This window comes from Anaerobium acetethylicum (genome assembly GCF_900096945.1).
Lineage (GTDB): Bacteria > Bacillota > Clostridia > Lachnospirales > Lachnospiraceae > Anaerobium > Anaerobium acetethylicum.
Genome location: NZ_FMKA01000020.1, coordinates 1 through 57,671 on the forward strand (window position 1 = coordinate 1; position 57,671 = coordinate 57,671).

51 protein-coding genes and 1 pseudogene (1 of these 52 running past the window's edge) are annotated in these 57,671 nt (G+C 39.3%); 45 read left to right on the forward strand and 7 right to left on the reverse strand.

Going from position 1 to position 57,671, the window contains the following annotated elements:
* Nucleotides 1-87 precede the first annotated feature (87 nt).
* The 11 genes from BJR36_RS13695 (at nucleotide 88) to BJR36_RS13745 (ending at nucleotide 15,254) form a co-directional block, all read left to right on the forward strand.
* On the forward strand, nucleotides 88-408 hold the full coding sequence (locus BJR36_RS13695) for a hypothetical protein (RefSeq protein WP_091235353.1): 321 nt from the start codon (nucleotides 88-90) through the stop codon (nucleotides 406-408).
* A 65-nt stretch (nucleotides 409-473) separates the two neighbouring features.
* Nucleotides 474-3,068 carry a DEAD/DEAH box helicase gene (locus BJR36_RS13700; protein ID WP_091235355.1) on the forward strand — a complete coding sequence of 865 codons (2,595 nt, stop codon included), beginning with the start codon at nucleotides 474-476 and terminating at the stop codon, nucleotides 3,066-3,068.
* A gap of 88 nt (nucleotides 3,069-3,156) precedes the next feature.
* Nucleotides 3,157-4,248 carry a tetratricopeptide repeat protein gene (locus tag BJR36_RS13705; protein ID WP_091235357.1) on the forward strand — a complete coding sequence of 364 codons (1,092 nt, stop codon included), beginning with the start codon at nucleotides 3,157-3,159 and terminating at the stop codon, nucleotides 4,246-4,248.
* A 61-nt stretch (nucleotides 4,249-4,309) separates the two neighbouring features.
* Nucleotides 4,310-4,882 carry a hypothetical protein gene (locus BJR36_RS13710; RefSeq protein WP_091235359.1) on the forward strand — a complete coding sequence of 191 codons (573 nt, stop codon included), beginning with the start codon at nucleotides 4,310-4,312 and terminating at the stop codon, nucleotides 4,880-4,882.
* A gap of 182 nt (nucleotides 4,883-5,064) precedes the next feature.
* On the forward strand, nucleotides 5,065-6,870 hold the full coding sequence (locus BJR36_RS13715; protein ID WP_169823703.1) for a cache domain-containing sensor histidine kinase: 1,806 nt from the start codon (nucleotides 5,065-5,067) through the stop codon (nucleotides 6,868-6,870).
* Nucleotides 6,871-6,937: 67 nt separating this feature from the next.
* The gene (locus BJR36_RS13720; RefSeq protein WP_091235362.1) at nucleotides 6,938-7,672 is read left to right on the forward strand and encodes a response regulator transcription factor; all 735 of its coding nucleotides are present in this window, start codon (nucleotides 6,938-6,940) and stop codon (nucleotides 7,670-7,672) included.
* 156 nt (nucleotides 7,673-7,828) lie between these two features.
* Complete coding sequence (locus tag BJR36_RS13725; protein ID WP_091235364.1) at nucleotides 7,829-9,109, forward strand: ABC transporter substrate-binding protein; 1,281 nt, start codon at nucleotides 7,829-7,831, stop codon at nucleotides 9,107-9,109.
* A gap of 68 nt (nucleotides 9,110-9,177) precedes the next feature.
* Entirely contained in the window at nucleotides 9,178-10,080 is a 903-nt protein-coding gene (locus tag BJR36_RS13730) for a carbohydrate ABC transporter permease (RefSeq protein WP_091235366.1), read from the forward strand.
* A gap of 1 nt (nucleotide 10,081) precedes the next feature.
* Nucleotides 10,082-10,939, forward strand: a complete 858-nt coding sequence (locus BJR36_RS13735) for a carbohydrate ABC transporter permease (protein WP_091235368.1) — start codon at nucleotides 10,082-10,084, stop codon at nucleotides 10,937-10,939.
* Nucleotides 10,940-10,955: 16 nt separating this feature from the next.
* A complete protein-coding gene (gene yicI, locus BJR36_RS13740; protein WP_091235369.1) occupies nucleotides 10,956-13,232 on the forward strand; it encodes an alpha-xylosidase in 2,277 nt (758 codons plus the stop codon).
* A gap of 18 nt (nucleotides 13,233-13,250) precedes the next feature.
* Entirely contained in the window at nucleotides 13,251-15,254 is a 2,004-nt protein-coding gene (locus BJR36_RS13745; protein WP_091235371.1) for a glycoside hydrolase family 31 protein, read from the forward strand.
* A gap of 556 nt (nucleotides 15,255-15,810) precedes the next feature.
* Here BJR36_RS13745 and BJR36_RS13750 read toward each other — a convergent pair.
* Nucleotides 15,811-16,518, reverse strand: a complete 708-nt coding sequence (locus tag BJR36_RS13750; RefSeq protein ID WP_091235372.1) for a beta/alpha barrel domain-containing protein — start codon at nucleotides 16,516-16,518, stop codon at nucleotides 15,811-15,813.
* 282 nt (nucleotides 16,519-16,800) lie between these two features.
* A complete protein-coding gene (locus BJR36_RS13755; protein WP_091235373.1) occupies nucleotides 16,801-17,574 on the reverse strand; it encodes an SDR family NAD(P)-dependent oxidoreductase in 774 nt (257 codons plus the stop codon).
* An 810-nt stretch (nucleotides 17,575-18,384) separates the two neighbouring features.
* Here BJR36_RS13755 and BJR36_RS13760 point away from each other — a divergent pair.
* From BJR36_RS13760 to yiaY, 3 genes are all read left to right on the forward strand, one after another.
* Complete coding sequence (locus BJR36_RS13760) at nucleotides 18,385-20,304, forward strand: NAD(P)/FAD-dependent oxidoreductase (protein WP_091235375.1); 1,920 nt, start codon at nucleotides 18,385-18,387, stop codon at nucleotides 20,302-20,304.
* A 137-nt stretch (nucleotides 20,305-20,441) separates the two neighbouring features.
* A complete protein-coding gene (locus tag BJR36_RS13765) occupies nucleotides 20,442-21,155 on the forward strand; it encodes an HAD family hydrolase (RefSeq protein WP_242875582.1) in 714 nt (237 codons plus the stop codon).
* 198 nt (nucleotides 21,156-21,353) lie between these two features.
* On the forward strand, nucleotides 21,354-22,508 hold the full coding sequence (gene yiaY, locus BJR36_RS13770) for an L-threonine dehydrogenase (protein ID WP_091235378.1): 1,155 nt from the start codon (nucleotides 21,354-21,356) through the stop codon (nucleotides 22,506-22,508).
* A 234-nt stretch (nucleotides 22,509-22,742) separates the two neighbouring features.
* On the opposite strand, the gene BJR36_RS13775 is transcribed toward yiaY, so the two are convergent.
* Together BJR36_RS13775 and BJR36_RS13780 are read right to left on the reverse strand one after the other, a co-directional pair.
* Nucleotides 22,743-23,561: a Cof-type HAD-IIB family hydrolase gene (locus BJR36_RS13775; protein ID WP_091235380.1), complete on the reverse strand. Its 819-nt coding sequence runs from the start codon at nucleotides 23,559-23,561 to the stop codon at nucleotides 22,743-22,745.
* 64 nt (nucleotides 23,562-23,625) lie between these two features.
* Entirely contained in the window at nucleotides 23,626-24,381 is a 756-nt protein-coding gene (locus BJR36_RS13780) for a GntR family transcriptional regulator (RefSeq protein WP_091235382.1), read from the reverse strand.
* A gap of 715 nt (nucleotides 24,382-25,096) precedes the next feature.
* Between BJR36_RS13780 and BJR36_RS13785 the strand changes: the two genes are divergently transcribed.
* From BJR36_RS13785 to BJR36_RS20080, 22 genes are all read left to right on the forward strand, one after another.
* Complete coding sequence (locus BJR36_RS13785) at nucleotides 25,097-26,191, forward strand: DUF7973 family transport facilitator (RefSeq protein WP_091235384.1); 1,095 nt, start codon at nucleotides 25,097-25,099, stop codon at nucleotides 26,189-26,191.
* A 27-nt stretch (nucleotides 26,192-26,218) separates the two neighbouring features.
* Nucleotides 26,219-27,793 carry an FGGY-family carbohydrate kinase gene (locus BJR36_RS13790; protein ID WP_091235386.1) on the forward strand — a complete coding sequence of 525 codons (1,575 nt, stop codon included), beginning with the start codon at nucleotides 26,219-26,221 and terminating at the stop codon, nucleotides 27,791-27,793.
* Between the two features lie 282 nt (nucleotides 27,794-28,075).
* On the forward strand, nucleotides 28,076-28,924 hold the full coding sequence (locus BJR36_RS13795) for a transketolase (RefSeq protein WP_091235387.1): 849 nt from the start codon (nucleotides 28,076-28,078) through the stop codon (nucleotides 28,922-28,924).
* Nucleotides 28,921-29,856 carry a transketolase family protein gene (locus BJR36_RS13800; RefSeq protein ID WP_091235389.1) on the forward strand — a complete coding sequence of 312 codons (936 nt, stop codon included), beginning with the start codon at nucleotides 28,921-28,923 and terminating at the stop codon, nucleotides 29,854-29,856. Before BJR36_RS13795 ends, BJR36_RS13800 begins: the two co-directional genes overlap by 4 nt.
* Before the next feature lie 33 nt (nucleotides 29,857-29,889).
* Complete coding sequence (locus tag BJR36_RS13805; RefSeq protein ID WP_091235391.1) at nucleotides 29,890-31,197, forward strand: transaldolase family protein; 1,308 nt, start codon at nucleotides 29,890-29,892, stop codon at nucleotides 31,195-31,197.
* A gap of 155 nt (nucleotides 31,198-31,352) precedes the next feature.
* A complete protein-coding gene (locus BJR36_RS13810; protein ID WP_091235392.1) occupies nucleotides 31,353-32,198 on the forward strand; it encodes a class II fructose-bisphosphate aldolase in 846 nt (281 codons plus the stop codon).
* Between the two features lie 4 nt (nucleotides 32,199-32,202).
* Nucleotides 32,203-33,165, forward strand: a complete 963-nt coding sequence (locus tag BJR36_RS13815) for a PHP domain-containing protein (protein ID WP_091235394.1) — start codon at nucleotides 32,203-32,205, stop codon at nucleotides 33,163-33,165.
* A gap of 61 nt (nucleotides 33,166-33,226) precedes the next feature.
* Nucleotides 33,227-34,069 carry a transketolase gene (locus BJR36_RS13820; RefSeq protein WP_091235395.1) on the forward strand — a complete coding sequence of 281 codons (843 nt, stop codon included), beginning with the start codon at nucleotides 33,227-33,229 and terminating at the stop codon, nucleotides 34,067-34,069.
* 4 nt (nucleotides 34,070-34,073) lie between these two features.
* Entirely contained in the window at nucleotides 34,074-35,021 is a 948-nt protein-coding gene (locus tag BJR36_RS13825) for a transketolase family protein (protein ID WP_091235397.1), read from the forward strand.
* A 14-nt stretch (nucleotides 35,022-35,035) separates the two neighbouring features.
* Nucleotides 35,036-35,395, forward strand: coding sequence for a cupin domain-containing protein (locus BJR36_RS13830; protein WP_091235400.1), 360 nt, complete (start codon nucleotides 35,036-35,038; stop codon nucleotides 35,393-35,395).
* A gap of 58 nt (nucleotides 35,396-35,453) precedes the next feature.
* Nucleotides 35,454-36,248, forward strand: coding sequence for a Cof-type HAD-IIB family hydrolase (locus tag BJR36_RS13835; protein ID WP_169823704.1), 795 nt, complete (start codon nucleotides 35,454-35,456; stop codon nucleotides 36,246-36,248).
* Between the two features lie 34 nt (nucleotides 36,249-36,282).
* Entirely contained in the window at nucleotides 36,283-36,558 is a 276-nt protein-coding gene (locus BJR36_RS13840) for a co-chaperone GroES (protein ID WP_091235403.1), read from the forward strand.
* A 158-nt stretch (nucleotides 36,559-36,716) separates the two neighbouring features.
* Nucleotides 36,717-37,334 carry an NUDIX hydrolase N-terminal domain-containing protein gene (locus BJR36_RS13845; protein ID WP_091235405.1) on the forward strand — a complete coding sequence of 206 codons (618 nt, stop codon included), beginning with the start codon at nucleotides 36,717-36,719 and terminating at the stop codon, nucleotides 37,332-37,334.
* A gap of 100 nt (nucleotides 37,335-37,434) precedes the next feature.
* Complete coding sequence (gene groL / locus BJR36_RS13850; protein ID WP_091235408.1) at nucleotides 37,435-39,057, forward strand: chaperonin GroEL; 1,623 nt, start codon at nucleotides 37,435-37,437, stop codon at nucleotides 39,055-39,057.
* A gap of 64 nt (nucleotides 39,058-39,121) precedes the next feature.
* On the forward strand, nucleotides 39,122-40,174 hold the full coding sequence (locus BJR36_RS13855; protein ID WP_091235409.1) for an oxidoreductase: 1,053 nt from the start codon (nucleotides 39,122-39,124) through the stop codon (nucleotides 40,172-40,174).
* A gap of 95 nt (nucleotides 40,175-40,269) precedes the next feature.
* The gene (locus BJR36_RS13860) at nucleotides 40,270-40,725 is read left to right on the forward strand and encodes an RpiB/LacA/LacB family sugar-phosphate isomerase (RefSeq protein ID WP_091235411.1); all 456 of its coding nucleotides are present in this window, start codon (nucleotides 40,270-40,272) and stop codon (nucleotides 40,723-40,725) included.
* Between the two features lie 155 nt (nucleotides 40,726-40,880).
* Nucleotides 40,881-41,228: a cupin domain-containing protein gene (locus BJR36_RS13865; protein WP_091235413.1), complete on the forward strand. Its 348-nt coding sequence runs from the start codon at nucleotides 40,881-40,883 to the stop codon at nucleotides 41,226-41,228.
* Between the two features lie 82 nt (nucleotides 41,229-41,310).
* Nucleotides 41,311-41,547: a polya polymerase gene (locus BJR36_RS13870; protein ID WP_091235416.1), complete on the forward strand. Its 237-nt coding sequence runs from the start codon at nucleotides 41,311-41,313 to the stop codon at nucleotides 41,545-41,547.
* Nucleotides 41,548-41,599: 52 nt separating this feature from the next.
* Nucleotides 41,600-41,833, forward strand: coding sequence for an HPr family phosphocarrier protein (locus tag BJR36_RS13875; RefSeq protein WP_091235418.1), 234 nt, complete (start codon nucleotides 41,600-41,602; stop codon nucleotides 41,831-41,833).
* A gap of 230 nt (nucleotides 41,834-42,063) precedes the next feature.
* A complete protein-coding gene (locus BJR36_RS13880) occupies nucleotides 42,064-43,185 on the forward strand; it encodes a phosphonoacetaldehyde reductase (protein ID WP_091235419.1) in 1,122 nt (373 codons plus the stop codon).
* Between the two features lie 57 nt (nucleotides 43,186-43,242).
* Nucleotides 43,243-44,469 carry a 6-phosphofructokinase gene (locus BJR36_RS13885; protein ID WP_091235421.1) on the forward strand — a complete coding sequence of 409 codons (1,227 nt, stop codon included), beginning with the start codon at nucleotides 43,243-43,245 and terminating at the stop codon, nucleotides 44,467-44,469.
* Nucleotides 44,470-44,958: 489 nt separating this feature from the next.
* Nucleotides 44,959-45,138 (forward strand): hypothetical protein, encoded by a 180-nt coding sequence (locus tag BJR36_RS20080; RefSeq protein ID WP_139133558.1) that lies wholly within the window; start codon nucleotides 44,959-44,961, stop codon nucleotides 45,136-45,138.
* A 171-nt stretch (nucleotides 45,139-45,309) separates the two neighbouring features.
* On the opposite strand, the gene BJR36_RS20355 is transcribed toward BJR36_RS20080, so the two are convergent.
* The gene (locus BJR36_RS20355) at nucleotides 45,310-45,552 is read right to left on the reverse strand and encodes a hypothetical protein (protein WP_169823705.1); all 243 of its coding nucleotides are present in this window, start codon (nucleotides 45,550-45,552) and stop codon (nucleotides 45,310-45,312) included.
* A 616-nt stretch (nucleotides 45,553-46,168) separates the two neighbouring features.
* Here BJR36_RS20355 and BJR36_RS13900 point away from each other — a divergent pair.
* A complete protein-coding gene (locus tag BJR36_RS13900) occupies nucleotides 46,169-46,456 on the forward strand; it encodes a hypothetical protein (protein ID WP_091235426.1) in 288 nt (95 codons plus the stop codon).
* Nucleotides 46,457-46,859: 403 nt separating this feature from the next.
* On the opposite strand, the gene BJR36_RS13905 is transcribed toward BJR36_RS13900, so the two are convergent.
* Nucleotides 46,860-48,197, reverse strand: coding sequence for an ATP-binding protein (locus BJR36_RS13905; RefSeq protein WP_091235429.1), 1,338 nt, complete (start codon nucleotides 48,195-48,197; stop codon nucleotides 46,860-46,862).
* Complete coding sequence (locus tag BJR36_RS13910; RefSeq protein ID WP_091235431.1) at nucleotides 48,185-48,904, reverse strand: LytR/AlgR family response regulator transcription factor; 720 nt, start codon at nucleotides 48,902-48,904, stop codon at nucleotides 48,185-48,187. The genes BJR36_RS13905 and BJR36_RS13910 overlap by 13 nt, the downstream gene beginning before the upstream one ends.
* 241 nt (nucleotides 48,905-49,145) lie before the next feature.
* On the opposite strand from BJR36_RS13910, the gene BJR36_RS13915 reads away from it, so the two are divergent.
* The 8 genes and pseudogenes from BJR36_RS13915 to xylB all read left to right on the forward strand — a co-directional run.
* Nucleotides 49,146-49,790, forward strand: coding sequence for a hypothetical protein (locus BJR36_RS13915; protein ID WP_091235433.1), 645 nt, complete (start codon nucleotides 49,146-49,148; stop codon nucleotides 49,788-49,790).
* Between the two features lie 28 nt (nucleotides 49,791-49,818).
* On the forward strand, nucleotides 49,819-52,785 hold the full coding sequence (locus BJR36_RS13920) for a glycoside hydrolase family 3 protein (protein WP_091235435.1): 2,967 nt from the start codon (nucleotides 49,819-49,821) through the stop codon (nucleotides 52,783-52,785).
* Nucleotides 52,766-53,176 carry a hypothetical protein gene (locus BJR36_RS13925; protein ID WP_091235436.1) on the forward strand — a complete coding sequence of 137 codons (411 nt, stop codon included), beginning with the start codon at nucleotides 52,766-52,768 and terminating at the stop codon, nucleotides 53,174-53,176. The genes BJR36_RS13920 and BJR36_RS13925 overlap by 20 nt, the downstream gene beginning before the upstream one ends.
* A gap of 38 nt (nucleotides 53,177-53,214) precedes the next feature.
* The gene (locus BJR36_RS13930; RefSeq protein WP_091235438.1) at nucleotides 53,215-55,629 is read left to right on the forward strand and encodes a glycoside hydrolase family 2 protein; all 2,415 of its coding nucleotides are present in this window, start codon (nucleotides 53,215-53,217) and stop codon (nucleotides 55,627-55,629) included.
* 1 nt (nucleotide 55,630) lies between these two features.
* Nucleotides 55,631-56,284 (forward strand): hypothetical protein, encoded by a 654-nt coding sequence (locus BJR36_RS13935; protein ID WP_242875581.1) that lies wholly within the window; start codon nucleotides 55,631-55,633, stop codon nucleotides 56,282-56,284.
* A gap of 102 nt (nucleotides 56,285-56,386) precedes the next feature.
* Nucleotides 56,387-56,614: an HPr family phosphocarrier protein gene (locus tag BJR36_RS13940; protein ID WP_091235440.1), complete on the forward strand. Its 228-nt coding sequence runs from the start codon at nucleotides 56,387-56,389 to the stop codon at nucleotides 56,612-56,614.
* A 281-nt stretch (nucleotides 56,615-56,895) separates the two neighbouring features.
* Nucleotides 56,896-56,964: pseudogene (locus BJR36_RS21175) on the forward strand (hypothetical protein); the annotation flags it as partial.
* A gap of 229 nt (nucleotides 56,965-57,193) precedes the next feature.
* Nucleotides 57,194-57,671: the 5' end (the start) of a xylulokinase gene (gene xylB, locus BJR36_RS13950; RefSeq protein ID WP_091235444.1), read on the forward strand. 1,004 nt of this gene lie beyond the right edge of the window; the window shows 478 of its 1,482 coding nt (coding positions 1-478); it begins with the start codon at nucleotides 57,194-57,196; its stop codon lies beyond the right edge, outside the window.

A 57,671-nucleotide genomic window follows, 5' to 3' on the forward strand; every position in this document is an offset into this window, starting at 1 on the left:
TAAACGAACAGCATTGCTTTTCCATCCGGTCAAGGGGGGCGTAACAAATCAATACATTACGTGGTGGCAATCCCACGAAAAAAATGATTGACCCAATATTTTTACGAAAAATTAGGTGAGAACTATTATAAACTTGAAACGGATTGTAATATCGATATCAACCATTTCCGAAAATTCATGAAGGGAACAAAGGGATTTAGCAGGATGACATTAGCAAAATTCGTTGTAGGCTGCAAACTGACAGTTGAAGAAGCTGATGAACTTTTTGTTTTGATTGGACATGCGCTTGATAAACGAAACCGCTTTGATTATATATTGGCCTGCGAACTAATTCACGGATGCGATATATTAGAATTTGACAAGGACCTGCGGACTTATAATGATAAAGGTATATTGAATGTGGACTGAGAGTCCATAAAAGCTGGTTTAAATAAAGTTATACTATAGAAAAATAGTTGAAAGGGGCTTTTATTATGAAACAGCTTTTTACATGGTCAAAATTTAATATTACTTTTCTTCAGAGCATCGTGTACAGCGATAAGACTGCAGAGAAGCTGAAACCTAAGCGGTTGATTTCTGATTCGGATTTCATAACACCATACATGGAGGGGATTTGCCAGATTCCTGATCAGAAATTTGTTGAAAAATACCGTAAGGAGATTGAAGAGAATTTTCTGGCGAAATCGATGAACTTGGTGACAATTTGCAAGGAGCTCGAAAGGAACAATTATAGGGGGGTTAAGGTAAGAAGCGGAATCCCGGAAGACTTGCTGGATGCTTTGAGAAAACTCAATATGACAGAATCGGTTTGCCGGTTGTATATAAGGGAATTGAGAAAAGCCGGAAGGGAAGCTGATGTTTCAGAATTTGAATCCTATTTTGCTTCACCTAAGAGCATTGATTTGGAAAACATTATCGGTAATGATCTGACACTGATGGATTTCCAGACGGAAGCAGTCGATAGAATGCGCCGGCATTATTTCGATGAGAGTAAGAACAAAGCAATACTTATGATGCCCACCGGAAGCGGCAAGACCAGGACGGCAGTCTACTTTTTGTTAAGATATGCTATACCCAGGGGATATCAGGTTATTTGGATAGCGCATAGGTCGATGCTGATTGAGCAGACAGCAGCTGTAATGTACAAGCATTCTTATCTGATAAAGTGCGATGACGACGGTATGAATCAGTTCAATATGATCTGTATTTCAGGAGAACATTCTAATATTAAGCGTGCGGATACATCGCAGAATGCTGTCGTTGCCACAATACAGAGTATTAGTAGAAATGAGGCATATCTTCAAAGTCTGATTTCTGAGACAGATAAGGTGTTTATTGTCGTCGACGAAGCACATCATACACTGGCCCCTACTTATAATAAACTGATTAAGAATATCTTCAGATTAAGGCCCGCATCAAAACTGCTTGGACTGACTGCAACGCCGGTCAGAGGGACTGATGAGGCCACGAGCGGTCTGTTGAAACTTTATGACTGGGATATAATTAACCCGACCAGCATGAGCAGCCTTATAGCGGAAGGTGTGCTTGCTGAGCCGATATATAAGTTTGTCAATACGGGATTTGAAATTGAAAAATTTATATCCCTGGACGAAGAAAAATATATAAAAAAATGGGGTGAACTGTCTCCGGATTTCATAGAGTTTCTTGCGGAAACATGCTCTCGTAACGAGATTATCGTGAATGAATATTTGAAAAACAGGGATGAATATGGCAAGACGTTAATTTTTGCATTAAATGCGGCCCACTGCATAAGCCTGTGTGAGGCATTTCAGAAAAAGGGCATCCGATGTGATTATCTTTACAGTATGCACGACGGGAATAATGAGAAGATTGAGCGGTTCAAGAATGATGATATCGATGTACTTGTCAACATCAATATCCTGACGGAAGGAAGCGACATCCCGAATATCCAGACAGTAATGCTGACGAGACCTACGAGCAGCGATGTGCTGCTTATGCAGATGATAGGCAGGGCGTTGAGAGGGAAGGCTTTCGGAGGAACGGCCGATGCAATTATCGTAGATTTTTGCGATAAATGGGAGCGTTTTAATATGTGGCTGAATCCGAAAATTGTATATAATCGTGAACTCGGGTACAAAGAACCGGAGCTGCATGGTGGAAGGACAGAACCTAAACTTCTTCCATGGGAAATGTTTAGGGAAATTATAGATGCATTTTCGTTTGAGATTAAGGGCAAGGTAAATTTACGAACGATCATTCCCTGCGGCTGGTATGATTGTAAGGAATATGGGAATGTGCTTGTGTTCGATGACCAGCTTAGGGGCTATCAGAGACTATTTGAGGAAAGGGAGAAGGTCGTCAGTGGGGTGATTTCCTCAGAACAAGTCGAGAAGGAATATTTTTCATACTTCTGTTCGGTTCCTACGACGTATGATTTGCAATGTGTTCTGAATGCTATTTCAGCAGGATACGATATAGAATTATGCACTTTTTTAGAGAGAGAGATTGTCGATGTTAAAGCTATTGCGGATTCTTTTCGGGAGAAAGGGATGAATCTGTATGATATGGAGACTGCTGTAAAGGATAATTATGATAAGCAGGGGGAAATAATAGATAAGCTCTATGGTAATTATCAAGCATACAAGAATAAGGTATTCTTATATTATAACCTGAAGAATCCAATTCCAGAGGAAAGTACAATAGTGGAAGTTGTTACTGAAACTAAGGAATACAATCCGGCGCCAGTATATGATACTGAGGAGCTTATGGATGAGGTCATTAATGAGAGGTATCCAGTTGAAAAGAATAAAAGACCGCATATAACATGGACGGATAAGTACTATGATACTTATTGGGGAAAATATACATACAATTCGAATAGTATTGTCTTGAATAAGCTTTTGAATTCAAAGGATGTTCCGCGGGAAACTGTCAAATTTGTCATTTACCATGAATTATTGCATCAAAAATTATGGTACCATGACAGCGAGTTCAGATGTGAAGAACGCAAATATCCTGGATATGAAAAGCATTCAGTATTCCTTTATAATTTTGGGAGAAGATTTGAGTTTTCAGCTGAAATGTAGATAGTGGACTGAGAGTCCATAATATTTCATCCAATACTGATATTATTATAGTATGAATCAGTAAAACAAATTTCAGGAGGCAAATACGATGAAAAAGGTAATATTCTGCAACATAGCATGGATGAAAGAATACAAGGGGATAACGGAAGACGATAAGCCAAAGAATGGCGGGGCTTATGTTGGTCAAAATCAATATGCGCATGAGGTGCACAATTTTGTCGACTACAACAAGTTCTGTTATGGTTATGTCAGTACTAACGGAGAGAATCATATAGAAAGATTTGGAAAAATATATGAACAACAGGACGAAGCAAGGGATGTTTTGGTGGTATGGGTTGCGACGGATGGTATAGGTAAGAACAGGATTGTGGGATGGTATAAAAATGCAAGTATGTTCCGCTATTATCAGGAAATTTTCAATAGCAACATGGGTGGTCTTGATTTGGGATATGTTTTTCGTGCGAAGGCTGAAGAATGTTACTTGCTACCAGAGAAGAAACGAACTTTTTTAGTCCCGAGAGCGCAGAAGGAAGGCCAGGGAAGAGGAATGGGGCAGGCGAATATTTGGTATGCTGATTCGGAGTATGCAAAGCAGGAATATGTGCCAAGAGTAATCGAATATATCAATCAGTATGACGGCGAATTTGTTCATGTTGCTTTTACTGAAAATGAAATCCATGCAGAAGCCCAGACAGAGGAAACAGATATTAATAAACTGCTTGAAATCTCTCAGACGGCAGCAGATCCATTGAAGGCATTGAGGTTCGCCAATACAGCTATGAAACTGGACTATTCCTATAAAACGGTAATGAATCGGGGAGATGCGATGCTTTATTCGTTCAGATACGATGAAGCAGTAGAGGACTACAAATGTGCTATGGATCTCAATGAATCAGATACGAATGCGCGCACAAATTTAATGGATATTTATATAATGCTAGAGAAAAATGAAGAAGCCATAAAGATGGGTGAAGAACTAGAAAAACTTGAAACAGATGAGGAGATATTAGATAACATAAAATTAAATCTGGCATCCCTATACTGTATAGAACAGGATTTTGAACAAATGGAAAAGCGCCTTGTGCTAATAGCGAAAAAAGAGATTGCTGAATATAATGAGAGGATCAAAGTAATAAGAGAAATAGCACAGGAGAAGAAGCGGTATATGAGTATGCGATAATTATTCATTTTGACAATTATTTAGATGCGCTTTGCGTATTGGGGGACAGAGGAGGAGCATTATGGCTGTACTGAACAAGATGCCGGATACACCATGGCATAAGGATTTTGTACGCATGGAAGATGGCGATTCCAGAAGACATAGGGGACGATGCGTATATTACGAGCATGGAACGCAGCTTTGCAGAGCTGTAAAATCACAATATTATTTATTGAAATGCGGAGGATCGTCGCATTGCAGGTACTATTCGGAAAATTTTGATGATGATGAGGGAACATCGGATATTAGTCATAAAGGAACGGCGTCTTCAGGATTGAAAATCAAGGATGCTAATTTAATCCTGGAACTGCGGAGTGACTTTTTAAAGAATACAAATAGCTCAAAAAGACATAGTACAGTAAAAAGTCTTAAAAACTGTCCGATTTGTAGAAATGACTTGACGGAATACAAAATTGTAATTAAAAATGTGGGGAAAAAGGGAAAAATCAACACACAGGAAATTGCAGTTGGAAAGAAATGTTATAGTTGCAGTACTATTTTTGTAGATAAGGGTACACACGAAAAATATAAGGAGAATTTGAGGAGCGTTCAAAATAAGTTATGTTTGATGGATTTGAATGCTAATATTTTATAAATGGTAGAAACGGAAGAGGGTAGGCCGCATTGTTCCTGGCCAAGATATTCGGGATTCGGCCTTATATGCATATGATATTGGAACTTGAAAATTAATGGTTTACATCATACAATATATAGAAAAACGTGGATGATTGCAAATTTGAAATGTTTTACTACAGGAAAAAAGAAGGAGTTCGAAAGTTGATAAAAAATAAAATTAAAAAAGCATATCAGTATGTCCTCAGCCATCTCTGGTGTTCCCTTCTGCTTATTTTTTTTCTGTTGTGTGGATCCATCATTATTATCATGCAGATATATTTGAAAAATGAATATGTAGATTATCTGAAGGAAGAAACATATACAACCCAGAAGACAATTCTTGAATCGGTAAATGAAAATACGGAATTTCTGCTGGATGAATTTATTACTTATGGAATCGAATTTGCTACCGACGAGGAGCTGTATGACTGTGTTAACAGATATGTAGAAAACCCTGACGGAGCAGTTGAACAGAACAATCTGCTTTATATTCTTGCGAAAGATACCAGGAGATCGAAGTGGATTGAAAATGTGTGCATTGCCTCAGGTTCGGGAGTTGTCAATCAATTTGACAGACAGGATGGATACCGGAGTCACATTTGGAACAAAGCTACAGAAAAATATCTGATTGAATTGAATGGGACTATCAAAGATAATATAAAAAATGGAATTAAACCCCAATATGTAGGGCTGACTTATCCACTTTCTTATCCTGATGATTTGGATAAGGATCTGCTGCATATAGGATTTCCTTTAAAAGGACATTCTGGATCGAATAAGGTAAAGTATTCGTTAGTAATCTCCATGGATGCAGAGTTTCTGAACCAGTCGCTAAATCTAATCGGAGGGGAAAAAATGGGTGAGGTTACGACCGGATATATAAGCGATTCGGAAGGAACCATCATTTATCACATGAATAAAGCATATATCGGTACCAGCCAGGAACAATATTTGTCAGAAGGCGAGTATGTCCACTATAGTGAACCGATTTCCGGAATTGGATGGTATCTGAATATTGCTATTGATGAAAGGCTGCTGCTTGAAAGAGTGAACGAAATTTATGGCAGCGGGGTATTCCTCTATGCGGTTGCTCTGCTTGGTGTCGCAATATCATTTTTGATATTTATTAATTGGATGTTGAAGCCTGTCCGGTGTATTAAGGCATCAATGAAAAAGGCAAAGATCGGAAATTACAGAGGATATATCAATGTAAAAGGGAGCCATGAAATCTGGGAAATGGCAGAGGAATATAATACAACTTTGAAGGCAATTGAAAGAATGAATAAGCAATTGGAACAAAGTCATGAGGAAAAAATAATCTCCCTTAAGAAGCAGCGGGATGCTGAAAGGAATGCGCTGGAATCCCAGATAAATGCACATTTTATCTGCAACACGATAGGCGTTATTAATTACGAGGCCATTGAGGCTGGTAATCATACAGTTTCCATTATGTTAAAGAAATTGTCAAATATTCTGAGGTATACCTTTGATCAGAAGCATCAGAACGTGTATATGTTTCAGGAAATTGCATGGATAGAACAGTACCTGTACCTGCAGAAATCAAGATATGTGGAAGCTTTCAATTACAAAATTGATTTTCCAGATAATCTGGGAGCCTGGCCATGCAGGAAGCTGATGCTGCAGCCATTTGTTGAGAATTCAATTATTCATGGCTTTGAAGGCTTCGAATCGGGGGGGCTGATTCGAATCACCGGAAGCGAGGAAGCGGGTTATCTGAGGCTGGTAATCGAAGATAACGGATCGGGAATGGATGAGGAGATTCGAGAGTGTATTCAACAGGTAATCGACAATCCGATAATGATAAAAAAGGAGCAGATCGGGATTGGTATTTCCAATGTACTTGCAAGAATGAAATTGTACTATGGAGATAATCTTAAAGTTGAGATGGAGTCGGCGAAGGGGATTGGAACAAGATTCACCTTTTATATTCCGAATCCCGCATGTTGAAAATGATAGCAGATTTTTCTATGATACTGGTTTTTCTGACGCTTGATATGAGGAGGAGTTATAACCAATGAGAATATTGATTGTTGAAGATGAGCAACGTGCAAGAAAGGGGCTGTTCAAACTAATTACTTCCATAGGGGATGAGTTTGAGATAATCGGTGAAGCACCTGACGGAAGGAAGGCGCTGGAGATTATAAAATCCACAAAGCCGGATGTGGTATTTACGGATATACGCATGCCATATATGGATGGTATGGCTTTGATTAAGGCTGTTGAAAGCTTTGAAATCAAAACCAAATTCGTCATTCTTAGTGCGTACGAAGATTTTGATATCGCGAGACAGGCAATTTCAATGGGAGTAACGGAATACCTTGTGAAACCAGTTACTTACCAGGAGGTTGAGGATATCCTGATGAGATTACAGTCTTCTGCCGGAAAAAAGATTGAAGTACGGAAAGATCTCCAGTTGTCATATCCTGATGCACATCCGCTTGTATTGAAGGCGCTTACAATGATTGAAGTAAGCTATGGGACAAAAATCAGTCAGGAAGAACTTGCGGAGAACCTGGGAATTACGCAGGAGTATTTCAGTTATCTTTTTAGAAGGGATGTAGGCGAAAATTTTTCGAAGTTTCTTAAAAAATACAGAATAGATGTAGCAAAAACAATGATTCTGAATGAGGCTGTGCCTAAAGAGGATATCCCATATAGTGTGGGATTTTCGGATCCCAAATATTTTAATAAGATATTCCGTGAAATTGCAGGTGAAAGCGTTGCAGAGTTTATCAGAAACAATAAATGACAGAATGAAATCTTAAAAAATTACTCTAATCTTAAAAAATCAATCCAAAAAAACGCCCCGAATCTTAAAATTATAAGTTATGATTTGGGGCGTTTTTTTATATACTTAATTTACCGAAAGGGAAAACAAAAAACAGATTCAACAAGGAGGAAGCACATGAAAAAGAAAATCTTATCTTTGACAATGGCAGCAGTTTTGGCAGTTGGAACCCTCGTAGGATGTGGCAGCAGTTCATCGGGCTCAAAAGAGGAATCGACTACAACCGAGAAAACAGAGGATTTGTCAGAAGCATCAGGAGACAAAATTACATTGCAGCTTTGGCATTACTTCACTTCAGCAGATTTGGACGACTTTGAAAAAGTGATAGCGGATTACAATGCATCACAGGATAATGTGGAGGTGGTTTCCACATACGTTGCACGTGAAGACCTTATGAATCAATATACGATGGGAGCTATCTCGGGAGAACTTCCTGACATCGGAATGATAGATAGCCCTGATATGGCATCCTACATCCAGATGGGAGTATATGAAAATATTCAAGATTTATGCGATGAATGGGGAGAAGTAGACAATTTCTACAAAGGACCATTAAACAGCTGTACAGGTACTGATGGAAATTTATACGGGCTTCCTCATAATACAAACAGTATCTCTTTGTTTTACAATAAGGATCTGCTGGATGCAGCAGGATGCGAAGTGCCAGAAACCTGGGATGAGTTAGAAGAGGTAGCTGCTAAAGTGACAACAAGCGACACTTATGGATTGTCTATTTGTGCAAGAGGGGATGAGGAAGGTACATTCCAGTTCATTCCGTGGTTATATTCTGCAGGCGGAAGCATTGATAACATCAATTCTACTGAAAGCGTAAGTGCTTTGACTTACCTGACAGATATGGTTAATAACGGATATATGAGCAAAGAAGTTATCAACTGGACACAGAACGATGCAAAAGATAATTTTGTGGCTGGGAAATGCGCTATGATGATCAACGGACCATGGCAGGTTCCGGAAGTTGAAAAAGCAACTTTCAACTGGGGCGTTGCATTACTGCCAAAAGATAAAGAATTTGCTTCATGCATGGGCGGAGAAAACTTCGGTGTTTGTGCCGGAACAGAATACAAAGAGGAAGCTTTTAATTTCCTGACCTACATGTTGAGCAAAGATGTAAGTGCGGAATTCTGTAAAACCGCTGGAAAATTTCCGACAAGAGGCGATGCTATGGACATACTTGAAACTTCCTGGGCGGAAGATTCACCATACCGCGTTTTTGCTGAAGAGATGAATTATACAGTGGCACGAGGACCTCATGCAGAATGGCCGACAATTTCAGAAGCGGTGTATACAGCTTATCAGGCAGCTTATATAGGTGATAAAACACCGCAGGAAGCATTAGATGAAGCGGCAGAAAAGATAGCTTCGGTATGGAAACAGTAAGACTTAATAGAAAGGGTGCTTTTTGTAGAGAAAGGCACCCGTTTTTATTAAAGAAAGGGGCTTTCTTAATGAAAAAGAAGAAAAAGATTATATCAAATACAACAATAGAGGGGTATTGTTTCGTACTTCCATCATTCATCTTTATGTTGGCGTTGATTGGCTACCCGTTGATCTACAATATCATACTGAGTTTTAAAAACTATGATGTCAAGACATTTAAGGGAAATACATCGGTATTTGTCGGGCTCGACAATTATGCGACATTGTTTTCAGACTCAACTTTCTGGCTGGTAATGAGAAATACGCTATTGTTTACGATTGCTTGTCTGATAGTTCAATTTTCAATAGGTTTTCTATTTGCACTGCTATTTCATCAGAAATTCAAACTATCAGGTCCGGTAAGAGGATTGCTGCTGATAAGTTATATGATGCCGATGTCAGTCACAGCGTTATTGTCAAGGAATATGTTTATGACAGACGGTGGTGTAATCAATGTTATATTGCAGAACTTCCATCTGATCGATCAGCCAATAGAATGGCTGACTAATACGAAATGGGCAATCAGGACAGTCATTATCGCGAACTGCTGGGTAGGTATCCCGTTTAACATGTTATTGCTGACCACAGGACTAACAGGAATATCGACAGAGATTTATGAGAGCGGAAAGGTGGATGGCGCAAATTCATTTCAGAGATTTTTCTACCTGACGCTTCCGCTGCTTAAGCCAGCTATAATGGCAGTATTGATGTTGGGATTCATTTATACATTTAAGGCTTTTGACCTGATATACATCATGACAGGCGGCGGACCTTTGAATTCGACAGACGTATTAGGGACTTATGCGTATCAGCTGGCATTCAGCCAATATAAGTTTTCTATGGGGTCTGCGGTAGCAGTAGTGTTGTTCCTGTGTCTGTTTGTAGTAGGATTATTCTATTTGAAAATGACAATGGCTGAGGAGGTGGATTAAAATGGGGAAAAATAAGATATTCACTGGAACGCCCAGAGAGAACAGAAAAGATATTGTACTATGCCTAATTGCCTTTCTTATTGCGATTGTATTTCTTTTCCCGATTTACTGGATGGCTATTACATCGATAAAAGTGGATACGGATATATTTTCAAAAACCCTGAGCTTTATTCCGAGAGCAGTCACCCTGGATCCCTGGATTGAACAGTTTACGGATGCCGCATTTCTGACATCATTAAGGAATAGTACGTTGATTGCTTTGTTTTCAATGACTATTTCACTGGTACTTGGTATCCCTGCAGCTTATGCAATGGGTAAATATAGGATTCCGGGAGGGAATATTATTCTGTTGGTATTCCTTGTCACGCAGATGATGCCGGCTTCGCTGCTGCTGACACCATTATATCTGACTTTCAGCAGGGCAGGAATATTGAACTCCTATTTGGCACCGGCGTTGGCAGTGGCGTCGGGCTCTATACCGTTTATCGTTATTACGCTGAGGCCATATTTTAAGACTATACCGAAATCGCTTGATGAGGCCGCAAGGATTGATGGCTGCAATGCGTTTTCATCCTTTATCAGAATTATGATTCCCACAATCAAAACGGGAAGCATAACGGTTCTGGTCATATCATTCCTGCATGGATGGAATGATCTCGTATATTCTATGACATTCAACGTAAATGCGGATATGAGGCCCTTGACAGCGAATATTTACAAATTCATGGATAAGTACGGAACAAAATGGAATTCGATTATGGCATATGGTGCGATTCTGGTATTACCAGTTATCCTGGCTTTTGTTTTCCTTCAGAAGTATATTGTAGGCGGATTGACCGCTGGGGCAGTCAAAGAATAGAACACAGGAGGTACTTATGAAATTCACAAATGGTTATTGGCTTATGAGAAAAGAGATTACGCCTTCCTATGCAGTAGAGTATTGGGTACACGAAGTAAATGGCAATGAACTTGTGCTTCATGCGCCGTCTAAACATGTCGGAGACAGGGGAGATACGCTTGACTCGGCGGTGTTTGCTGTCACGCTTTCGAGTCCTATGGAAAATGTAATAAAGGTATCGCTGGTTCATTTTAAAGGAAAGGCATACAAGGGACCCTTTGCGACAATCAAGGAGACAAACCCGCATGTCGAGATTATAGAAAACGAAAAGGACATCATTTATAAGACGGGAACAATGAAGGCTGTTATATGTAAAGAACAGAACAACTGGAAAATAGAATACTATGATGGCGATGAGCTGCTGACAGAAACAAGCTATAGGAATATGGCGCACATGCATAACAGTAAGACGAACAAGAGCTATATGGTTGAGCAGCTGGCATTGGATATAGATGAGTATGTGTACGGTCTAGGAGAACGTTTTACTCCTTTTGTTAAGAATGGACAGATTGTGGAGATGTGGAATGAAGATGGGGGGACATCAAGCGAGATTGCTTATAAAAATATCCCATTCTATGTGACCAACAGGGGTTACGGCGTATTTGTCGATAATGAAGGCGACACTGCATATGAAATAGCAAGTGAAAAAGTAGAACGCGTGCAGTTTTCCGTTGAAGGTGAAAGACTTGACTATTACATAATTAGTGGAGGCAGCCCAAAGGGAACAATTCAGAAATACACGGAGCTGACAGGAAAACCGGCACTGCCACCGGCATGGTCCTTCGGTCTGTGGCTTACCACATCCTTTACGACAAGCTATGATGAGGAGACGGTTACCAGTTTCATTCAGGGTATGGAAGACCGGGATATTCCGCTTCATGTATTCCATTTTGACTGCTTCTGGATGGAAGCCTATGAATGGTGCAATTTCGAATGGGACAAAAAGACATTTCCGGATCCGATGGGAATGCTGAAAAGGTTCCATGACAGGGGATTGAAAATCTGTGTCTGGATAAATCCTTATATTGGGCAGAAGTCAAAGCTCTTCGACGAGGGGATGGAGAGAGGATATTTACTAAAGACAAAAGATGGGGATGTATGGCAGACTAACCTCTGGCAGGGCGGAATGGCGTTGGTCGATTTCACGAATCCGGCAGCAGTCGAATGGTACCAGAGCAAATTGGAAGTTCTTCTGGATATGGGTGTTGACTGCTTCAAGACAGATTTTGGCGAAAGGATTCCGGTGGCTGATGTAGAGTATTTTGACCATTCGGACCCGGTAAAGATGCATAACTACTATACTTTCTTATATAACAAGTCAGTTTTTGAGCTGCTTGAAAGGAAGAGGGGAAAAGGGGAGGCGACTTTATTTGCAAGGTCTGCAACCGTCGGTGGACAGCAGTTTCCAGTACATTGGGGTGGAGATTGCTCGGCTACATATCCATCTATGGCAGAGACGCTTCGGGGCGGCCTCTCGCTTGCAGCATCAGGGTTTGGATTCTGGAGCCATGATATTGGAGGCTTTGAACAGACGGCTCCTGCAGACGTTTATAAACGCTGGTGTGCGTTTGGGCTATTGTCTTCACACAGCCGGCTTCACGGTTCAAAATCATATAGGGTTCCGTGGCTGTATGATGATGAAGCATGTGATGTGCTCAGGAAATTTGTCAAGATTAAATGTGGGCTTATGCCTTATTTATATGGGCAGGCAGTTCTGGCCCATGAAGAAGGAATACCCATGCTAAGGCCGATGTTTGTAGAGTTTCCAGAGGACAGGACATGTGAAACTCTTGATAAGGAATATATGCTTGGAGATTCCCTTTTGGTTGCGCCAATATTTAAAAAATCCGGAAAGGTAGAGTACTATTTACCGGAAGGGAGCTGGATTAATTATATTACGGGGGAAGTTCTGGAAGGCGGAAGATGGATTCAGGAGAAACACGGATATGATACGATTCCTCTTATGGTAAGGGAAAACAGCATCCTCCCGATAGGCAGCTGTCAGACCAGACCTGATTATGATTACACCGATGGAATTACTTTCTATGTATCAAAAATGAAAGATGGAAGCAAAGCCAGAGTATCGGTCCCGGATTTGCTGGGAAAAACAGTTATGGAGGCTGAAGCTGAAAGAATTGGAAACAAAATAATGATAACCGTAAGAGGAAACAGTGCGAATTGGAAAGCGGCTCTTATGGAAGATGGAGATGCCCGAGTTGAGATAAATGGTAATCAGGCAGTAATCATTTTATAATGAAAAGGAGAATGGGATATGTCGATATTCAGTATGGAAGGAAACCGTTTAGTATTTCGCTATGATGCAGAAAAGTTATGGATTGAACCTTGGGGAGTAAATAGCTTGCGTATTCGATCCACAAAAATGGCTGAGATGCCGGTGGAAAATTGGGCATTATCAGAACCAGTGAAAGAATGCAAAGCTGACATTGTGATAACGGACAAGCAGGCATCGATTACAAATGGAAAAATCAAGGCAACGATATCAAACTACGGAAGAATGACATTATATAACCAGAAAGACGAAGTGCTGTTAGATGAATATATCAGGAACCGTTTGGATTTAAAGGCAGACTACTGCAGTGCCCTGGAAATCGAGGCGAGAGAGTTCAGGCCAATTCTTGGCGGTGATTATGAATTATCTCTCCGCTTTGTTTCCAATCCGAATGAGCGCATCTATGGAATGGGACAATATCAGCAGCCGTATTTAAATCTAAAAGGCGTCGATCTTGAACTTGCCCACAGGAACTCGCAGGCATCTGTTCCGTTTGCCGTTTCATCGTTAGGGTATGGATTCTTATGGAATAACCCGGCAGTAGGAAGAGTTACTTTTGGCAAGAACATTACAACCTGGCATGCAGTATCTACCAAAATTCTGGATTACTGGATTACAGCAGGAGATACACCGGCTGAGATTGAAGAGGCATATGCGGATGTTACAGGAAAAGTACCGATGATGCCGGAATACGGCCTCGGCTTCTGGCAGTGCAAGCTGCGCTACCAGACCCAGGAAGAACTGCTTTCAGTAGCAAGGGAATACAAAAAGAGAAATCTCCCAATTGATGTGATAGTCATCGACTACTTCCATTGGCCAACCCAGGGAGAATGGAAATTCGATCTAACCTACTGGCCTGATCCGGATGCCATGATTGCGGAACTGAAAGAAATGGGAATCGAACTTATGGTTTCGATCTGGCCGACAGTAGATTATCGAAGTGAAAATTTCCAGGAAATGAAAGAAAACGGTTATCTGATACGCACTGACCGTGGCTTCAGAATTGGAATGGACTACCAGGGAAATACGATTCATTATGATGCAACCAATCCGGATGCAAGAAAATATGTGTGGGATAAGGCAAAGAAGAATTACTACGACAAAGGAATTAAGGTGTTCTGGCTTGATGAAGCGGAGCCGGAGTATTCTGTTTATGACTTTGACAATTACCGTTATCATTTGGGACCAAATGTACAGATCGGAAATATTTATCCAGCGATGTATGCAAAAACTTTCTTTGACGGAATGAAGCAGGAAGGACAGGAAGATATTGTGAATCTGCTTCGCTGTGCATGGGCGGGCTCGCAGAAATATGGGGCACTGGTATGGTCGGGAGATATACATTCAAGCTTCTTCAGCATGCGAAACCAGGTGGCAGCAGGGCTTAACATGGGAATGGCAGGAATACCTTGGTTTACAACTGATATAGGGGGGTTCCATGGAGGAAATCCTGATGATCCGGAATTTAGGGAACTGCTGGTACGGTGGTTTGAATATGGAACATTCTGTCCGGTTATGAGGCTCCATGGAGAAAGACAGCCGATGAAGCCCCAGTATGGCACGACGGGAGGAGCAACATGCCTGTCAGGGGCAGACAATGAAGTCTGGTCGTTCGGGGAAGAGGCCTATGAAATCTGTAAGACATATCTTCAGATTAGGGAGAACATGAGGAGCTATACCAGGACCTTGATGGAAGAAGCCCATAAAAAAGGGACGCCTGTTATGAAAACCCTGTTTTACCAGTTCCCTGAGGATGAGAAGGCATGGGAAGTAGAAGATGAGTTCTGCTTCGGCAGTGATATCCTTGTTGCTCCTGTATTATATGAAAATATGAGAAGCAGGGATGTGTATCTTCCAGTAGGAACGAGATGGGTGAATGTCTGGACTGAAGAAGTATTAGATGGCGGACAGACCATTTCTGTGGAGGCTCCTATAAGCAAGATTCCTTTGTTTAAAAGGGAAGGAAGCAAAGTGAAAATTCTATAGTATTGTGGGGGAAGGCGGAAAGTTGAAATAGCCCTGCTCAATGCAGGGGAATTATAAAAAATTGCAGAGGTTATATCTGGAGATGAAGGTTTTACTAAATGGCTGAAATAAAAAAATCAAGAGGAACTATCGCGCATATATGATAGTTCCTTCTTTTTTTGCGATTTTATTCTCTTTAATAATTCTGCCATGGATACGACCATTTAGACCAACGGAAAATAAAATCATAGTCGTTATATCCATGCTTTTGGTTTGCAGTTCTTACGGGTTCATGAATCATCAGGACATTTAGGCTTAGGTGAACATTACGATTTCCAGCATTAGTTTTTATATGAGCAACAATTATGAGTGCAGCTGGATGTCAGTCCATCGGAGTTTCTTTTTCTTTTTTGCCTCCATGCATTGTAAATGGATGCTGTCTCCATTAATATCACCCAATTTAAGAACAATCCCTTATTCGGGTGCAAATCACTGATGGTATACAAAAAAGACTCATGGTAATAAATACACATGAGTCTAAATTTTAAGTCATAATCAATTTTTGTCTTCTTTATGATTAATACTGATATTTAGAATAGAGTTCTTCAAAAATTGGTAAATCATCGACAATCTGGAATGTATTACTGGCACTGACATAATCAGCTCCAGCTGCATAAGCGCCCATCAAGATGGCTGTAGTCCAGTATTTACCGTTACCGGAAGCCTTCAATCCCATGCCAAGTTCGTCAGCTTTTTTGCGGAGTAACTGAATTCTGTCCAATGGTGCCCCCTGTTTGTTGTAGTCGTAAGCTTTGATATGGGTAGCGCCACCTTCTTTGATAGCTTCACACATACGATACATATCATCCAGAGATTCATTACACATAGTTAGAACTTTAACTTCGCCATCAAAACTCTCTCTTACAGCATGTACATACTCTGTGATGAGATCCCATCTACGCATTTTCCATGCTGCCATATCAGGATATACATCAATGGATCCGCATCCACCCTTACCTGCAATTTCAGCCTGTTTAGCAGCTGCAGCTGCTGGCATAAGTCCATCAGAGAAGTTAATTGGTGTGGACATAATAACACCAGATCCCTTCAGAAGATCGTGTACATAGTTATGCCAATGATGGCCAGGGGAGAAGATAACACGGAATCCATAGTCGATTCCTTTCTGAACCTGTTCAGTAATGATTTTTTCATCATTATCCCAGATAACATGTTCCAGTCGTCCTGCCAGCCATTTTTTTGTTACGAGTTCGTTATTAAGATACATATTTTTTCCTCCTTTTATGTTCCGCATAATATTATTCATGAAGAATGTAATACATCGGATTATCTAAATTTACTCTTTATGATTTTCGATTTGCATTTTAGTTGAATTTGGGATTTTAAAAATACTAGTAAAATCAGCATACTGTGTCAGTTGAGATTGTAGATTTAAGCGATCCCCCTGACTACGCACTAATTCCACCGTTACTTTACAAAAATCAGCCGCTTTCCAACAAAGCCTGGATTTGTGGGGCTATATAATTTGATAATAGTAAAATATTAAGTATTAGTTGTTATATATGTAACGGCCGCCAGTAACATCGATTGAAATACCAGTCACATATTTGCTTTCATCTGAAACAAGGAACATAACAGCACCAGCAACGTCTTCAGGAGTACACATTCTTCCCATAGGGATTTTTTTAAGCATAGCAGCAGTCTGATCTTTGTTAGCATCGGAAGTTAAAGGAGTGTCTGCAACACCTGGGCATATTGCGTTGCAACGTATATTATCTTTACAGAACATACCGGCACCATATCTTGCAAGTCCAATAACACCAGCTTTGGCAGCCACGTAATGTGCTCCGGACCAGCTTCCGCCACTTTTGCCTGAGGTTGATGAAATATTAACGATGCTGCCACCGCCAGATTCTTTCATATAAGGGTATGCTTCACGCATTGTACGGAATACACCTGTAAGATTAACATTAATGACAAAATTCCATTCTTCATCTGTGCATTCTGGCATCTGAGTAAATCTTGATACAGCAGCGCCGTTAATCAAAATAGAAACCTTTTTTGTTCTATCATAGATCTCTTTAAATGCTGTTTTTACAGATTCTGTTTCTCCGATGTTCATATGTACGGCAAATGCTTCGCCGCCGACTTCCTTAATCAGCTGAACAGTTTTTTCGTTTTCGACATCATTTAAATCCGCGCAAGCAACGGTTGCTCCGTTCATTGCAAGTTCTAGCGCTATACCACGGTCTAAACCGGATGCTGCACCTGTTACTACAGCAACTTCACCAGCCAGACGTGTGCTTTTCAATTTGCTTGTCATAAAACTTGTCCTCCTTAAATAAAATTATTAGTTAATATTTGTTGATGAACTCAATATACCACTGCGTTGAGGACAAGTCAAGAAAAATTTTATACATGTATATACCGGTAATTATTTAAATGAGAATATCGATATATTTAATGAAAGGTTCAAAAAATATGGGGTTGTGCTGTTGACAAATGGTTTTTGTTTTATAAATAAGTTGACATTAACCGACAAATGTAGACTTGTTTTGATACCTGTATATACTTGTGTTTCTAAATAAGGCTAGTAACTAATGATCTTTTATTATAAATCCGGAAAAGAATATTTTATGTCAAAATACAAAAATTCTTGTCCAGCTACATAATGCCGGTATGCGTTGAAGCCAGGTTCTTTGAGAATTTAATATTGAACATTGAGATAGTTAGGATAATAAAATGCTTGTACCTGGATTGACGAAAGAGGAAATTTGCGAATTTGTTATTTGAAACATTCGCCCTCCTGAAAGGATCAAACTACATGGGATCTATATCCGGCCAGTAAGAAGTAGATTTTTTGTAACATGTTTTCAGCATCATTGTACATACGAATGACATTATCATTAGTCTTGAAGTACAAAAAATAGGCCTAACAAGACTTATAGTGTTGATAAATTCCTTAATCAGGAGCAGCACCAAAATAGTGCAAGTGAAAAATTAAATTGGTATTTCATTCAAAAAAGCTATTGACACATATTTAAGAATATAGTAACATCATGTTATATCTTGTATATACATGTAAAGTTCAGTATCTTGTATTTAAATTTTAAAATTGAAAGGGGTTTTTTGTATGTCTAAATATTCAAATTTATTTTCAACAATCAGACTAGGTTCACATGTTTTAAAAAATCGTATCATAATGCCCGCAATGGACACTAGCCTTTGTAATGCAGATGGAACTGTATCCCCAGCATTGTGTAGTTATTATGCTAAACGTGCCAGAGGTGGCGTTGGTATGATTATAATTGAGTATACTTCTGTAGATTATCCAAGTGGTCTTGGAAGTTCCACGCAATTAAAAATCAATGATGTTGCGGGAATTCCTGAATTTCAGAATATCTCGAATACTCTTCATGCTTATGGTACTAAAGTACTTGTACAATTACATCATGCTGGGGCACGTTCTGTTTCAGTTCCTGGAACACAACTTGTTGGACCGTGTGATGCAGGAAAAGTACATGGTTTGACAGAAGCTGAGATTAAAGATCTTATAGGTAAATACGTCGTGGCTGCACAGAATGCCCAGAAGGCGGGTATGGACGGTGTTGAAATCCATGCTGGTCATGGATATCTAATAAACCAGTTTCTTTCACCATTGACGAATCTCCGTACTGATGAATATGGCAGTGATACGATTGGACGCTCGCGCTTCCTGGTAGAGACTATTCGTCGTATTCGTGAGGCTTGCGGCAGGGAATTTCTTATTAGTGTGCGTCTCGCAGTTAAAGACTGGGATCCTAAAGGCCTAAAGCTTGAAGAAGGCGTTAAGATTGCGAAGATTATAGACAATGAAGATATTAACTTAATCAATATTACTACAGGTATAAAATACAAACATTTTGGGGCATCTGAAACGCAGGATAGACCTGACGGTAACCGTCTGTCTCTTGCAGAGGCGGTTAAACCATATGTTAAAACGCCGATTTCAATTGTTGGTAAATTGCGAACGGGTGAAATGTGTGATAACGCTATCAAAGAGGGAATTACTGATTTGGTTGCGGTTGGCCGTCAGCTTATTTGCGATCCGGAATGGCCAAATAAGTTGCGCTTTGGTAAAGAAGCAGAAGTGCGTAAATGTTTAAATTGTTTAGAAGGATGCTATGCATCTATTGGAGCCATGCGCGGAGTTCGTTGTGTAATTAACCCTTATTGTGGTTTCGAAAGTATTTATGATGAAGGGAATCTTCCTTTGTCATCAAAAAAACGTAATGTAGTTGTAGTAGGTGGTGGTGTAAGCGGAATGCAGGCAGCCATAACAGCAGCTGAACGTGGTCATAAAGTAACCTTATTTGAAAAGAGTCCTGTATTAGGGGGACAAATGAATCTTGCGGCTATTCCGCCTGATAAGGAAATTTTGCTTTCATCAATTGAATATTTCAGTGGGCAATTAGCTGAAAAAAATGTAGATATTAAATTAGGTGTTGAAGCAAATGTTGATAATATTTCTGCTTTGTCACCGGAATTGGTTATTCTTGCGTCTGGCTCTTTGCCGTTTGTTCCACCAATTAAAGGAATTGAGAGAGCGACCGAATCCTGGGATGTATTACGCTCGGATAAAAAACCACAAGGAAAGCATATTGTTATTATTGGTGGTGGCAATGTTGGCTGTGAAACAGCATTACATCTTTTGGAATATAATAACAAAATCACTATTATTGAAATGCTTTCATCTGTTTCTAATGGTCAGGAAGCTTCGCATCGCATGAGGGATCTTGAAATATTGGAAACTAGTGGCGTGAAGATTCATACCCTTGCGCGTGTTGAAGAGGTTTCCGAGCAAGGAGTTTATTTTACTGATAAAGATGGTGAATTACAGTTTGTGGAATCTGATTTTGTTGTTGCTTCTACAGGTCAGCGTCCGACAGGCAGCATACTCTATGATGCACTTGAAGAAAAGGGCCTGCGTGTAGAACGTACAGGTGATGCAATCGCAATGGGTAATATTCGTACTAACGTATTAAGTGGATTCCTTGTTGGATACAATTTATAAACCCTCTCTATTATTATAGTTTTTTATATAGCTGATCAAGAAGATAAAGATGTTCGATCGTGTTTTATCAAATTGTCCGGTTTGTTGCTTTTTCGCGAAGTTTATTATGCGAACCGGACTATATCTATAACTTGAAGATGAGGAAAATGCAACTTATACTATCGATAATATTTAGAGCGGATTCAGAAAGGGGAAATAAAATGTATAAACTGTTTATTTTTGATTTGGATGGTACGCTGGCAGATACAGTTGAATCAATAGCCTATTCCGCTAACCGTTCGATAGAAGAGGCTGGATTTGTTCCGCATGAAGTCTGTAGGTACAGGGAATTTGCAGGCGATGGAGTCAAGGCATTAATTAGGAGGACTTTAGTGGCTGCAGGCGATGCCGACTTGAGATATTATGATCAAGTATATTCCAGATATAATAAAATTTTTGCAGATAATTGTATGTATAAAGTTTCAGCCTTTGAGGGAATTCAGGAGTGCCTTGATAGCCTAAAATCGCAAGGTATAAAAATAGCTGTTTTATCAAACAAGCCTCATGACAGAACCGTAGATGTTGTGGAGAAGCTTTTTGGAAAAGGCTATTTCGATATTGTACAGGGAGAGACTGACAGCATACAAAGAAAACCAAGCCCACAGGGCGCGTTGATGATTGCCGAAAAATCGCAGGCAGCTCCTGGCGAATGTGTGTATGTAGGTGATACAAATACAGATATGATTACAGGAAAAAGCTCGAAGATGCTTACTGTCGGTGTGACATGGGGATTCAGGGATCGGGAAGAACTCGAGAAAAATCATGCGGACCTGATAATCAGTAATCCGTCGGAATTGCTGGAGCTTTTGTGAATTGAAGTATCTGTAGATGCTATCCTTCGCGACTAAGAGGGAGGGATATTTGGTGTTGCGGCGCCTTCCATTATACTTGGGAAAAGGGGAATGTTGTTTTTGTGAAAAAAACAGTGTAATCCTTTGATGAATATAGGTTTCAACAAATAGAGTAGTATAAAATTTTATACTAACTACATTTTATGGAGGAATGAAAAAATGTCAAATACTTTCCGGTTTTTTATGCCGAATGTAAGTCTCATGGGAGCCGGCTGCGTGAGCGATGCTGTTCAAAGTATGCTTGATCTTAAATTCAGAAAAGCACTGGTTGTCACTGATCAAGTTCTTGTAAATGTCGGCGTTGTTGGCAAGGTAACAGATAAACTTAAAAAGGCAAATATTGATTTTGTGGTTTATTCGGGCACAAGTCCAAATCCTACAGTAGCTAACGTAGAAGCCGGACTTTCTCTTCTTAAAGAAAATACTTGCGATTTTGTTGTTTCAATAGGTGGTGGTTCACCACATGACTGTGCTAAAGGTATTGCTTTATTGGCTACCAACGGTGGCAGTATCAAAGATTATGAAGGCGTAAATAAATCTCAAAAACCACAATTACCTTTAATTGCAATTAATACAACTGCTGGTACTGCAAGTGAAATGACAAGATTTGCGGTTGTAACAGATGAAGATAAGCATATTAAAATGGTTATCGTAGATAAAAATGTAACACCAATAATTGCAGTTAATGATACGGAGCTTATGATGAATATGCCAAAATCTTTAACAGCTGCAACAGGTATGGACGCTTTAACGCATGCAGTCGAAGCATATGTATCAACTATTTCAACACCAATTACGGATGCTTGTGCATTGAAAGCAATCCGGCTTATTTCAGATTTTTTACCAAGAGCTGTTGAGAATGGTCAAGATGGTGAAGCAAGAGAAATGATGGCCCATGCAGAATATTTAGCGGGAATGGCATTTAACAGCGCTTCATTAGGATATGTGCATGCAATGGCTCATCAGTTAGGTGGATTTTATAATTTGCCACATGGAGTATGTAATGCTGTTTTATTACCACATGTACAGAGGTTTAATGCCAAAGTCGTACCTGGTAGATTAGCAGAAATTGCAAAGTCAATGGGAATTTCAACGACTGGCTTAGATCACAGTGAAGCCGCGAATGCTGCTATTGAGGGCATTGTTGAACTTTCTAAAAAGGTCGGTATTCCGAGTGGCATAGCAGAACTTGGCGTTAAAAAGGAAGACATAGATATTCTTGTTGAGAATGCATTAAAAGACGCTACTGGCTTAACCAATCCAATTCAGGCTACGCCTGAAGAAATACGCAGCATTTATTTAGCAGCATTCTAGTAAAACAAATGAAAATCTTTTTCAATATCTATTTAATAATTGAGCCAACAGTTTACCTTATGGAAACTGTTGGCTCAATTCACTGCATATTCTCCTTGAAGAAAAGATATAATTATTAAGTTGTGATTATAATACCTTTTTAATCAATATTCTTAAAACGGGAGTCTTTTAAATTGTTATTCTACGACACCCCATTTTTGAGCTTGAGACAACAAAGAATTAGAGCCGATTAGACTATGAATAAACACATGATAAATAATTTATAACATCTACAAGTATATGATTGTCATTATCCGAACAGATATAATCGGCATTCTGTTTTATGATATCTTTCGCGTTTGCAACAGCTATTCCGATACCTGCATTATTAATTAATTCCAAATCGTTATCATTATCGCCAATGGAAATACATTGGCTTAGAGGAATGTTGTGATAATCGGATAATACCTTTAAAGCAACCCCCTTATTTGCTTCATTGTTAATGATTTCAATATAAATAGGATAGGAATAACTAAATTTGAACGGAAAGTATTCGGTTTGACTCTTCATATCAAGAAAAGATTTGACTTTTGCAAGACTAGAAGGATCCCATGCAATTATTATTTTTTGCCAATCCTCATGGATTGTATCGGTAGATTCGGAAGATAGCATAATTGGATTTAATTTTTCGATATTCATATGGAAAGCAGTTTGCTCATTTTGTGCAAGAATATAAGTTGAGGAAAGAGTGATGATTTCAATGCCTACTTCTGAAAACAAATTGAGTATTTCATAAACAAGACTCTTTGCACTTTGATCAAGAGGAAAATGCCATAATGTCGAATTGGACTTGTAATCATAAATTACACTTCCGTTATAAAGTATTGCAGGGGTATTGAGTGGCAGATTAAGCAATCGCACTGATGGATCAGTTCTACCGGTAGCGACGGTAAAAAGCCCCCCTAAACTTGTAAAATAATTGATGGCATCAAGATTTTCCTGACTGACAAAATGGTCGCTGTTAAGAAGAGTATCATCTAGATCAGACACCAATAATAAATCTTTAAAAATCATAGCATGGTTTTGTGGTATGTTAAAAATTGAAATGATAATCCCTCCTTATTAAAAGCATAGCTATTTATTGGGTGTTAAGTTCGATTTTCAAGGTTATTTTGTCACCCCTAAAATATACTCTGGTGTATTCGAAAATAACACCTGAACTGGTTGAGATTAAATCCTGCAGTAGGATTAAAGGAAACTTCGGTTTTACCCCTAATATTTCAGCTTTAGGCCCGTCTGCCAAATAAGATTCTAAGGTTTCTGTTACCTTACCAGGAGTAAGTGAACACTGATCACTTAATATTTTACATAATTGTTCGTTAGCTAAATCATATTGGTCCAGATCTCTACATAATTCGGCAGGGACAAAAGATTTGTGATAGCTAATAGGAGTTCCATTTGCAGACCGTACGCGATTGATTTTGAACACTTCGGCTCCAGGAGTTATCCCCAATTTCTTTGCAAGAAAATCATCGCATTTAACTTTGGTGACATCGAGCAATTTCGTTTCCACTTTATATCCTTTGTTTTCTAACTGATTTCTTATACCGGAGTACGATAAAGAAGACATCTCAATTTTAGGTTCACTAACAAAGGTACCTTTTCCGGGAACGCGGTAGAGCAATCCTTCTGTTACTAATTGGGTAATAACGGATCGTGCTGTCATACGGCTAATGCCATATATTTGACTTAGCTCATTCTCCGATGGGATAACATCGTTCGGTTCCCATTCTCCCGTTGATATTTTTTCCCGGATAATATTTTTTAACTGAACATACAAAGGAGTAGAATTTGCACGTTTTAATTCACTTGGCTTAGCTGCTTCTGTAATCATAAATTTCCCCTTCTTTTAGTTGGATAGTTGGAATGTTTCTGTGTTTATAGTTTCTTCGTAAATTAAAAATCTGCGTGAAGTCTTGCCTCTTAACAGACTGATTTCGAGGCGAATACGGATGTTCTAAATTAATTAGACTATAATACAAGTATATACAATTTAGAAGCTTATTTCAAGAGATATTTTACAGATAACTCCTTAGTTTGTTTCAGAAAGTGCTCATTAAAAAGTGAATTTAAAAATAGGGAATCAAAATATCTTTGCTTGGATTAAAAAAAGCCACAAGAAAATGGTAAATATGCACAAAAATCATGTGCCTAAATTGTGTTTAGTGTAAAAATGATAAAATCAGATTGACAAAAAGCAACATAGGTATTATCCTGTATATACAGGTAAAACAAAGCGCGCTGTATTACGTATGTAGATAAGAGTATTAAAAATATTATTAAGAAGAAAGGTGGGATTTTAGTAAAAGGAAATTAGAAATAATGTTTTAGACCAGAATTATGTTTTTGCAATTTAAAGTATGTTAAAGAAACTATTGTGGTTAATTGTGAAAAGTCCCCATTTGCTGCGGCAACAGAAAATGGGGAAATGAATGAATCTATTGCTAAATTATTCAATTAATTTTAACACAATTAGTCTCAAAATGCAAATCATAGTAACTGTAATTTAATTTAAGTTGCTATCGGATGAATTTATTCAAGGAGGTAGAATGTTGGATATTCTAATTATTATTTTCATAGCATTTTGTGCAGGTGCATTTGGAACGGCATTAGGCGCATTAGGAGCAGTCATCATGACAGCTATGGCAGGTCTTGTTGGTATTATAGGCAATATTTGCGGTGCTGATTTTAATTTCGTATCAAGTGTAGCATTTGGTCTGATTTTAGGACCACAGGTATCATTTGGTCCTGCATGTTGTGCGGCTGGATATGCAAAAAGAAAAGGATATTTGAATTCAAGTAAGGATATAGTAACGCCATTGATTTCACTAAGGAAACCAGATGTTTTGATAGTGGGTGGATTATTTGCTGTTGCTGGATATTTTGTCAATATGGGAATTGGAAAAATGCTCCCTGGTAAAATAGATAGTATCGCACTTACAGTTGTTTTGATTTCATTAGCTGCAAAAGTTATGTATGGCACAGATGGTCTGCTTTCTATTATCGGAAGAACTCCAGAAGAAGTGAAAAAAGCGGGGGGACGTTACAGTATACATAATCAAATGGTGTGGATCCGCTACCAAACAACAGGTTTAGAAAATGTACTGATTGGCGTATTTGCGGGTGGCATGTCCTCCTATTTAACCTATATTATGTTACAGACAGCTGAAAAAACTGGAAATGCAGGCATTGCGGGAGTAGCAATTCTCCCGGGATGGGCAATAGCAATCATATGCTTTTTCTTAAATGTATCAGGACTTGCTATTCCAGTATTTCATCATATTTGCCTGGTTGCGTCGTATGCAACTTTTGCATCATTTTATGGATCGGCTGGTGGGGCATCCTGCCTGTTATGGGGAGTTGCTTTTGGAATTTTAGCTGCTTATGCAGGAGATCTTTTAGCAAAAACATTTACTTGTTTTGGTGAAGGATTTGTTGATCCACCGTCTATGGCAATTGCCACATGTTCTATTCTACCATTATGGATTATACCTTCAGTTGATGGTTTTAATCCTGATAATACAAGCTATTGGGTTATACCAATTGTATTAATAGCCTTTTTGTCTGTAGTTGCGTTCTATCAGGAAAGTGCAATAAAGAGGCGTGTTAATATGAAAAATGTATCAGAAGAAACCAACTATTGATTAAAAAAAACATCAGGAGGTCAAATTATGAATAACAAAAAAGCTAAATATGCCTTAGGAATAGATGCAGGAACAACCGGTTGTCGTACATTGATTTTTGATTTGAAAGGTAATACAGTAGGAGAAGCTTATGAGGCAAATCCATTAAAGTTTCCAAAGCCAGGCTGGCTGGAACTGAATCCGCAGTATATTATTGAAAATTGTTATGCATCTACGAAAAGGGCAATTAAAGAATCAGGAGTGGACCCGGAAGAAATTGGTTCGGTATCGTTTACATTCATGAGATCAAGTTTCGTTTTAAGGAAACATGATGGTTCATTTGTTAGAGATATTGTTATGTGGCAGGATTTACGTTGCCAGGAGATGTTCCCTTGGATGAAAGACCAGATTGCTAAAAATGGCATGACAGAAGATGAGTTTTATGAATTATCAGGATTCCCTTTATGTGCAACAACTTGGCCGTCGGCAAAAATATACTGGGTAAAGAAAAATGAACCTGAATTATATGAAGCAGCGGATGTTATCCATTCCATTCATGCATTAGTAATGAATGCTTACGGTGCTGATGGATTTATTGATGACAAAGAAGATATTGGCTGGTGGGGTATTATAAATGGAACAACTTTCGAATATGAAAAAAAATTAGCGGACATGTTTGAAGTTGACATAGATAAGTATGCTAAAAATGAAAGATCAGGAAAAGTTGTAGGCGAGGTAACTAAAGAGGTTGCAAAGAAAACAGGACTTGCAATCGGAACACCGCTTGTTGTAGGTTGTGGAGACCATCAGTGTGCTGCAATCGGACTTGGAAACAATCATGAAGGAATGGTCTCGCTGGCCATGGGTACTTGTGGCTTATTGGTTGCACATTCTCATGTACCACCAAGGGATCCTAATTCATCCTGTCAGGTTTTAGGAACGCCAATGGATGGCGAGTGGGAAATAGAGGCTCATTCAAATGCTGCAGCTTCAAGCTTCAGATGGCTGCGTGACGCAATAATGCAGACTGAGATGGAAGTTCAGAAGCAGACCGGGATTGACGTCTACGACTTAATGACAGCCCAGGCTGCAAAGGCGAAACCAGGATGTGATGGATTGATTTATCTTCCTTGGAATGCCGGAGCAAATTGCCCACATTATGATCCTTCAGCACGTGGTGCCTTTATTGGATTCACTTTTGCGCATGGAAAACCAGAAATTATTCGTTCCGTTATGGAAGGCGTATTATATGATATAAAAGATATGTACTTTAATCTTTTACAGGCAGGATTACCTGAATTTAAGGTTATGCGTCTGACTGGTGGTGCAGCAAGATCAGATCTGTGGTGTCAGATGACAGCAGATGTTCTTGGTATTGCAGTAGAAACAGTTGAATCTGAAGAAGCTACGGCATTAGGTGCAGCAATGATTGGTGCAACAGGAGCTGGTATATTTGATTCCTTACAGGATGCAATTGATAACATGGTTCATGTAAAGAAGAGGTTTGAGCCAAATCCTGAGAATGTGGAAATATATAAGAAATTATATGAAATATTTACTGATTCTTATAATGCGCTTAAAACCGATGTATTTCCTAAAATTTCAAAATATCAGGGATATTGATTTGATTTATGCCAGACGGTAAATAGCCAAATTTATCAACTTACATAATTACATTTAACGAATAACCTCCCGGTAAGGGAGGTTATTCTGCATAAATGGAAGTAAAAGTTATCCGATTTGTAGGATTTATCGTTACTATTCGTAGAAAAAAACACAGAAATGTAAATAAAAAAGGAAATAAAATTTCTGTATTGACGGGATAGGAAATTGGTGGTATTATACCTGTATATACAAGTATAATACATTTTGAACAAGTTAATATTAATCAAAGGAGGTAAGATAATGAAAGGCAACTTTAACATTGAAAGAGCAGAAAAGTTTGCACATCGTGTGCGTTGGCATATTGTCGAAACGGTAATAAGACACGGCGAAGGCCATGCAGGTCCATCTTTATCATGTACTGATATTCTAGCCACTTTATACAATGGGGTGATGAAATATGATCCTCAAAATCCGAAATGGGAAGATAGAGACAGGCTGCTTGTAAGTGGCGGACATAAATGCCTCGGCTTATATGGAACTTTGGTAGAAGCTGGATTTTTTGATGAATCTGTACTAAATGAATATAACAAATTAAATTCACGTGTTCCAGCACATCCAGATATGAAAAAATTACCAGGAATTGATTTTTCGACCGGTTCATTAGGACATGGATTGCCATTAGCTTGTGGAATGGCATTAGCGGCAAAAAAGAATAAAAAAGATTATCGGGTTTTTGTCATTATGGGAGACGGCGAACAGGGTGAAGGCTCTGTTTGGGAATCAGCTTCTTATGCAGCTGCAAAAGGCCTGGATAATATAGTTGGAATTCTTGATCGCAATGGGCTGCAGATTAATGGAACAAATGCTGAAGTTTGTAATACGGCACCGCTGGAAGAGAGATATAAAGCATTTGGCTGGGATGTAGTAATTGTAGATGGGCATGATGTAGGAGAAATTCAAAATGCATTACAGTCTGCCCCTGTTAATAAAGGCAAACCAACTATGGTTATATGCAATACCATTAAAAGCAAGGGAATGCCATTTGCTGAAGGCAGTGTGAAATATCATCATTGGCATCCTGGTAAAGAAGAAGCAAACATGGCTGTTCAGGCATTAAGAGATTATCAGAAAGAGAGGTGGGGAGAATGAGCATAACGGATCCTAGAGAAGCATTTGCAAAGGCACTTGAAGAAATTGGTGATAACAATGACAAAGTTCTCGCGGTTAGCTGTGATAGCGCAAGTGGAAGCGGTTATTCGCCGTTTATTTCAAAATATCCCGACAGATATGTAGAGGTTGGAATTAGTGAGCAGACTGGAGTTGATATATCGGTAGGATTGGCAGTAAATGGATTTATTCCTGTAATCTCAGCGATTGCGCCATTCCTTTCAATGAGAGCCTATGAGCAGGTAAGAAATGATGTGGGTTATTCCAATACCAACGTGAAATTAATTGGATCATCTAGTGGATTATCCCATTCACCAGCGGGCTCAAGCCATCAGGCAAATGAGGATATGGCATTAATGAGAACTGTACCAAACATGGTTGTGATTAATCCTGGAGATTGTTATGAAATCGCAATGTCACTAAAAAAAGCAGTTGAGTATGAAGGCCCTGTTTATATAAGAATGCCGAGACATCCGTTGGAAGATATTCTCCCGATAGAAGAAAGAGATTTTGAAATCGGAAAAGCTGAAGAAATCTGTGATGGAAAAAGTGGCATAACAGTTATTGCTTCAGGAACAGTCTCAAATGAGGCTAAAAGGGCAGTTGAAGAATTAAATAAAGAAGGAATCAGCTGCGGAATGATAAATGTACATACCGTGCAGCCTTTAGACCAGGAAATGATATTAAAACATGCCTCAAAAACGAAATTGATGTTTACAGTCGAAGAGCATAGTATCATTGGAGGATTGGGCGATGCCGTAGCGGCTACAATCACACAGCTGGAAGGAGCACCAAGACTAGTGAAATTAGGAATTTTACCTGGTGCAGTTAATACAGGTCCTTACAGAGAGTTATTAGCAGCATATGGCTTAACGCATGAAAAAATTAAGGAATCAATAAAAAAGGAAATGTAAAAATAAAAATTGAAAATAAAAGGAGAATGTAAAATGACTACTGAAATCAGATCAACAATTAGTACTTTAGGTCTTCCAACAGTTCGCGGCGAAGAAGGATACCTTGCCCGTGTAAAAGATTTCCCAATTACACTTGACTTGGTAAAAAATTTAAAGGGTATAGCTAACTTTGTAGGCGTTACACCAAAATTTAAAGAAGTCATTGATTATTTCAATGTGGCCGAAGGTGAAACACCAGCAGGTTTCAAAGTTGAATTTGAACTTGATTCCGAAAACGTATTACGAGCTGATTTAGTCCGTAATATTTCATATGACAAGAATGGCCAGAAGAGGCCGACAAACCTGCTGTTTTCGGCAGATAGTGCAAATCCATATGAAGTAGCCCCAATCAAAAATTTGTTGGCCAATTTAACTTGCAACCCAGGAATTATTTATGATTTATTTATCAATAATCCTAAAGCAAACATTGGAAATCAGTTTAAAACACGTGACGAGGTTATGAGTGAAATCGGCAAAATCCTTGGACCGGGTGCAGATATCAGTGTAGAATTAAATGATCCATTTGGTAAGAGTGATGCTGAAATTTTAGAGGAAGCAGCAAGGTTTAAAGAACTTCTTTCAGAGCACAGGGTCGTAATTAAAGTGCCGCATACAGGACCAGTTAATAAAGATAATGTCAAAGAGCTTCTGACAGGAGACAAAAAGTTTTCGAAAAAATACAATGACGTCTCAACAGCCGATGCATTACGTGGACATAATATGGCGCTTATGCTGCATGAACATGGATATAGAGTAAACTTTACATTAATGTTCGAACCTTATCAGACTGCTTTGGCTTTACAGGCAAGACCATATTTTATCAATAGCTTTATTCGACATAGATTAATGCAGTCAGTGGACATGAAAAATTATCTTGATCTATATGCAGTCACTAAAGAAATAAAATACCTGGAGGCATTAAAGAGCTTTATGGTAGATAAGGATTTCCTTCCTGTAAATGCAAATGTTGATTTATCTGCGGTGAAAGCAAAAGCAGAACAAATGTTAAAATATAGGAATTTTGATAATAAAGAAGGCTCAGATGGGCTGGATGGCGTTAGACATAACTTACGTCTTTTACGTCAAACAAACATGGAAGACACCCGTTTAATTCTCTGCAGTATGGAAGGTGATGATAACTATCCGGATATTGACAGATTGTTGGCTTCCGATGAATATGGAGATATGGCTGGACGCGTTGTTTTAACAGCTGAACCTAATTATTTAGCGCAGTTTACTACAACCAACCAGGTTGTTACATATCAGAGAAGATTTATGAATGCAGCAAATGGAGCGCAATAGAATATAGAAAGATACTTAATTATATAAAAGCAGGCATTCAAACATACCTGCTTTTATTAGAAAATGATTCTGTCACAATTCTGTGCTGCTAACGTAAAATAGAAGTATTTTCGTCAGCCATTGTGGCAGAGTCAAATTTAAAAGGAGGAATTGCAATGAAAACAAAAACATTTTTGCAGGAACTGCAACTAGCAAAAACCAACAATTATGCTGTGGGGGCATTTAATATCTTTAATTATCTTTCGGCACAGGCAGTAATTCGTGCAGCTGAGAAGTTAGAATGCTCGGTTATACTGCAGACATCTACTGCAACAGTAAAAAAATTCGGAACACAAGAATTAAATGCTATGTTAAGACAGTTGGCTTGGGGTGCATCTGTTAATGTGATGATACATTTAGATCATTGCCAAGATGTTGAAATGGCAAAAGCATGCATGGATGCAGGATGGGACTCTATAATGTTTGATGGTTCGCATTTTCCTTTAGAAGAAAATATTGCAAAAAGCAAAGAAGTTGTTGCATACGCCCATCCACGAGGAATATGTGTAGAAGGTGAATTGGGGAAAATATCAGGAGTAGAAGATGAACTTCAGGTAGAAGCGCATAATGCTACAAATGCTAATTTGGAAGACTCTATCAGGTATGTGAATGAATCTGGCGTTGATGCCTTTGCTCCGGCAGTGGGCACAGCACATGGCGTATATACTGGAGTTCCAGTTATCAATTTTGATTTGGTCGCACAATTGAAAGACCAAATTAGTGCACCAGTGGTTATTCATGGAGGAACCGGACTAGAAGAAGATGTATTTAAACGATTAATTAAGAATGGCGGCGCCAAGGTAAATGTTTCAACGGCAATCAAGCATGGATATATTGATGGCTGCAAAGAATTTATTCAAGAAAATCCAACGAAGTTAGAACCGCTTGCAATGGATCGATACATAAGTGAAAAAATCGAAAGCATTGCTTCATACCATATGAGACTTTTCAGAGCGAGGTAAGAGTATGTCGAATAGTAATAATATCCCTAATTATAAATGCGATCTGCATGGACATACCACAAGATCAGACGGTTCAGATAGCCCGAAAGAATTTATTGATAATGCCGTTTATTCCAAAATGAAAATAGTCGGAATAACTGATCATGATGTGCTGCCGCCAGAAACAATTACAGTTAATGGAAATGAAATGGATATTATTGAGTATGCAAGTAAAAATGAACTGATTTTACTTAAAGGGATTGAAATTTCATGTGAAACAGATGTTGAAGATGTTCATATCGTATGCTATGGATGCAATTGGAAGGATCCGTTTTTTGGAAAACTTGAGCAGGATGTAGTTAAATCAAAAATTGAAAGTTACAAAAAACTTGTGGATCGATTAAATGAAAATGGCATTCATATTTCCTGGGAAGAAGTACTTGATAATAATGGAACACCTGTAAAAGAAGAGCAAATCCAGAAGAAGATGATTTTTGAATTAATGGCTAAACGAGGGTTTGTAAATGAATGGAAAGACGCAAAACTATTGGTAAAAAATCATGCTGAATATGATATTAAACGCGAAAAGCCTGATCCTGCAATGGTTATAAAAGAAGTACACAGATGTGGAGGAATTGCAATTTTAGCACATCCATACCTGATTTGCGAAAATCCAATAATAGCCGGGAAAAATATAACCAGAGATGAATATATTGATTATTTGATTGAAAATGGAATTGATGGAATTGAAGCTTGCTACACTTATGACAAAACAAGTTATAGTGGAACGAAAAGCAAGAGCGAGATATATGCTGAGGTGATAAAAAAATATTCTGATAGAGTTTCCATTTTGTCTGGCGGATCGGATTATCATGCGGATCATAAAAAAGGGGTTAAGGATGCGAGATATATCGGGGAGTGCGGAGTGTCAGAAAGTTACTTTTTTTCTAATGATTTATTGAACAATTTAATTACATTTTTTCATTAAAAGTAATTGTGAGTTGTTGGATCAGTCATTGGAATTCGCGGTATCAGAGAGGAATATTAAAATGAAAGCGAAAATACTTAAACAAACGAAATTATTGGCTGCAAAAATGAGACGTTACATTATCGAAGAAGTATACAGTGCAAAAAGCGGGCATCCCGGAGGTTCATTATCATGTGCTGATTTTATTGCAACATTGTATGACAACCATATGAATGTTGATTCTAAAAAGCCCAAAGACATTAATCGGGACCGTTTTGTGTTATCAAAAGGCCACTGTGCACCGGCACTGTATGCGGCATTAGCATTGAAAGGTTTTTTCCCGATTGAGGATCTGAAAACTTTTCGTGGAATCAATAGTTATTTGCAGGGACATCCAAATATGAACTCGGTACCGGGAGTGGATATGTCGACTGGTTCTTTAGGGCAGGGGATATCTACGGCCGTAGGGATGGCGCTTGTAGGAAAGCGAGAAGAGAAAAATTATAAAGTATATACAGTCTTGGGCGATGGAGAGATAGAAGAAGGACAGGTTTGGGAGGCAGCAATGTGTGCGGCACATTATCAGTTAGATAATTTATGTGCTTTTCTGGATTATAACGGACTCCAGATAGATGGTAATATTACAGATGTTATGAATCCTGAAAAGGTTGCAGACAAATTCAAGGCCTTTAATTGGAATGTTATTGAATGCAACGGTAATGATATTGTAAAATTAAATAATGCCATAAGTAAAGCAAATCAGTATAAAGGGAGACCAACCATTATCATCGGAAAAACAACCAAAGGAAAAGGCGTTTCATTTATGGAAGGTAAATACCAATGGCATGGCAGCGTTCCAAACCAAGAACAATATGAACAGGCTTGTCAGGAATTGAATGCAGTAATTGCAGAGTTGGAGGGTTAAGATTATGCCAGAAACAAAAAATAAGATTGCAACAAGAGAAGCATATGGAAGAGCACTTGTAGAATTTGGTGCAACAAATGATTTTTATGTTTTAGATGCAGATCTTTCAAAGTCAACAATGACAACTTATTTTAAAAACGAATATCCGAGACGCCATATAAATATGGGAATAGCGGAAGGAAATATGATGTCAGTCGCCGCTGGTATCGCCGCTGTCGGGAAAACGTGTTTCGCAAGTACATTTGCAGTGTTTGCTGCAGCACGTGGATGTGAACAGATTCGTAATTCGATTTGTTATCCAAACCTAAATGTAAAAATCGGAGCTACCCATGCAGGAATTTCAGTTGGCGAAGACGGAGCATCTCACCAGGCAATAGAAGATATAGCAATAATGCGGGCTATACCCAATATGCATGTTGTACAGCCATGTGATGCAGTTTCAACAAGACTAGCGGTAAAGGCAGCTTTAGAAACGGATGGACCATTTTATTTAAGATTAGGACGTTTAGCTGTAGACGAAGTATATACAGAAGAAAACTGTAATTTCAAATTAGGCAAAGGCATTGTATTAAAGAATGGCTTCGATTTAACTATTATTACATCCGGACTCATGGTCCAAGAATCATTGAAGGTTGCAAAATCACTTGAAAAGAAAAATATATCAGTGAGAGTGGTGGATATGCATACAATAAAACCTATTGATGAAGAACTTATTATACAATGCGCGAAAGAAACAAATAGGATAGTCACAGTAGAAGAAAGTAACATTTATGGCGGATTAGGAAGTGCTGTTGCAGAGATTTTATGTAAATATGAACCCTGTAAAATAAAAATGATCGGAATCGAAGATAAATTTGGCAGATCCGGTAAGCCAACAGAGCTATTAGAATATTATGGACTGTCAGCTGCTAAAATTGAATCGCAGATTGTTGATTTTTTAAATGATAAATAAGGGAGGATGCAAATATGCATGCTACATATGAACAATTACCCATGTCTATCGCAGATAAATTAGAAAACGGAAACGGGACCATAGAAATCAAAGAAATCATACCAGAAGGTCATAGACCTGAAAATTGTGAAAGGTTTTCAATCGTAACACTAAATAGGCGTTGTTCTATTGGTACACACAAATTACTTGGAAAACAAGTATTTGTCAGTGTTTTAAGCGGAGAAGTCATTTCGGAACATCAGGGATCTTTCGTAGTTTTAAAAGAAGGGGATATGCTTAAGACAAGCAATGGATCTGAGTCACGTTTTGCAAATATAGGTAAACTTCCATGTGTTTTGCTTGTATGTTCTTTTTATGATGAACCTGCTAAATAGAATGGTTGGGAATTTATGGTTTTAGTAAAATATAAAATTTTGGGGAAGGGGTGCGGTTTTGAAAAGTAGTATAGTTTTTTTTGATATTGATGGCACGATATTTGATTTTCAACACGGTGTGATTGAAAGTACAAAAAAGGCGATTAAGGAACTTATTGAGAATGGACATTATGCGGTTTTATGCACTGGAAGAAGCCGTGCTCGTGTTTATGACGACATATTCATGGATATCGGATTTAGCGGAGTTGTGGCAGGGTGTGGGACTTATGTGGAATATGAAAAAGAAATATTGTGCAATCATGAAGTTCCACACCATATAGCGAAATCAGCAGTAAAAACCTTAAGAAAATATGGATTGGTTCCAGTATTAGAAGGAAGTCAATATATGTATTATGATTTAGATGAATATACTACAGATATCGACTATTATCGAGATAAAATAGAAGAAAAAGTGGGCATTAATAGGAAACCGATTACAGGAAATGAAAATACACTTTACATAAATAAAATCAGTGCAAAAAAGACTCCAAATTGCAACCTTGAAATGGCAATAAAGGAATTGAGCCCCTATTACTATCCAATACAGCATGAGGGAATCACCGTTGAATTCGTTCCACACGGATTTTCCAAAGCCTCCGGAATTGAATTTCTTATCAAAAAGCTGGGGAAAAACAAAAGGAACACATTTGCATTTGGTGATAGCATTAATGATTTCGATATGATTCAATATGTGGAACATGGGATTGCTATGGGTAATAGTTCAAAAACACTAAAAAAAGTGGCCGACTATATTACCACGGATAGACTAAACGACGGAATATATAATGGATTGAAACACTTTGAATTAATATAAGTCGAAAATCGAACGACATGTAGGAGGCTCAACAATGAATTTAATATTATTAGGCGACAGAGTCGCTATCAAGCCACTAGTCAATGAAGAAAAAACAAAATCAGGCATTGTATTATCTGGTCAAAAAAAAGAAAATTCCCAGCAGGCAGTTGTTGTAGCCGTTGGACAAGAAGTGACTATGCAAATCAAACTGGGAGACAAGGTTGTTTGCTCAAATTATGCGGGAACAAAAATAAAATTAGGCGAAGAAGAATATATCTTTGTGACACAGAATGATATTTTAGCAGTCATTGATGAGGTCCGCTCATAAGAATGCTTGTCTTGTATTGATTTTATATAGAATAGCTGTAACCTATTTTAAACAGTCCTGAAGGTAGAAGTAAAAAAACAAAAATAAAATCGTAGACTATATAAGTTACTATCTCTAGCGATAATGATTTAAAAAGCAGTATCGAGGGAGGCGTAAGGATGGAGCCAAAGTGGTTGAGCTGGGCGAAGAAATTGCAAGCTATTTCGCAAGCGGGGTTAACATATTCAGAGAACAAATACGACATCGAGAGATTTCAGCAAATCAGAGACCTCTCTGTTGAAATATTAAATGAATACACGGAAATAAACAATGAAAAAATAAAGGATTTATTTTGTAATGAGACGGGCTATCAAACTCCCAAAGTGGATATAAGAGGTGCCATTTTCAAAGAAGATAAGATATTGATGGTTAAGGAAAGGATTGATGGATGCTGGTCAATACCTGGAGGTTGGGCAGAATATAATTTATCGGTAAAAGAAAATATAGTAAAAGAAGTTAAGGAAGAAGCTGGATTAAATATAGTTCCTCAAAAAATAATTGCAATATTAGATAAAAACAAGCACAACAAACCAATCACTCCTTATGGAATATACAAGATATTCGTCCTTTGCGAGCTGATAGATGGTGAGTTTGAAAATAATATAGAAACCGAAGAAAGTTGTTTCTTTGCTTTAACAGAATTACCTTCGTTATCATTGGAACGGAATTCGGAAAATCAAATTAGAATGTGCTTTGAGGCAAAATCCAACAATAACTTTTTTACAATGTTTGACTAGGTAGTTTTAATGTTCAATAATTTTATTATATAAAATCACATAAAGAAAGAGGTGAATTTTAGTGAGATGGTTATCCTAAACCATTTCGCTAAATATAAATATGGCAAAAGAAATTAAGTATGGCGCAGATGCAAGAATAGCACTTGAATCCGGCGTAAACCAATTAGCAAATACAGTAAGAGTGACTTTGGGACCAAAGGGAAGAAATGTAGTTCTTGATACACAATATGGGGTTCCATTGATTACAAATGATGGTGTTACCATTGCAAAAGCAATTGAGTTAGAAGATGCCTTTGAAAATATGGGGGCTCAGTTAGTTAAAGAGGTTGCGACTAAGACCAATGATGTGGCCGGTGATGGAACTACGACTGCAACGGTACTTGCGCAGGCAATGATTAATGAAGGAATCAAAAACCTTGCTGCAGGTGCAAATCCAATTATATTAAGAAAAGGTATGAAAAAAGCGACAGATCTTGCTGTTAAAGCAATTGCAGAGATGAGCAGTACACTTACAGGAAAAGATCAAATTGCAAAAATAGCAGCTATTTCAGCTGGAGACGAAGAAGTTGGCAACCTGGTTGCAGACGCTATGGAAAAAGTTTCAAGCGACGGCGTTATCACTATTGAAGAATCAAAAACAATGAAGACCGAATTGGACTTAGTCGAAGGCATGCAGTTTGACAGAGGTTATATTTCGGCATACATGGCTACAGACATGGATAAAATGGAAGTGGTTCTTGATAATCCATATATTCTTATCACAGATAAAAAGATCAGTAGTATTCAGGAACTTCTTCCTATTCTTGAACAGATTGTTCAGGCAGGAGCAAAACTTCTTATAATTGCCGAAGACATCGAAGGCGAAGCGCTTACAACTTTGATTGTCAATAAGTTAAGAGGTACATTTTCGGTTGTAGGTGTCAAGGCTCCAGGATATGGAGACAGAAGAAAAGCTATGTTAGAAGACATAGCAATTTTAACAGGTGGCCAGGTGATTTCCGAAGAATTAGGCTTAGACTTGAAAGAAATCACAATCAATCAACTGGGCCGTGCAAAATCGATTAAAGTTCAAAAAGAAAACACGGTAATAGTTGATGGTGAAGGAGATAAGTCAGGTATATCTGCAAGAATCACTCAAATTAGAGCACAAATTGAAGAAACCACATCAGATTTTGATTTGGAGAAATTACAGGAACGGCTTGCCAAATTAGCTGGTGGCGTAGCTGTAATCCGTGTTGGTGCTGCAACTGAAACCGAAATGAAAGAGAATAAACTTCGTATGGAAGATGCACTTGCAGCTACAAAAGCAGCTGTTGAAGAAGGCATTATCTCAGGCGGAGGATCAGCATACATTCATGCTTCAAAAAAAATTGTTGATCTTGCTAATAGTCTTGAGGGAGACGAAAAGACTGGGGTCAAAATTGTTATGAAAGCTCTCGAAGCTCCATTATTTCATATCTCAGCAAATGCCGGATTAGAAGGCGCCGTTATCGTCAACAAGGTAAGAGAAATGGAGCCTGGGATAGGCTTTGACGCTCTTCGTGAGGAATATGTTAATATGGTGAAATCAGGAATACTAGATCCTGCAAAAGTGACAAGAAGCGCTCTGCAGAATGCTACAAGTGTTGCTTCAACTCTTCTCACAACGGAATCCGTTGTTGCGAATATCAAAGAATCTGCCACTTCACTTCCAACCGGGACCCCTGGAATGGGTATGATGTAGTTCAATAAGAACATGAAATGATCAGCAGCTGTTTTGAACAATTCATTAGCAAGGAGAATGCAAAATGAATCCAGTATTTACTCCAATTACACTTAAAAATATTACTTTTAAAAACAGAATCGTAAGATCGGCAACTAATACCGCTATGGGAAATATTGATGGATCAATTAGTGATAAAGAAATGATAATGTATGAAAAATTAGCCAGAAATCAAATTGGGCTTATCATTACTGGACATTGCTATGTGAATCCAATTGGACAGACAAAACCACAGCAAACTTCTATGTATCACGATAAACATATTAAAAGGTTAACTGAGCTTACAGAATTGGTGCATAACAATGGAAGTAAGATATTTGCTCAGATTTCTCATGGAGGAGCTAATGTACATGTGCCAGATTTTCCTGTAGCACCATCTAAAATGGTTACGCCAGGCGGAAAAATAGCAGAAGAACTTAGTTTGTCCGATATTGACGCTGTAGTTAACGACTTTGTTGATGCTGCTCTGAGAGCAAAAAAATCAGGATTTGATGGAATTCAGATACATATGGCACATGGATTTTTACTCTGCCAGTTTGTAAGTTACGGAACAAATAACAGGACAGATAATTACGGAGGTTCCGCCGAAAACAGACTGCGCATTGTAGTTAGAATTATCAACGGCATAAAGAAAAGTTGCGGAATCGATTATCCTGTAATAGTTAAGGTTAACTCCAATTCCTATTTAAATAATAAATCCTATGTTGAAGATATGGATTACTTTATGTCGAAATTTCTAGAGTTAGGAGTCGATGCAGTTGAAGTAAGCGGCTTTGATTTTGCATCGCGAAGCAAAGAAGAACACAACTATTTTCTTGAAGCAGTCAAAAAATTGAAATCCAAAACGATGATACCAATTATTTTAGTAGGCGGAATACGGAATCTCGCAGATATGGAGTACGTGATTGATGAAGGGATGGATATGGTTTCGATGGGACGGCCATTTATTGCAGAACCTGACTTAATTACTCGGTTAATCCACGGACAAAAAACTTCAAAATGCATTAGCTGCAGTCATTGCTTCGGATTATTTTTACGTGAAAAAAGAAGATGCATTCTAGATTCAATTAGAGATTAAAATATATAAGTGTCTTGACAAAACACCTATTTTAAAATATACTTGTATATACAAGGATATACATATTATATTAACATATCAAAGGAGGTAACAAAATGAAAATTGCAATTGGTTGTGATAATTTAGCTATGGATTTAAAAAATAAGGTAATCGAAGAATTTACCAAAAGAGGACATACTTTCGTAGATATGGGATGTAATGGTAACGATTCTGTTGATTATCCGGAAATTGGTGAAAAGGTTGCCGATGCTGTAGCTGCCGGAGACTTTGAACGTGGAATCTTAATTTGTGGTACAGGTATTGGAATGTCTATTACTGCAAACAAAGTACCTGGTGTGTTCGCGGCGGTATGCCATGATATTTATTCGACAGAAAGATCTATATTGAGCAATAATGCTCAGATCATGTGCATGGGCGCTTTAGTCATAGGACCATCAACAGCCATTACACTTGTTGACAGGTGGTTAGGATTAACATTCAAAGAAAGTCCATCTGCAAAAAAAATCGCTAAGATCAAAGAAATCGAAGCTAAACACACTATATCGGCATAGCCGTTAATAGCACGCAAAAGCTGCAAGAGTAGATTGAATTATTCGTGAAATATCAGGGTTGGAAGAAGCTTTAAAACAAAGTGAAGGTAATTAGTTGTATCATAATATGTTTTTATGATTATATCCCAATTGAGAACAGAAAGGGTTGAAGAATAATGTATTTTAAGAAAAGTGAGCTGCCAGCATATTACATTGGTAATATCCATGACGGGAATGGAGAAATTCTATATGAAGAAATTATCCCTAAAAATAATCTCCCTGAAAAATGCCAGATATGTTCATTCATCACATTGGAACCGGGTCAATCAATTGGATATCACGAACATGTCGATACTACGGAATTATATTATCTCATTTCCGGTGAAGCGGAAACAATTGATGATAGCACAGAACTGACTTTATATCCAGGGGATATGACACTTACAGCTAATGGGCAAGGACATTATCTAAGAAATACAAGCAAAGAACCGTGCAAATTATTTATAGCGGCTTTTAAGGCTTAAAGTATTTCAGAGTATTCAAGCAATCCAGGAGTATTGCCAGAGTGCAATGCCCTATTATATTCAAAACAAAAGGAGGATTATTATGAAACTAAAGAAGATTGAAAACATAGACAAGTTTCTTCAGGTGCTCGACAGCTGCATAGGGAACGTTGAGCTTGTTACAACTGAAGGAGACAGACTAAACCTAAAATCCAAACTTTCACAGTACTTATTCATGGCAAATTTCTTTTCTGAAGGAATGTTTAACGATGTTGAACTTATTGCATATGAAAGAGAAGACATTGATAAATTATTTTACTATATAGCTAACAACGCATAATTGATTTTAGTTGTGCTTAACACTCTGAAAACACAGTAAGGTTGGAGATACTATGGCTAAGGTTAATGTTATTTTTGATACACTAGAGAAAGTAAAGAATTTTGTGCGTATAATGTCAACTTTGAACGGTGAATTTGATTTAGTTAATGGGAATTTCATGGTTGATGCCAAATCTATACTGGGAATATTGGCTATAGATTTTAAGCGCACGTTAGAATTGAGAATTATCAAATCAGAGGACGATGTCGATTTCATATTGGCACAAATTTCCGATTTCATCGCATAAGGAAGTAAGCAACTGGTATAAGACATATTTTGAAATCCCCAAAACCTGATAGACTTGAGGCTGATCACCCTAAATGTTATCAGGTTTTTTTGTATCGAAAATCATATGTTAATATACAAATACTCTAAATGTTTTTGTGCGGCAGAACCATAATCAATACGATGTTAATTCTGATTTTTAATAAATCGATTCGTATTAATCTTTATAAATTAAGGCAAGGGATGGTGACCATGAAAAAGCAGATCATTATCAAAGATAAAAATTACTTTGAAAGCATTGATGAAATCTTAAAAGAAAACAATACAAAAAGAATATTGTTAGTATGCGGCAATTCATTAGAGAAATTGAAAATTAATGATTATTTTGAAAATCTGGATATTCCGGTAGTAAGGTTCAGCGACTTCACCCCAAATCCATCTTATAACTCCGTTGTCGAAGCAATCCACCTATATAACATTGCGAAATGTGACTTCATAATCGCAGTCGGAGGTGGAAGTGCAATTGATATTGCGAAATGCGTCAAATTATATGCTGAAATGCCCGCATCCGAGAATTACTTAAGTGAAATCATCGTTCCGAATAATATTAAACTCCTTGCTATGCCGACTACGGCTGGAACCGGAAGTGAATCCACAAAAAATGCTGTCATCTACTATAATGGAAAAAAACAATCTGTGGCTTACGAAAGCTGTATCCCAGACTATGTGATTCTGGATTCAACTGTCCTTCAGTCCCTGCCACTATATCAAAAAAAGGCAACCTTGCTTGATGCCTTTTGCCAGGCTATTGAAAGTATTTGGTCAACAGACTCGAATGATGAAAGCGACGAATATGCCGGTGAAGCAATCAGAATAATTATGAAGCATAAAGATAACTATTTTAATAACACAGAATCTGGAAACGAAGCAATGTTGATGGGAGCTAACCTTGCAGGGCGTGCACTGAATATCGCAAGGACAACAGCACCACATGCAATGAGTTATAAAATTTCTACCCGATATGCCATTCCACATGGGCATGCAGTTGCCCTGTGCCTTCCTAAAATATGGAGATACATGATTTATAACCTGCATAAATGTATCGATCCGCGAGGATCAGGACATTTGGAATCGGTTTTTATAAAAATTGCAGAGTACATGGGATGCCAGAGTGCTGAAGATGCCGTTGACGTGTTTGAAGAACTTATGACAGAACTTGATATGAAAGCTCCTACTATTAAGGCCGAAAGTGATATCGAAATTTTGGTTAAATCAGTAGACATGAAAAGACTAAATAATACCCCTGTCAGTATGGATGAAAAAAATATCAGAAATTTCTACACACAAATTTTCAAAAAATCCATTTATAGTTGATATCATTTTCCGTTACTTATTACAGAAGTAGCGGAAATCCAAAAAAGGAGAAACTGAATGAAATCAAAAAGAAATGCAATTGTCGGGCAATCAGGAGGACCTACTGCCGTAATAAATGCTAGCTTATATGGAGTAATTATAGAAGCTCTGAAAAATAAAAGTAAAATAGAGCGTATATATGGAATGATTAATGGTATAGAAGGTTTCTTGCAAAATCAATTCATCGATTTAGGGAATAGTCTGACGATGGAAGAGCTTGAATTATTAAAAACCACACCTTCCGCTTATCTTAGTTCGTGCCGTTATAAACTTCCGGAAAAATTTGAAGATGCTGTTTTCAAGACTTTGTTTGAAAAATTTAACGAATTAAACATTGGTTATTTTTATTATATCGGTGGTAATGATTCCATGGATACGGTAAGCAAGCTGTCACACTATGCAGAAAAGATTGGAAGTGATATCAGGTTTATTGGAATTCCAAAAACAATTGATAATGACCTTGTCCTAACAGATACAACCCCCGGTTTTGGAAGTGCTGCAAAATATGTGGCATCGACAATAAGCGAGATTATTCTGGATGCTTCTGTATATAATGGACAATCTGTTACTATAGTAGAAATTATGGGGCGTCATGCAGGATGGCTTACCGCCGCATCTGTTTTATCACGGAAAAACAAGGGAGACAATCCCGTCCTTATCTATCTTCCTGAAGTAAGTTTTGATTTTGAGAAGTTTCTCACTCATTTGAAAAAAGCACTGCAGAAAAAAAACAATGTTGTTATTTGTGTATCAGAAGGGATTAAAGACGCTTCCGGAAAATTCATATGCGAATATACCTCTGAAGCAGCAATCGATAAATTTGGGCATAAAGCTCTTAAAGGATGCGGGAGTGTCCTTGAGCGAATAATAAAAGAACGCATGAATATAAAAGTCCGTTCAGTCGAATTAAGCATAAACCAGCGGTGTTCTTCGTCACTCATATCTCTTATCGATCATAATGGGGCTCTTGAAGCAGGACGACAGGGTGTTTTAGCAGGATTAGCCGGAGAGACGAGAAAAATGGTTGCTTTTACCAGAGACAGGATAAATGATGATCTGACTCTTTCCTGTTCTCTTGTGGATGTAGATGATGTGTGCAATAAAGAAAAGTTAATACCGAATGCATGGATTTTGGATGAAGGCACTAACATTTCAGAGGAATTTGTTGACTATGCACTTCCTTTAATTCAAGGTCAGGCAAATATTCCTTTTGAAAATGGGATTCCGCGTTTTGTATATCGGTAGCATTAGTAAATAAGATGCATCAATTACCGTAGCTGAAATAGAAAATGGACCATATAAAATGGGCAGTTTAAAATAACTGTTATTTTATAGGGTCTTTTTTTGTGCTTTAAACATAAGGGATATTATATTATAAAAGATAATACGATGCAATTTGGCTGGAATGAATATGGTGAATTATTTGAATTGCAAGCAATGGCATATGATTACTATTATTTCTATAAGCTTAATTATTTAATGATTGATTGTTTTTCAAATCCTTGTAATTATCCGGATCATTTATTGCAAGCGATAGATAATATAGTGCTATTCTACTTATTGTTACCCCCCTGACACGAGCGGGCGTATGGAAAACATCAGCTTGATGAGTGCAAAGGATGACCCCATCAAGTTGGGTGTGCCATGAGAAAGGCATCATGTTAGTGGGTGCATGTGAACATAGCGATTTTGGCGGCAGGCGTATGGATGACATCAGCTTTATGAGTGCAAGGAATGACCCCATCAAGTTGGGTGTGCCATGAGAAAGGCATCATGTTAGTGGGTGCATGTATATATAACGATTTTGATGGCAGGCATATGGAAGGCCTCATATTGATGAGGGCAAGGATGTCACCATCAAGCTGGGTGCAGACTACAATCATCATCTTAATGGGTACCTGTAGATTGACATAGGCATTAGGAAGAAGGCCAAACATCACTAAGGCGGGTATAATACTCCCATTAAATTGAATAAAGTGCGAGAATCGCCAGTGGATACAGAAAGGGAAGGCTTGGATATGAAAGATAAATGAAATAGAAATAGAGACTTATCATGAAGGGAAAAACGATAAAGTTCGAAAAAGATTAGATAAACAAAGAACGGTGCAATCCTCCGATACCATCTGCATATGGGGCAAAGATCGCAGTGTGGCGAGTCTGCGCGCCCATCTCTTTTGTTTTTTCGGAAAAGAGTCCGCTAATATCAGCTGTTGAATGTTGAGTACTAGTGGTAGCCCGCAGTGCAAGAAAAAAAGAAAAAGTTAAGAAAAAGAAATGAGGAAATAAAAGAATCATTTTTATTTTCTTAATTGGGCTAATCGTCTGCATTTGTTGACAGCGGTGTGGAATGGAAGCATAGAGGAAAAGAACGTTCGAAATTGTTAAGGCAGTAGCGGTCATCAGATATTGCTCTGTTCAAGATTGCGGGGGTACTATTTTGTACCAGAGTTCAAAGCGACCTTTTGTTACTGGTGCGAAAGGAGCATAGTCAATTATCTAAGTGACATTGTTTGCGATGCTTTGCCTGCATGAGAAGGGAATCACAATTCTTGATTTTTATAAATAAGGGTTGCAATTTTTTTTGTAAAAGCTGCTAACACAAATTATGTACACTTATTACATAATTTGATAAATGTTTTTTGAAATCGATTATCCAGTTTCATGCCGGCGATGTGGAAGTATCCCAATGATAAGTTTTACAACTACGAAATCCATTAAAGGTGGGAAAAGAGGGAGCCCAGTATCGGTGAAGTATTGGAAGTTTGATGTGCCTTATCCTGGGTGAATTAGAATGTTAAGGATAAAAAGATTTAAAATAGAAAAGTTATACTTTGATGTACACTATTAAATCCTATTGTTGTTTTTAGACAAAATCGCGTAAATTGTGCGAATGCACCAAAACGCATACTAAGATGGAAAAAGAATGACGATAAGGAGTATGAGAATGAAAGTGAACGTGGCGAAAAAAAGCAAGAAGAAAGAACTGATTAAACGAGTTTATTTTAAAGGGAAAGAGGATTTTGGCATAGTATGTGGGGATATGTGTTTGTTAGAATGGGTGGGTAATTCCGGCTTTGAAAAGTTGCAGGTATTATTTGCTGATAAGAAATTGTGCCTGAAGGGACCGGGATTTGAGGCGATGATCGTATTCCATGAACAAGCTAATTTGGAGAAGATGAGTCAATGCAAAATGAAGGATGTTATTACAAAGGTGATTTTTGAAAAAAGTTGAAGAAGCATGCCTAACGATATGCAAATATCTGATTCGATGTTATGGAGATCACATAGGGACAAAATGAAAATGTAATATGGTAATAAATTATATAGAGCAAAATTGGATATGAAAAGAACAGATTCAACTTTGGTCCGGTTCGGACCAAAGTTGAATGACTGTAGCTCATACAATAAGGCTGAGTGTGATATTTGCAGAACTTCCATTAATGAAAGAAACCACCTAGGTATAGTTACGGAACTGAATCTATGGCATTACAAAAGATAATCCTCCAATCTGGTGGGAGGGAGCATGCAACCAGATTTGCATTGATGAGATTCAATGTGAATATTATTAACTGTAATTTTTAACCAATTACAGTATATTAGAAATATCTGCAAAACACAGAGCCAATTAAAATTTCTCAATCCGCCCCAGGAAAGAAAATATGCAGATAAAAGATATCCTGATCCGTGCTGAAAGAGATGCTGCCATGATACAGCTCAGTGATATAGCGCATGCTCTTCACTCCAAATCCATGATGGGCTTTGTCTTCCTTACTAGTCAGCAGAAGTCCATCCTCTATTTCACGTGTTCCATTAAAATAATTGGTTACATGTATAGCACTTAAGCCGTTTTCTTTTCTTATGGAGATGCTGACAACGCGCTTTTCATCATTTTCCACCTGCTGGACCGCTTCAAAGGCATTCTCAATGGCATTGCTGAGCAGCGAATAAAGGTGGGAGGGAGTGATAAATGACAGACATTTACCGTCGGCTATACAGCTCAGGTGAATATGGTTTTTCTCGCAGAGAAGCTGTTTTTTAAAGAGGATGACGTCAAGAATTTCACTGCCAGTTTTGATGTTGGAGTCGTAGATCTGGATAGCGGATTTCAGGGAATCGAGTTCCTGTTCCGTCAGCTTGGCTTCGAATTGCGACAGCTGATGGCGGATATCATGGCATTTGATATTAATAATTTCGATATCGCTGCGCATATCCTCGAATTGTTTCTTTTCCACATATAAAAGTTCATCCATGATTTTCAAGTCCTGCCGGAGCTTGCTCTGCTCCAGAATACCCATACGCAGGAACAGGATGAACAGTCCATACAGAACAGAGAAGATTCGGATAATGAAATTGAGGGGATGATTTTCACCCTCTAATGTGCGGCTGAATGCATTGACGGGAACTGAGATAATCGTGATAGCCAGTGAAAAAATAACAATCAGCCGGGCGCTTTCTGTATCATGTCTGTACACTTCTTTTCTGCGGAAGAGAATGGAAAGGAAGAAACTGATGACAAGGTGTATGACAAAGTATACGGTCCAGTCGCGCCATACAACGGTATCATGAAATAAGGATATATCGGCATATGCGTCTTTTCCAAAAAGGATGAGAAGCGTTTCATATACTCTTCCTACAATGATCTGGGTGGCGATACCCGTACACAGGCAGAGCAGCAGCTCGTGAAGTGCTTCCTGATACAGGAGGATGAGCATTCCAAAGATATAAAGATGAAGGATGAATGTAACCAGGATATTGAAGATAATACCCGGGAACAGCGTGCGGAGGACGGCTAAAGGGTAGAGAAACGGCAGGGCAAAAATCAATCCGCAGGCAAGCCGGATCCAAAATGAATTGCGTCGTCTGAAAGGAAGGGTATAAAATATGATGCAAAAGATCAATTCAATCAGCTGAGCCAGCCTGATCTGATACTGCAAACTGTAAACTCCACAAATTGTTTGGATTAGTTCAAGCATGTTGTTTTCCTCTTGGTATAGTCAAGCAGCTGCTGTACAAAGGCCTTTTTTCTAGGCTGGCTGATTCGCAGTTCTTTTCCGTCTACGGTGACAGTATAGCCCTGTATGCTTTCCACATATTGCAGATTGACGAGATAACAGTTGTTGCATCTGCAAAAGTTATAAGACTGAAGCTTTGCTTCCGCGGAAGATAAAGTACCGTATTGTCTGTAGTCGGCATCGGCAGTGTGATAGATGACATGGTGCCCCTCTGTCTCCAGAAAACGGATATCACTCGGTGAAAGCTTGACCATGCCGTTGACAGTGGAAACAACGATCTCGTCAGGGGAGTCTTTGGGAATTCGCTGCATGGCACGTGACATTTTCAGTGCGAAATCATAATAACCGATCGGTTTGACAATATAGTCAAGTGCCTCTACTTCATAACCGCTGATTGCATACTGGGTGAGACTTGTCATGAAGATAAGGAGGACCGTCTTGTCTAGTTTTCTCAGGCGGTGTGCAGCGTCCATGCCATTCATATAGGGCATCCGGATATCCATAAAAATGATGTCATAATCTGCGGAATAGTTTTCCAGCAGAGAAACTGCATTTGTAAATTTCTGTATCTTGAATTGAATCTTCTTTTCTTCTGCATATCTGTTAAGATATTCTTCCAGGAGACGCGCCTGGCTTTCTTCATCTTCCACAATAGCGATTTTTATCATGTTTTTCACTTTCCCCTTTAATAGTTATCTAAAATGACTATATAAAAAAAAGAGCCTTCCGTCAATACATCCATGCCCAGACTAAGAAAAAACGTCATAAATTAAAACTTAGTTATACTTTGTGAGGGATATTTTGAGGTTATGCCGTTCCTGTTGTAACGGGAATGAGATTTTTATAAGATAACGGCAACAGAGCACAAAAGTGTTCTCAAAATAATTTCACAAAAGGAGAATATGTATTATGAAAAAGAAAATGGTAAAAAAAGTATTGACCGCAGTTCTTGCGATGACGATGGTTTTCGGTCTGGCTGCATGTGGAAAGGCATCTGCTGGTGCTAAGACTGAAGGGGGAACGGATACTACGAAGGCGGTTGAGTCAGAGCTGACCGGATACTACGCTTCCAATGCGAATGTTGCATTCATGAGTATGTATCCAGGGTATACTTATAAGCAGTCAACATTTGGCGTACAGACGATAGAGACATTCTCAGATGGCACTTACTGTCTGACTAGTACGGACACCGTGTTTTCTGGCGCGCTGCTGTTCAATGACGATGGTACCCACGAGGAGATTCCAAGAGGTTCAATCAATATGATATATGATGGCACTTATACTTCCGAAGAGGAAGAAGGAATTATGACTCTTACTCTTTCCACACCTACTGCAGTTATGGCTAACAGCTCTTTATCCGCCGGATCAGAACCGATCGGTTATCTGAATACGGAAGCATGGACAGATGAAATGGGAGCAGCCGTGGGCGGAGATGCTGGAACGATGACTGCAAAAGATTATCTTGCAACAGTGGCATTCCCGGAAACAACGATCATCGTCGATGTAGTGAACACGTCATTTGATTATGCAGATCTGTCTGTAGCGGCAGAATAGGCTGGGATTCCTTAAGGAGGAAAAAAGGATGAAAAACAAGACAAATGTGTGGCGAGGTTTGACAGCTTCAATAGCAGTTCTGCTATCCGTGAGCATCTTTACAAGTGCGTTGTTATTTAGCTGGAGCGGTCAGGTCAATGTCTTCCTGAATGTGACCCCGCCGACTATGAAAGCCGATGACAGCACCATGTATTATGAAAGTGACTATGGTCTTTCTGATGAAGGGCTGGCGGCCATGATAAAGGATTCGGATGCGCATGATGTGCAGACGATGGAAGAGGGAGCTGTTCTGCTGAAAAATGATAACGCGGCTTTGCCTCTTGCCTCTTCTGAACGGGGGGTTACACTGTTTGGCCGCGCTGTTGCAGATCCTGTTTACCAGGGAAACTCAGGCGGGCCCAGCAGGGATCCGGACAGACAGGTGAGTCTGTACAGCGCATTGGAATCAGCAGGGTTTAAGATAAACGATACGTTATTTGATGCCTATGCGAACAGTACGGTCAAAAGAGCGAAAGCCGAGCCGGACTGGTTCATCGGAGAAGTGGACAAGGACTTTTACACGGACGAATTGAAAGCGTCCTATGAAAATGATTTTAATGATATTGCCATTGTCATGCTTTCGAGGGATGGCGGTGAAGGCAAGGATCTTGCAACTACTGACAGAGATGGAATATCGTTTCTGGCTCTGCATGATACAGAAAAAGACCTCTTGAAAATGATCAAAGAAAGCGACAGGTTTACCAAGACGATTGTTCTGATCAACAGTGCTTATGCGATGGAACTTGGCTGGCTTGCTGAAGAGGAATATGGCGTGGATGCCGCACTCTGGATTGGAGATCCAGCCCTGAAGGGGTTTGAAGGTGTTGCAAATGTCCTGACAGGTGAGGCGGATCCTTCCGGACGATTTGTGGATACCTATGCGGCAAATTCCCTGTCTGCGCCTGCGGTTAGGAACGCCGGATCATTTACTTATGCAAACAAACCGGAGAACTATATTGTCGAAGCAGAAGGTATCTATGTCGGCTATAAATACTATGAGACCAGATACCAGGACAGTATCTTTGGCATCAACAATGCAGATGGTACAGCCGGTGTCTATGCCGGTGAAGGGACTGGCTGGAATTATGCAGATGAAATGGTCTACCCTTTTGGCTATGGCATGTCCTATGCGGATTTTTCCCAGGAATTGAAAGAAGTTACATGGGATAGAACGGAACATACCGTTACTGCTGTCGTGAATGTTACCAATGAGGGATATCCTGAGAATACGAACTATGAGGGAAAATCCAAATCGGTTGTGGAGCTCTATGCACAGCTTCCATACGAAACAGGTCAGGCTGAAAAGGCTGCGGTCCAGCTGGCCGGCTTTGAAAAAACGGATGCTCTTGCTGCAGGGGAGTCTCAGGAAGTAACAATAACGGTGGATGATTATCTGTTCGCAACCTATGATGCCAATGCGGAAAATGGTGCCGACACAACAAAAAAGGGCTGTTATGTCTTTGATGCAGGTGATTATTTCTTTGCAATCGGCGATGACAGCCATGATGCGCTCAACAACATACTGGCTGCCAGAGAAGGCGGAAACGTAAGCGGCAGGCTTGTCAATGCAGATGGAACGGTAGTGGAAGGGGATGCTGGCAAGACAGTTGGCATAACTCTGGATACTACCGATAACACGACCTATGCGAAATCCCAGTATACGAATGAGATCGTATGCAACCAGTTTGAGGATATTGACCTTAATCACTTTACACCAGATACCGTGACTTATCTGACCAGGGATGACTGGAACACCTATCCTGTTTCCTATACAGATATCACGGCTACGGATGAGATGATGGCACAGCTTGAAGGGACAGAATACGTACAGCCTACTGATGCCCCTGCTTATACAAGTTTTAAGCAGGGTGAAGACGTGACCTTAAAACTTATTGATATGAAAGATGTACCTTTTGATGACGACGAAAAATGGAGCCAGTTCCTTGACCAGCTGACAGTGGGAGAATTGTGTTCTACGATTGGTGAAAATTTTGGACAGCCTGCAGTCAGCTCGATTGATAAGCCGGTTAATACGAATACGGATGGTCCTGGAGGATCCCAGTCAGCTTACCGATATGGAAATAAGGCTCCTGCTACCTTACATATCAGTGAGATTGTTGCCGCATCGGCCTGGAATCAGGATTTAATTGCCGAACGCGGAAGCTTCATAGCGGAAGACTGTCTGTTCAGCGGAACGAACCAGCTCTGGTCTCCAGGTGCCAACCTGCACAGGACACCTTTCAGCGGCAGAAACTTTGAATATTATTCTGAGGACAGTATTTTGTCCTATATCATGAGCGCTGCCCAGACAAAGGCAATGCAGGATAAAGGCTTGAACGCATCGATCAAACATTTCTGTGCAAATGATCAGGAAACAAACAGAGACGGTCTTTCTATTTTTATGACAGAACAGAATTATCGCCAGGGTGCCCTTAAGGGATTTGAAGGGGCGTTCACAGAAGGTGGAGCACTTGCTACCATGCTTTCCTGCAGCCGAATCGGAAACAGGTTAATGTATGAGGACGAAGCAACATTGACGCAGGTTCTGAGAAACGAATGGGGATTCCAGGGAGTGACGATCACAGATTCTGTGAAAGGAGCTTCCGAGGTACCTACGATTGAATCCCTGATAGCCGGATCTGATACGTTCAATGCGGATAAGGGACGGGCAAGTGAGGTGCAGAAATATCTTGTTGCACATAAGGATGGGTATGTCTTAGAAAATCTGAGAGATGCTAACAGGCGCTTCTATTATGCCATGGCCAATTCCAGTCTGATTAACGGACTTTCGGCTGAAACAGAAGTGAGCGGCTTCACCCCATGGTGGCAGTATGCGTTAATTGGAATTAACGGCATCCTGGGTGTTGGTTTGATTGCGACCGCTGCATTATTTGTCAGAGGTGGTTATAGGAAACGAAAAAAGGGGGCGGGATTAGATGGAATTTTTGAAAAATAGAACGATAGGTTTCTGGATTGGTTTTGCGGCATCTTGTCTGATGCTGATTGCGGATATCATATTTTACATCACAGATAGTGCAGACAGAACATTTTCATTCGTTACATTTATGTTTATTATGGCTGGTGTAGCATGTGAACTGCTTGTCATTGTCAAAGATTTCAGGTTTGCACCGGTTTTGCCGCCTGTATGTTTTGGTGTGGCGCTTTCCATGCATCTTTATCTGGGGCTGCCTACGCTTTCAGATGTTGCAAATGGCGTCAATTTTGTCGGAGGAAATCCTACAGCGGTTGTTGTATTCGGCGCATGTTTCTTTGTCGGAACCATTGCCGCGATAGTTTCCAGCTTTATGGAACAGTCGAAAGTGGCCGTATCCGATTTTGGGCAATAGTCGAAAGAGGCTGAATAGATATATTGGAGAAAAAATAGATGGAGAAAATAAGTTTATGCAATGATTGGAGTTTTACAAAAAACTTTTCTGAAGAATTTTTAGAACATCCGGAAACCGGGATTCAGGTCCGGCTGCCACATACCTGTAAAGAGGTTCCAGTACATTACGCAGACGAAAAAGACTACCAGATGATCTGCGGTTACGGCAGAGTGCTAAAAATCCCAGAAGAATTGAGAACGAAGAGATTATTTCTTCAGTTTGACGGCGCAGCCCATGAAGCGACAATATTTATAAACGGAAAGGAGCAGTATACCCATAAAGGCGGGTATACTGCCTTCCATTTAGAGATTACGGAGCTGGTGAGAACAATTGAAGAAAACAAAATCGTTGTCCGCCTCAATACCAGGGAAGATGCAAATGTCCCTCCTTTCGGCCATGTGATTGATTACATGACCTACGGCGGATTATACCGTGAAGTGTGGCTGCTGGCTGCAGAGCAAAGCTATGTGGAGGATGTTTTTGTCCGGACGCCGGACATGAGCCAGGCGATCGTAGACCTGAAAATAAACAGACCGGAAAAAGCGCAGGAAGTACAGTTTTTTATTCTGGACCAGGATAAAAAAACGATTAAAGAAGAAAGTATTGTGGTTTTCGTGGAAAACATCAGAAATCACAAAATGAAAGAGTATAACATTCAAGATTACAGAATTTCCGTGTCCGGTATCCGGGAATGGAGTCCGGAACATCCATATCTGTATGAACTGGTAACCGTCCTGAAAGATAAAGCCGGAAACATACTGGATAAAAACAGCGTGCACTTCGGGTTCCGCCAGGCAGAGTTTAAAGCAGACGGATTTTACCTGAACGGCGGAAAATACAAAATCCGGGGACTGAACAGGCATCAGAGCTATCCTTATGTGGGTTATGCCATGCCAAAATCCATGCAGGAAGAGGACGCCAGGATATTAAAGGAAGAGTTGCATGTCAATGCCGTGCGTACTTCCCATTATCCCCAGTCCCAGTATTTTCTGGACCATTGCGACAGGCTTGGACTGCTGGTGTTCACGGAGACGCCGGGATGGCAGCACATTAAGGATGACGATGAGTGGAAACAGACAGTCTGTGAAAATGTAGAAGAAATGGTTCTTCAGTACAGGAATCATCCGTCCATCATTCTCTGGGGCGTGCGTGTCAATGAGTCACAGGATGATGACCTGCTGTATCAGAAAACCAATGAGATTGCACACAGTCTGGACCAAAGCAGGCAGACAAGCGGTGTGCGTTTTCTGTGGAGAAGCAGCCTGCTGGAGGACGTCTATGCCTTCAATGACTTTTCCCATACGGGAAAGAACGGAGGATTGCTTCCGAGATGGCTGATTGCTCCGGACAAGAAAAAGGCATATCTGATTTCCGAGTTCAACGGGCACATGTATCCGACAAAATCCATGGACGACCCTATGCACAGGCTTTCCCATGCAATGCGCTATGCAAACGTTTTGAACGAAGTGTATAAAAAAGAAGATATCTCAGGATCCTTTGGCTGGTGTATGTTTGACTATCAGACACATGGGGATTTCGGCTCCGGAGACAGAATCTGTTATCACGGCGTCATGGATATGTTTCGTAATCCAAAGCTGGCGGCCAGCGTCTATGCAAGCTTTTCGGAAGGAACTCCGGTACTGGAAGTCGGATCCGATATGCACATTGGAGATTATCCGGGCGGAGCAGTTGGAGACAACTATATTTTTACCAATGCAGATCAGGTGCGCCTGTATAAGAATGAAAAAATGATCCGGGAATTCCAGCCGGTCAATAAAAAATACCGCTATCTGCCCCATCCGCCGATTGCATTTTATGATACTGTGGGAAACGCCATTGAGGAAGGGGAAGGATATTCCCATAAAAAGGCGGAAGCAGTAAAAGACTGTCTTCTGGCGGTGCAGCGGTTCGGAACCGGACTTCCGGTCAAGTATATTGGAAAAGCGCTCTGGGTTATGATCAGACATCTGGTTTCGCCGATGGCATTTTACCGTCTGTTCTTCCGGTATATAGAAAACTGGGGAGCTTCCGCACCGGTATACCGTTTTGAAGCAGTAAAAGGCGGAAAGGTTGTTGCCCAGGTGGTGAAGTCTTCCAATGCAGATCTCTGCCTGGAGGCAAAGGTAAACAGCACAAAATTAAAGGAAGCGGAAACGTATGATGTGGCAGCTGTGCGCATACGGGTTACGGACCAGAACGGAAACAATGCATCTTATGCTCAGATGCCGGTATTTCTGAAGGCAGAGGGAACCATAGAACTGGTTGGGCCGGACTGTATCTGTGCGGAAGGCGGAATGTGCGGGACCTATATCAGAACCACCGGACAAGCGGGGGAAGGAATACTGACAATCCGCACAGAGCAGACAAAAGAGGTGCAGTTGAACTTTATTGTGACAGGCAAAAAGGGGAATTGATATGGAGACAGAAATTAAAACAGGAAACAGTATTGAATTCAAAGCAGGCGCTAATACAGGAAAAAAGATAGAACTCAGGACAAGAGCAAGGACAATATGGGGAAACTTTGAAGAAAAGCATTCTGATATCGCACAGTTCCTTGTGTTTTTCATGCTGAGCAATGGCATCACGGTATTTCAGATGATACTGATGCCGATACTGAAGACGGTGTTTAACGGCACCGGATTCATACAGACGGATTTTCAGATCTTTCCGGTTGGCCACAACCTTGATGGTTCAGCTTACTATATTTTCAACTATCCGGCAGGGACAATTGCATCCGGAGGCGGAGGCGGGCTGGCATATTTCATGGCAGTTCAGCTGACGCTGGGGATTGCCCAGGTAATCAATTTCTTTGCCCAGAGAAGGATTACCTTTCGGTCCAAAGGAAATGTATGGAAAGCAGCCGGATGGTATGTTGTGGCATACATCCTGATTACCATCGGTGCAGCAGCACTTCAGGGCTTGTATAAGGCTCCAGTGTATGACTTCTTTATGAATCAGCTTGCATTGGGAAGTACGGGAGAAACCATAGCGGATCTGATTACAATGATTATTAACTGTACCGTTTCTTTTTGGGTGTACTTTCCGATTTTGAAGATCATTTTTAGATGACGAGGGTCATGTGGTTATGGGATAATAGTAACTTTTCACTTTCATGGTTGGAGAGTCCAGCTATAAGAAAAAGGTTGATTGAGTGAGCCGAAGGAGATATAGATGCAGAAGATACCAGTGTATTTGTCTGGGATGAAAGAAGTACAGCAGTTTGTTGATTTAATCAATAGATTTGAATATAATTGTGACTTATGTTGCGGGAGTTACTTTGTTGATGCAAAATCGCTGTTAGGCGTAGTTACCCTACAAGGTTCTTCCAATGTAGAATTAATCATACATGCTGATAAACCGGATAAGTTAATGAAGAATATTGAGCAGTATTGCTGTTAGAAGAAAGAATTGAAAACGAAGGAGCTCTTTTGGTGAAAACTGAAGGAGCTTTTTTTATCGCAATAAAAAGCGTTAGGTATAGTTGGACTTTTGCATCGAAAATAACCTGTAGAATATAAACAATCAGCTACTGGGTTCATTCGCTTTTAAATGTATGAACTAAAAAACAGTGTATTAGTTGTGTAACGAAAAAAACAAACAATGTGGCTACACTAATGGTTACACTCTGGCCAGATAATGTGCAAGCCCCCTTTCTATGTGGTTTCCAGAGCAGGCTGGTAATGGCCATCGGAAGCAACGAAAACTGTGTACGATTATCCGGAATTCGTGTAGAATTGTATATAATAGCTGTATATGTTATATCAGCAGTATGTGCGACGCTAGGTGGAATAATGGCGGCGTCCCGTACTGATCCTTGCCTTGATTGGAAATATTATGAACTTCTTGTCAGTTCCATCATATCCGCAGGATGTCATAAAAAGATTCATCGTTATTATTTCAATTTTTACTCAGATTTTTACTTCAGATAAGAGAAAAGTTCAATAAAAAATCATAGAAACCGAATGATAGGAGAAGACTATGGCAACAATATTAGGAATTGATATAGGGACATCAAGTGCAAAAGCGATGCTGTTAGATATTGAGAAAGGCGTTATTGATACTGTTTCGGAAGGATATGATGTAAGCATTCCGGAACCAGATTGTGCGGAACAGGACCCGCGGATATGGTGGGATGCTGTGGTTAATATTCTTGGGAATCTGAGGGACAAGCACAGTGCGGAATTCTCGCAAATCAAAAGTATCGGATTCTCAGGACAGATGCACGGGCTGGTTCCGCTCGATTCTGAAGGCAATCCTGTCAGACCGGCAATTTTATGGTTGGATCAAAGAGCAGAAGCGGAATTGGAAGAGATAAATAAGACACTGTCAGAAAAACAGATAGCAGATATTTTGCATAATCGCGTATTTAACGGATTTGCACTGTCTTCCCTATTGTGGATGAAAAATAACGAGCCGGATAATTTCAAGAAGATAGCTTATGTCATGCAGCCAAAAG

What these genes read in the sequence shown, in the direction of transcription:
- groL (WP_091235408.1), top strand. Translation starts at nt 37,435, where the DNA reads ATGGCAAAAGAAATTAAGTATGGCGCAGATGCAAGAATAGCACTTGAA.
- BJR36_RS13845 (WP_091235405.1), top strand. Translation starts at nt 36,717, where the DNA reads ATGGAGCCAAAGTGGTTGAGCTGGGCGAAGAAATTGCAAGCTATTTCG.
- BJR36_RS13710 (WP_091235359.1), top strand. Translation starts at nt 4,310, where the DNA reads ATGGCTGTACTGAACAAGATGCCGGATACACCATGGCATAAGGATTTT.
- BJR36_RS13775 (WP_091235380.1), bottom strand. Translation starts at nt 23,561, where the DNA reads ATGATTTTTAAAGATTTATTATTGGTGTCTGATCTAGATGATACTCTT.
- BJR36_RS13875 (WP_091235418.1), top strand. Translation starts at nt 41,600, where the DNA reads ATGGCTAAGGTTAATGTTATTTTTGATACACTAGAGAAAGTAAAGAAT.
- BJR36_RS13935 (WP_242875581.1), top strand. Translation starts at nt 55,631, where the DNA reads ATGGAGACAGAAATTAAAACAGGAAACAGTATTGAATTCAAAGCAGGC.
- BJR36_RS13870 (WP_091235416.1), top strand. Translation starts at nt 41,311, where the DNA reads ATGAAACTAAAGAAGATTGAAAACATAGACAAGTTTCTTCAGGTGCTC.
- BJR36_RS13920 (WP_091235435.1), top strand. Translation starts at nt 49,819, where the DNA reads ATGAAAAACAAGACAAATGTGTGGCGAGGTTTGACAGCTTCAATAGCA.
- BJR36_RS13785 (WP_091235384.1), top strand. Translation starts at nt 25,097, where the DNA reads ATGTTGGATATTCTAATTATTATTTTCATAGCATTTTGTGCAGGTGCA.
- BJR36_RS13825 (WP_091235397.1), top strand. Translation starts at nt 34,074, where the DNA reads ATGCCAGAAACAAAAAATAAGATTGCAACAAGAGAAGCATATGGAAGA.
- BJR36_RS13745 (WP_091235371.1), top strand. Translation starts at nt 13,251, where the DNA reads ATGTCGATATTCAGTATGGAAGGAAACCGTTTAGTATTTCGCTATGAT.
- BJR36_RS13930 (WP_091235438.1), top strand. Translation starts at nt 53,215, where the DNA reads ATGGAGAAAATAAGTTTATGCAATGATTGGAGTTTTACAAAAAACTTT.
- BJR36_RS13830 (WP_091235400.1), top strand. Translation starts at nt 35,036, where the DNA reads ATGCATGCTACATATGAACAATTACCCATGTCTATCGCAGATAAATTA.
- yicI (WP_091235369.1), top strand. Translation starts at nt 10,956, where the DNA reads ATGAAATTCACAAATGGTTATTGGCTTATGAGAAAAGAGATTACGCCT.
- BJR36_RS13725 (WP_091235364.1), top strand. Translation starts at nt 7,829, where the DNA reads ATGAAAAAGAAAATCTTATCTTTGACAATGGCAGCAGTTTTGGCAGTT.
- BJR36_RS20355 (WP_169823705.1), bottom strand. Translation starts at nt 45,552, where the DNA reads ATGCAGACGATTAGCCCAATTAAGAAAATAAAAATGATTCTTTTATTT.
- BJR36_RS13795 (WP_091235387.1), top strand. Translation starts at nt 28,076, where the DNA reads ATGAAAGGCAACTTTAACATTGAAAGAGCAGAAAAGTTTGCACATCGT.
- BJR36_RS13750 (WP_091235372.1), bottom strand. Translation starts at nt 16,518, where the DNA reads ATGTATCTTAATAACGAACTCGTAACAAAAAAATGGCTGGCAGGACGA.
- BJR36_RS13880 (WP_091235419.1), top strand. Translation starts at nt 42,064, where the DNA reads ATGAAAAAGCAGATCATTATCAAAGATAAAAATTACTTTGAAAGCATT.
- BJR36_RS13855 (WP_091235409.1), top strand. Translation starts at nt 39,122, where the DNA reads ATGAATCCAGTATTTACTCCAATTACACTTAAAAATATTACTTTTAAA.
- BJR36_RS13815 (WP_091235394.1), top strand. Translation starts at nt 32,203, where the DNA reads ATGTCGAATAGTAATAATATCCCTAATTATAAATGCGATCTGCATGGA.
- BJR36_RS13705 (WP_091235357.1), top strand. Translation starts at nt 3,157, where the DNA reads ATGAAAAAGGTAATATTCTGCAACATAGCATGGATGAAAGAATACAAG.
- BJR36_RS13885 (WP_091235421.1), top strand. Translation starts at nt 43,243, where the DNA reads ATGAAATCAAAAAGAAATGCAATTGTCGGGCAATCAGGAGGACCTACT.
- BJR36_RS13735 (WP_091235368.1), top strand. Translation starts at nt 10,082, where the DNA reads ATGGGGAAAAATAAGATATTCACTGGAACGCCCAGAGAGAACAGAAAA.
- BJR36_RS13730 (WP_091235366.1), top strand. Translation starts at nt 9,178, where the DNA reads ATGAAAAAGAAGAAAAAGATTATATCAAATACAACAATAGAGGGGTAT.
- BJR36_RS13915 (WP_091235433.1), top strand. Translation starts at nt 49,146, where the DNA reads ATGAAAAAGAAAATGGTAAAAAAAGTATTGACCGCAGTTCTTGCGATG.
- BJR36_RS13805 (WP_091235391.1), top strand. Translation starts at nt 29,890, where the DNA reads ATGACTACTGAAATCAGATCAACAATTAGTACTTTAGGTCTTCCAACA.
- BJR36_RS13800 (WP_091235389.1), top strand. Translation starts at nt 28,921, where the DNA reads ATGAGCATAACGGATCCTAGAGAAGCATTTGCAAAGGCACTTGAAGAA.
- BJR36_RS13910 (WP_091235431.1), bottom strand. Translation starts at nt 48,904, where the DNA reads ATGATAAAAATCGCTATTGTGGAAGATGAAGAAAGCCAGGCGCGTCTC.
- BJR36_RS13820 (WP_091235395.1), top strand. Translation starts at nt 33,227, where the DNA reads ATGAAAGCGAAAATACTTAAACAAACGAAATTATTGGCTGCAAAAATG.
- BJR36_RS13720 (WP_091235362.1), top strand. Translation starts at nt 6,938, where the DNA reads ATGAGAATATTGATTGTTGAAGATGAGCAACGTGCAAGAAAGGGGCTG.
- BJR36_RS13700 (WP_091235355.1), top strand. Translation starts at nt 474, where the DNA reads ATGAAACAGCTTTTTACATGGTCAAAATTTAATATTACTTTTCTTCAG.
- yiaY (WP_091235378.1), top strand. Translation starts at nt 21,354, where the DNA reads ATGTCAAATACTTTCCGGTTTTTTATGCCGAATGTAAGTCTCATGGGA.
- BJR36_RS13900 (WP_091235426.1), top strand. Translation starts at nt 46,169, where the DNA reads ATGAAAGTGAACGTGGCGAAAAAAAGCAAGAAGAAAGAACTGATTAAA.
- BJR36_RS13760 (WP_091235375.1), top strand. Translation starts at nt 18,385, where the DNA reads ATGTCTAAATATTCAAATTTATTTTCAACAATCAGACTAGGTTCACAT.
- BJR36_RS13865 (WP_091235413.1), top strand. Translation starts at nt 40,881, where the DNA reads ATGTATTTTAAGAAAAGTGAGCTGCCAGCATATTACATTGGTAATATC.
- BJR36_RS13765 (WP_242875582.1), top strand. Translation starts at nt 20,442, where the DNA reads ATGAGGAAAATGCAACTTATACTATCGATAATATTTAGAGCGGATTCA.
- BJR36_RS13925 (WP_091235436.1), top strand. Translation starts at nt 52,766, where the DNA reads ATGGAATTTTTGAAAAATAGAACGATAGGTTTCTGGATTGGTTTTGCG.
- BJR36_RS13780 (WP_091235382.1), bottom strand. Translation starts at nt 24,381, where the DNA reads ATGATTACAGAAGCAGCTAAGCCAAGTGAATTAAAACGTGCAAATTCT.
- BJR36_RS13940 (WP_091235440.1), top strand. Translation starts at nt 56,387, where the DNA reads ATGCAGAAGATACCAGTGTATTTGTCTGGGATGAAAGAAGTACAGCAG.
- BJR36_RS20080 (WP_139133558.1), top strand. Translation starts at nt 44,959, where the DNA reads ATGACCCCATCAAGTTGGGTGTGCCATGAGAAAGGCATCATGTTAGTG.
- BJR36_RS13905 (WP_091235429.1), bottom strand. Translation starts at nt 48,197, where the DNA reads ATGCTTGAACTAATCCAAACAATTTGTGGAGTTTACAGTTTGCAGTAT.
- BJR36_RS13755 (WP_091235373.1), bottom strand. Translation starts at nt 17,574, where the DNA reads ATGACAAGCAAATTGAAAAGCACACGTCTGGCTGGTGAAGTTGCTGTA.
- BJR36_RS13790 (WP_091235386.1), top strand. Translation starts at nt 26,219, where the DNA reads ATGAATAACAAAAAAGCTAAATATGCCTTAGGAATAGATGCAGGAACA.
- BJR36_RS13840 (WP_091235403.1), top strand. Translation starts at nt 36,283, where the DNA reads ATGAATTTAATATTATTAGGCGACAGAGTCGCTATCAAGCCACTAGTC.
- BJR36_RS13860 (WP_091235411.1), top strand. Translation starts at nt 40,270, where the DNA reads ATGAAAATTGCAATTGGTTGTGATAATTTAGCTATGGATTTAAAAAAT.
- BJR36_RS13810 (WP_091235392.1), top strand. Translation starts at nt 31,353, where the DNA reads ATGAAAACAAAAACATTTTTGCAGGAACTGCAACTAGCAAAAACCAAC.